This is a genomic window from Roseomonas elaeocarpi (assembly GCF_042433915.1).
Classification (GTDB): Bacteria; Pseudomonadota; Alphaproteobacteria; order Acetobacterales; family Acetobacteraceae; genus Roseomonas; species Roseomonas elaeocarpi.
The window spans coordinates 55223-112184 of sequence record NZ_JBHLUN010000003.1 but is presented as its reverse complement, the minus strand read 5'-3'; the positions used below and the strand labels follow the sequence as shown (position 1 = coordinate 112184).

Sequence of the window (56962 nt, the reverse complement as noted above, 5' to 3'; positions counted from 1 at the left end):
GCAAGATGACGAAGGCCGCTCCGGCCTTCGGACGAAGAACCCGGCAGCCGCCCGGCAGCCGGGGGATCGTGGTGGCCTGGTGGGGCCACTGGGCCGGGCACAAGGTATGACCGTCCGCGAAAGGACGGCGAAGCAGGGAAAGAAAGTTCATGAACAGACGAGGGTTCCTCGCCGTGGCCGGTGCCGCGGTATCCGGTGGCCTCCTGGCCGCGCCGGCCGTGCGGGCGCAGGGTGCCTGGCCGACGGGCAAGCCGATCCGCGTGATCATCCCCTGGCCGCCAGGGGCTGCCAACGACACGCTGGGGCGGCTGCTGGCGCAGCGCCTCGGCGAGAAGCTGGGCGCCACCGCGGTGGCCGAGAACCGCACCGGCGGCGCCGGTCTCGTGGGCACGAACGCGGTGCTGCAGGCGGCGCCGGACGGCTACACGCTCCTGGCCTCGGCCTTCAACACGGCGGTGATGCCGCTGGTGCTCAAGGGCGCCACCTTCGACCCGCAGCGCGACCTGGAGGTCATGGCGCGCACTGCCAAGGCGCCGCTGGTGATGGTGTCCTCTGGCCAGCGGCCCGAGAAGACGCTGCCCGAGATCATCGCGGCGGCGAAGCAGAAGCCGCGCGACTGGAACATCGCGATCTCCTCGCTGGGTTCGGCCGGGCACCTCGCCACCATCGAGTTCCTGCGCCGCACCGGCCTCGACCTCGACATGGTGACCTATCGCGGCACGCAGCCGGCGCTGACCGACCTGATGGGCGGCAGCGTGCAACTGCTGATCGACCCGTGCTTCGCGCTGCTGCCGGCGCGCGGCGACGGCAAGGTCAACGCGGTCGGCATCGCCACGGCGCAGCGATCGCAGCTTGCCCCCGACGTGCCCACCATGGGCGAGGGCGGGCTGCCCGGCTACGAGTTCCAGTCCTGGTACGGCGTCTGGGCGCCCAAGGGCACGCCGGCCGAGATTTGCGGCAAGGTCAACGCGCTGATGCAGGACACGATGCGCGACCCGGTGATCGTGGAGCGCCTGACCAAGCAGGTGCTGGAGCCGGTGACCGAGAGCATCGAAGACAGCCGCCGCTTCATCGCCTCCGAGATCACCCGCGCGACGGAGCTGCTGCGCAGCGTGAACTATCAGCCGGAATGAACGGAGGACGGGGTGGCGGCGCAACCGCCGCCCCGCTGTTCCGACTCGATCTTCCGCTGGCTCCTCTCTCGGGAGCGGAAACAGAAATCACTTCGGGATGGCTACGGCGGCAGCTTGCCGAAGCTGCATCGACCCCCTGGCGGCTTCTCTTGCCGTCCCGTGACTATTCGTGACCATTCAAAGGAGTGGCTGACGGCATTGTTCCCCTGGCGGTGCGGCGCAACGGTGCCAGCTTCTAGGTATGGATCGCGACATCGATGATTACGCCTTGATCGGCGACATGCGTTCGGCCGCTTTGATCGGCCGGGATGCCGCGATCGACTGGCTCTGCTGGCCGCGCTTCGACAGTCCTGCCCTGTTCCTCCGCCTGCTGGACAGCCATCGCGGCGGCAGTTGCACACTGGAAGCGGAAGGGCTGCGGCCCAGGGAACGTCGCTACCTTCCGCGCACCAACATCCTGGAAACCACCCTGTCGCTGCCAGCCGGCGAGCTGACGGTGACGGATCTGATGCCGGTGCGTGGCCGGGGCGATGCGGGACCGGAGGATATCGGCCCCGACAGCGAGGCGGCAGGTGTCCTGATGCGCCACTTCCGCTGCGACCGGGGCAGGGCGGACTTCACGCTGCGCGTGGCGCCCTCCTTCGACTGGGGCCGTGCCGAAACCAGCTTCCACCTGCACGGGACGCACGGCGCCGCGGCTCACCACGGTGACCAGGCCTTGTCGGTGCTGGCATCGGCGCCGCTCGTGGTCGAGGGGGGCGCCTGCCTCGCCCGTTTTTCGCTGCGCGCCGGCGAAGAGGCCTGGATCGTGCTCGCGCCCACGCCGACCCTGCCGTCCCTGCCCGAGGGCGGCGCGATGGCTTGGCTCGCCGAAACGCGCGCCTACTGGGAGGAATGGACCGGTGCGCTGCGCTGCGGCGGGGAGTTCCACGAGATGGTGGAGCGCAGCGCGCTCTGCCTCAAGCTGCTGTGCTACGCACCGAGCGGCGGGATCGTGGCGGCGCCGACCCTCGGTCTGCCGGAAGGCTGGCGCGGCGGGCGCAACTGGGATTACCGGTACACCTGGGTGCGCGATGCCAGCTTCACCGTCAGCGCCTTTCTCAGCCTCGGCCACTCGCACGAGGCGGCGGAACTGCTGCGCTTCCTCGACACCGTGGACGGGAACAGCGACGGCTTACGCGTGCTCTACGGCATCGAGCGGGATGTCCCGCCGGAGCAGTCGCTGGATCACCTTCGCGGCTGGCGCGGCATCCGGCCGGTCCTGATCGGCAACGAGGCCGAGGAGCAGCTGCAGCTCGACATCTACGGCAACGTGTTGATCGCGCTCGATCTCTTTGTCCAGAAGCTCGGCGCCGAAGGGCTGGGTGAGCGGATGCGGGCGCACCTGCCACGCCTGATCACCAGGCTGGCGGACAAGGTCATGCGCTGCTGGCACGTGCCGGACCGGGGCATCTGGGAGATGCGCAAGCCCGACCTCCACCACTTCCATTCCAAGGCCATGTGCTGGGTGACGCTGGACCGCGCCGTCAAGCTGGCAGAACAGGTCGGTCCGGCGGAGCGAATTCCCGACTGGTGCCGCGTTCGCGACGAGATCCGCGCCGAGTACGAGGAGCGTGGCTGGGACGCGAAGCGCGGCGCCTATACCCAGGCTTACGGTGAGCCGGCGCTGGACGGGTCCTTTCCGCGGCTGCTGCTGTTCGGCGCCGTGGACCCGCTGAGCGAGCGCTCCGCCCGCACCCTGGCCGCGATCGACCGCGAGCTCGGGGTCGGTCCCTTGATCTATCGCTACCGCACGGATGACGGGCTACCGGGACAGGAGGCGACCTTCGCGGCCTGCGCCTTCTGGATGGTGGGGGCCCTGGCGGCGCGCGGCGAACTCGACAACGCCCGGCAGCGCTTCCGTGCCCTGATGCACTACAGCAACGACCTGGGACTGTTCAGCGAGGAGATCACCGCGGACGGCATTGCGATGGGCAATTTTCCGCAGGCCTTCACCCATATGACGGTGATCACCATCGCTCTGCTGCTGGAGCGCGCGGCGCAGGAGATGGAGCGTCACAATCCGCCACCCTTCGGCCGCCGCCCGGTGGAAGAGGCCGTGCAGGGACAGCCAACGGGTGAGGGCACGACGGACACGCCCCGGCAGGCCGGTTGCGAAGCCCAGCCCGCGAATGGGGAGAGTTGAGAGAGCCAGCACGATCCTCAGGCACACCGGGCGGCATCCCGTCACGGACGGCGGGGCGCCGTTCCTGCCGCCGTGCCGGATACCAGCGCCCCAGTCGCGAAGCCGCCGAACCGGAGGAAGCCCTCGGGCTCCCTCCGGCGCGCAGTCTTAGCGGGACTTCTTGTAGAGCTTCTCGGCGATCTCGAACATTTCCTCGGGCGCGTAGTCGGGCGTGAAGGCCGAGGGAACGCCTGTCAGCTGGTGGATCTTGCCGCCCTCGGGCATGCCGTCCACGACCTCGAGCTCACCCGGCGGGTCGCCCGGCAGCGCACCTTCCTCGCTGTTCCAGATCCCGGCGATTTCCTTGTAGTCGTTCGGGCTCCAAGTATAGAGCCGGCGGTGCGAACCCTCGTCCAGGTACTTCTGGCACTCGGGGATCTTCGACAGCGGGATGTTCGGCGTGGGCAGGAACTTCTCGATCTCGACGCCGGTGATCTGCTTCAGCGCCAGCGCGTAGGAATGCGCGTGCACCGACCCGCGCACCAGCAGGTAGCCGCAGACCTCGCGGCCGGTCGGATCGCTCAGCGTCTCGTACACGCGCAGCTTGTGCAGCCGCGCGCCGCACTCGAGGTGGAAGTTGTGCAGCAGGTCCACCACGACGTTGCCGGTGGTGGTCACCATGTCGGCGTTCCACGACATGGAGTTGCTGTTCACCGGCATCGCGCCGCCGCCGTTCGAGGCGAAGGAGGCGAAGGAACGGATGTCCTGCATTGCCTCGAAGGGCGACTTCGAGATGTCCCCACCGGGCTTGGTGTCGCCGTTGTTGTCGGGGCCGTTGGCCAGCATGGCGACGCCGTTGCTCACCAGCTCGACATGGCCGAGCTCCTCGGCGGTGATCGAGGCCACGAGGCTGTAGAAGGGCTTCAGCTTGTCCTTGGAGCGGAAGTTGAAGCTCTGGAACATGTAGTTCCCGAGGGTGGACATCTCGCCATACTTGCCACCCAGGAGTTCCTGGAGGGCAGCGGCGGCGTTGGGGTCCTGCTTCTTCGGAGCGGGCAGGCTGGCCTGCAGCTTGTCGACGCGCATGAACATATGGGAGGTCCTTCCTCGGCTGACGGGAGCCGAGCGGGGAACGCTCCGGTGTGGAAAAAGATTAGGGGTACGGTGCGGGACGTCGTTTTCGTGAACGATGTGGCCCTGCAACCGTTCTGCAGGGCAGTCCGAACTTTCCCGCCCGGCCAAGGGCCGGGCTACGCGGCTTAGCTTACGTCCGGCATGAAACCCGCCTCGAAGGCATCATCCCGCCCCCCGCCGTTCCTGCCCGGCGGGGCGACCTGGGCTGCGGCGGAGCCTTACTCCGCCGCCATTGGCAGCGCGCCCGGCGGCTCGAAGGCCTGGATCGGCGGCAGGTTGCCCTCGAAGCGCTCCACCTCGACCGTGGTCAGTTGTCCCGTGCAGCCCTGCGCCAGGCTCGAAGTGCCGACATCGCGCGTCAGCACGTTGGGGTTGCCGTGGACGCAGAGGCTCCGCTCTTCCTCGGGATCGGCCGGGTCGTACCAGGCGCCGGTAGGCAGCTGCACCACGCCGGGCCTGACGCCGTCGGTCACTCGCACCGCGGCCAGGCAGCTGCCGCGCTCGTTGAACAAGCGGATGATGTCGCCATCCGCCACCCCGCGCGCCGCGGCATCCTGCGGGTGCATCCTCGCGACCTCGCGGCCCCGGTGCTTGGCGCCGGTGCTGTGGCCGCCGAAGTCGAGCTGGCTGTGCAGCCGCGTCGCCGGCTGGTTCGCCACCAGGAACAGCGGCGTGTCGCCCTGCGGCACTTCCTGCCTGGGGAGCCAGACGGGATGGCCCGGACAGTCGGCATCGCCGAAGCCGTCGATGGTCGAGGAGAAGATCTCGATCCGGCCGCTGGGCGTCGGCAGCGGGTCCGCCACCGGGTCGATCCGGAAGCGGCGCAGCTCACCGCCGTCATCCTCCATCTGGGGCAGGGTGATGCCCTCGCTGCGCCAGAACTCGGCGAAGGACGGCGCCGGCCGCCCCATTTCCGCCAGCGCCGCGCGGGTGCGTTCGTAAAGGTGCTCGATCCACTGCCGGGCCGTGCGCCCTTCGGTGAAGACCTGGCCCACCCCCATGCGCCCGGCCAGCTCGGAAAAGATCGCGTAGTCGTCGCGCGCCTCGCCGTAGGGTGCCGCTATGGGATGCATCGGCACCATCAGCGGGTCGTTCGAGGAGGCGCCGATATCCTCACGCTCCAGCGTCATGGTGGCGGGAAGCACGATGTCGGCGTGCCGCGCCGTCGCCGTCCAGGCGAGCTCGTGCACCACCAGAGTGTCCACCCGCGCAAAGGCCTGCCGCAGCCGGTTAAGGTCCTGGTGGTGGTGGAACGGGTTGCCGCCGGCCCAGTAAACCAACTTGATGTCCGGGTAGGTCCGCGTCTGCCCGTTGTAGCGGTAGGTCGTGCCGGGGTTCAGCAGCATGTCGGCGATGCGGGCGACCGGGATGAAGTCCGCCACCTTGTTGCGCCCCTGCGACAGGGTCGGCACCGGCACGGCGTTGTAGCGCCGCCCGTAATAGCCGATGGCGCCAAGCGCGTAGCCGTAGCCGCCGCCGGGCAGCCCGTACTGCCCCAGTACCGCGGCCAGCACCGCGCCCATCCACACAGGCTGCTCACCGTGCTCGGCCCGCTGCAGCGAGTGCGCCACCACCACCAGTGCGCGCTTGCCGTGGAGGCTGCGCGCCAGTGCCGCGATCTCCTCGGCCGGGATGCCGCAGATCGGCGCCGCCCAGGCGGCGTCCTTGGGCTGCCCGTCGGTCTCGCCCAACAGGTAGCGCAGAAAGATCGGCCAGCCCTCGGTGTAGCGGTCAAGGAATGCCTGGTCGTGCAGCCCCTCCGTCACCAGCGTGTGGACCATCGCCAGCATCATCGCGGTGTCGGTGCCGGGAATATTGGCCACCCATTCCGCCCCGGCTTCCACCGGCAGGTCGGAGCGCAACGGCCCCACCAGCACGAAGCGGCAGCCGCGTGCCGCGGCGCGCTCCATCGCGCCGCGCTCGACGTGCTGGCTGATGGAGCCACCGGCCACCATGCTGTTCTTCAGCGCCATGCCGCCAAAGGCGATCACCACCTCGGAATACTCGGCGATCTGTTCCCAGCTCACGTTGCGCTTGGTCAGATCCTCGTAGGTGCCCAGGATATGCGGCACCAGCACCGAGGACGCGCCCGAGCTGTAGCTATTGACCGAGCGCACGTAGCCGCCCATCGCCATGTTCAGGAAGCGGTGCACCTGGCTCTGCGCGTGGTGGAAGCGCCCGGCACTCGCCCAGCCATAGGAGCCGCCGAACACCGCGCCCGGCCCGTGCTGGTCACGCACCCGCGTCAGCTCGCCCGCCAGCAGGTCCAGCGCCCGTTCCCAGCTCACCGGCACAAACTCGTCGCGGCCGCGCCGGCTGTCGGGGCCGGGCCCGCGCTCCAGCCAGCCGCGTCGCACCATGGGCTGCGCGATGCGCGCGCGGTGCCGCAGGGCGGCGGGAAAGTTGTCGATGATGCCGTTAGGGTCCGGGTCGCCGGCGTGCGGCTTCACCTCCAGGGTGCCGTCGCGCATCCGGGCCGAGAAGACGCCCCAGTGGGAGGTGTGCGGGCGGAAGCCCTCGGCATCTCCGTGCGGCGTTTCGGTCATGGTGCGCGCGTCCCGGCTGCTGTGGTGGTGGGGCGAGAGATTGCCATCGCGGAACCGTATGGACCACCCTTTCGTCCGGCATGGCGCCGGTGCTGGCTATGCGGGTGATGACGGTCGGCACGGGCGCTCAGGCGCGGCAGACCGATCAGCTCGTGAAGCGGTCCGCCGAGGCGGGGCGCAGATCGGCCACCACAGCGGAAAGTAGCGCCGCCCCGCCAGGCAGGCGTATCCCCGGCGTGCCGCAGGGCCGCTGCGGATCCAGCGGTGTGGCGGGCGGGGTGGTGTAGGCCCGCGACGTCACCAGCAGTTCCTCGCCCGAATCCTCACCGCGCAGTAGCAGGTGAAAGACCGAGCCGCCCCGGATCGCTTCCAGCGTCACCGTTTCCCCGGAGGCGAAGGGCACGTCCCGCACGGGCTGGTTGGTGGCCCCGAAGCGTCGCCCCGCGCGATCGAGCCGGGCGCGGCACACCACCCCAGTGTCGTCGGTAAACTCCACCAGGATGTCACCCCGGCCGCGCAGCAGCAGGTGGAAGGCTTCGGTCCGGAAACCTGCCGCTGCGCCGTCCGTCCTGGCCAGCGCCCGCTCGTTCTCGCGACGCAGGAGGACATCCGGGTGAAAGCGCGTTTGCAGCCGCCCCGCCGCGTCCACTGAGATACGCATGGGCAGGCTCAGTACCCCGTCCTGCCCCGCCGCGTCGTTGCCATCGCCGTCGCGGTTCTCGGCATTCCAGCTGATCCAGGCCAGGTGACCGTCGCGGTCGTGGAAGAGCTTCCCGGCGTAGGAGCGTCCCGCATCCACGATGCGCCGCGACATTTCCCGGAAGCGCCCCGTGGCGGGGTCGAGGTCGCCCACCACGGCAATCGTGTGACCTATGGAATACAGCATCACCCAGCGGCCGCTGTGCTCGTCGCGCTGCAGGTCGGCGCATTCCCAGATCCTGTCCGTTCCCTCGTCACCCGGAAGGGTCACGCCCGCGGTATAACGATAGAGGATGCCGGCGAAGGCCAACTCCCGCCGACCGGTGAAGCGGAACAATAGCAGGCAGGGCCCCTGGCCCGGCACCTTCGCTCCCTGGACGAGGTAGCGGGTGCCCTCGTGGTCGAACACCGCCGGGTCACGCGTTTCCGTCACCGGCAGGCCCGACAGCTGCGCGGCGATCGCCGGGCTGATGATCGGCGTGAAGTCCTGCTGCCACCGCTCGCCGTCCTCGCTGTCGGCCGCGAAACCCAGGCCTCCGCCAGTGTGGTAAAGCGTGAAGCTCCCCGGCTTTTCCCAGACCGGGCTGTTCTCGGTATTGCGGATGACGCTGCCCGAGGAACAGTCCCGCGCGCCGGGCGTGCCGAAGCCCGGCCGCAGCCACACGCCCCGGAAGCGCAGCTCCACCAAGTCCGCTCCGCTGGCATGGGCCCAGAGTGGGTTGGGGAACTCCGGCGGCCGCACTCCGTCGCGCCGCTGGATGCCTGTGGGCGAGTACTGAAAGCCGACGTGGTAGCGGCGCCGCACCGGATCCCAGAACGGGCCGTTGGGATCGTTGATCTTGTCGCGCGGCGAGGTGAGGTGCAGCGGCGAGCGGTTCGGATCGTCACGCATCCGGAGCCCGGCTTCGCCGTCCGCCACACCGTTCCGACTGGCGACCTCGTCCGGCAGCGGCGTGTCGGAACGGCTCAGCCGACGCAGCGTCCCGTCGCCCGCCTCGGCATCGTAGTGCACCAGCCGCGCCACCGTGCCGCCGAAGCCGCCGAGGCTCAGCGCCGTGAAGCCATCCGGCGTGGGCCACGGGCACCATTCCAGCGGCTGCCCTCCCACCGCGAAGGCGAAGCGTTCCCGGCTCCAGCAGAGCGCCACCCGCGCCGGGCGTCCCTTGATGAGGTTATGACTGCGTCCCGTGCGCTCTTCCGCCGAGGTGCCCGCGCCGCGCCGCGCCACCAGCGCGAAAGATTCCGGCACCACGCAGAGCTCCACCGGCACCGTGCCCTCGAGACGCAGAACCGGTCGCTCCTCCGCCGCGCGCTCCGGAACCGTGAGGTCCAGCACCAACGTGCCCTCGCGTCCCGACGGCGGCAGCGCCTCCAGCCGATCTTCTGGACGCAGCGCCGCCCCGACGGATGGCGAGGTGGCGAAACGCCCTTCCTCCAGCTTCCAGGCATCGGCCAGGAAAATCGTCGCGTCCACCGGTATCCCGGCCGGGATCGTCAGCACGAAGCCGAAATCCAGCGCCGTGCTGTCGGGCCGCGCCACGGTCTTGCGCACACGCAGACGCTGCAGCGCTCCGGTCAGCGGGGCACGCGCTTCCGGAGCGGTGCCGACCGGTACGGTGCCTTCCTCGGCACTGAAGGGCGCGGGCCCACTCTCCCGCGCCCGCATGAAGCCTAGCGCCCCCGCCGGCAGCGATCCGGCGAGCAGCGCGACTTGGTTGGAGAAGCACCACGTCCCACCCCGCTGGATCAGTGCCCGGAAGGTCGCGGCGTCCTCGGGCGCGTAGAACAGGCCCCCGGCCACCGTTGAAAGGCCCTGCAACCGCAGCGTGGTTCCCGCTAGCCCGCCGAACTCCGTGCGACCCAGTTCCCGCACGATGCCGCCTGGGAGGGTGAGGCGATGGTGCCGTGCCAGCCTGCCCGGGCCGCCATCCTCCTGGCCATCATGCGCGGGGTTGCGGATGCGGTTGCCAGTGTCCGGCGGCTCCAGGATCAGCGCGCCGTCATCCGTGAAGCGTGGCTGGTCCGGCGCCACCACCACCTGTTGTCCGTCGCGCGTGCTGCCGGGCGCCGGTGCGGCGCGGCGAAGCTTGGTACCATCGCCGATTATCCAGGGCGCCACCAGCACCGTGGAACCGCCCGCTGCCGATGCCGAGCAGGGCCGCAATGCCGCTCCCAGGGTGAGGCCCCTGGCCAGCGCGGCCGCCGGCCGCAGGAGGGATGGTAGTAACGGCGCGGCCAGCAGGCGGCGGCGGGTCAGGCGCGGCATGGTCTTTTCCTCAGGGCGCCGTCGCCAGCCTGGGCTCCGTGCTCGCCACCGCCCGCCGCGCCGGTCCGGTAGGCATCGAAAACAACCGGTCCCGCCCCAGCAGGAAGGCGCGGCCGCCGCGCGGAAACAGCCCCGCCACGACCGGATCCCGCACGTCGAGCCCGCCGGTATAGGCGCCGAAGGCCGGCAGGATCACCCGCCGCGCATCGGTGGCGAAGCAGGGCCGCGTCACCCCGCCCGCCCGCGTGGCCATCGTGGCCTTGGGGTGGAAGTGCCCGCTCAGCTCGGCCCTGCCGGGCTTCGGCCATCCGGCCTCCGCCTCGTGCCGGAAGGTGAGGGGACCGTCACGGAGGATATCGCAGTTCTCGCCCGGCAGGCCTTCCGGCGGTGCGGGGTCGTGGTTGCCCAGCACCCAGATGACCTCCAGCCCGTCGAGAACGTGGCGCAGCGCCGCCAGGTCCGGCACGGGCATCCGCGCCGATCCTTCGGCGTCGTGGAAGCTGTCGCCCAGCAGGATCAGCCGCGCCGGCGAATACCGGCGGACCGCCAGCGCCAGCCGCGCCACGGTTTCGCGCGTGTCGTAGGGCGGCACGAAGCTGCCGCGCCGGGCGAAGTGGCTGCCCTTTTCGAGGTGCAGGTCCGCCACCACCAGCGTCCGCCGCGCCGGCCAGCTCACGACCCCGGCCGGGTCGAGCAGCAGGCGCTCGCCCGCGACGTGCAACGGCGCCGGCGTCATCGCGGGCGCGCTCCGACGGCGGCTTTCGGGGCCGCGCGGCTGACCCGCCGCCCACGGTCGCGGTGGCGCGGCCGGTCCACCACGCCGGCACGTACACGCACGCCCTCGGTCACGTCGCTCAGTACCTCGGCGAAGTGCTCGGCGCCGTCGGTGGCCTCTTCCACCAGCGCCGCGGCCTCGGCCAGAAGCGCGTCCTCGGCGCCGCCCGCCACCCATTCGCGCCCTTCCTCGATCAGCGCCGGCACCGCCAGCGGCGAGGGGCGGCGCAGGCGGCGGACGCGGATGCGCCCCTCGACGCGGGCCAGCAGGTCGCTGATGCGCCGCACGTCGGTCAGGCCATAGGCCGCTTCCTGCCGCGTGGCGCGGAGCAGGATGTGGTCGGGATCGTGCTTGCGCAGCACGTCGTAGATCAGGTCGGCGTTCACCGTCATCTGTCGCCCGGACTTCTCGGCGCCCGGGTGGTTCTTCTCCAGCAGGCCGGCGATGGTCGCGATGTTGCGGAAGGTGCGGCGAAGCATGGAACTTTCCGCGATCCATTCCTCCAGTTCCTCGCCCAGAATGTCCTGTTCAAAGAGCTGTTCCGGCTCCTCCGGCTCGAAGGCGCTCCAGGCCGCCAGTACGTAGTCGGTCGCGAGGTAGCCGAGCGGCCCGTAGCCCAGCCGCTCCATGCGCTTGGTCACCAGCATGCCCAGCGTCTGGTGCGCCAGCCGGCCCTCGAAGCAGTAGGCCACCAGGAACCATCGCCCGCCGCGCGGAAACGTCTCGATCAGCAGCCCGTCGCGGCTGGGCATCTCGGAATGGCGCTGCTGCAACCGCAGCCAGTCGCGCACGGGGGCGGGCAGGGCGCTCCAGCGCGCCGGGTCCTCGATAATCGCCCGCACGCGCTTCGAAAGAGAAGTCGAGAGCGGCAGACGCGCCCCGGCATAGGTCGGCACGCGCGGCTCGCCCTCGCCACCGCGGGACACCACGACGTTCAGCGCCTCCATGCCTTCATAGCGCAGCGTCTGGCCGGCAAAGATAAAGCAGTGGCCGGGTTCCAGCGTCGAGACGAACCATTCCTCAACCTCGCCCAGCACCGGCCCGCCGCGCAGCCGCACCTTCAGCATCGGCGTATCCACGATGGTGCCGAGGTTCATGCGCGCCTGCCGCGCCACACGCTCGTCGCGCACGTGGACGAAGTCCTCGGCATCGCGGAACAGCTTGCGGAAACGCTCGTAAGCCTGGAGCGCGTAGCCGCCATCCTCCACGAAGCGCACCACGTCGTCGAAGTCGCGCCGGGTCAGCGCGGCGTAGGGCGCGGCGCTGGTGACCTCCGCGAACAGCTCATCCATCTCGAACGGCGCGTGGCAGGCCATGGCAAGGACGTGCTGCGCCAGCACGTCCAGCCCCCCGGCACGCGGCGGTTCCCCGTCCAGTTCGTGCGCTTCCACGGCTTCCGTCGCGGCCAGGCACTCGATCACCTCGAAGCGGTTGGCCGGCACCAGCACGGCGCGCGAAGGCTCGTCCATCCGGTGGTTCGCCCGCCCGATGCGCTGCATCAGCCGCGACACGCCCTTGGGCGCGCCCACCTGGATCACCTGGTCCACCGCGCCCCAGTCGATGCCGAGGTCGAGCGAGGCCGTCGCCACCACGGCGCGGAGCTTGCCCGCCGCCATCGCCGCCTCGACCTTGCGCCGCTGCTCGATCTGCAGGGAACCGTGGTGCAGCGCGATCGGCAGGTTGTCCTCGTTGATGCGCCACAGCGCCTGGAACACCAGCTCCGACTGCGCGCGCGTGTTGACGAAAACGATGGTGACACCCGCGCCCTGGATGCGGCGATAGATCTCGGGCGCGCTGGCCAGCCCCATATGCCCGCCCCAGGGCAGGTGCCCCGCCGGCAGCACGATCGCGAGCTCCGGCTCCGCGCCGCCGGTGCCGTGCACGAAGGCGGCATCCTCAGCCTTCGCGGTGGGGGAAATCCAGGCCCGCAGCGCCTCGGGATGCGCCACCGTGGCCGACAGCGCCACGCGACGCAGCCCGGGCGCCAGCCGTTGCAGCCGTGTCAGGCAAAGCGCCAGCTGGTCGCCCCGCTTGGTGCCGGCCAGCGCGTGCGCCTCGTCCACCACCACCGCCCGCAGGCCGGCGAACATTTCCGCGGCACCCGGCAGCGACAGCAACAGGATCAGGCTTTCCGGCGTGGTCAGCAGGATGTCGGGCGGGTCGTCGCGCTGTCGAGCACGGCGGTTGGCGGGCGTGTCGCCGGTGCGCGTCTCGACGCGGATCGGTAGCTCCATCTCCTCGATCGGGGCGAGGAGGTTGCGGGCGATATCCACCGCCAGCGCCTTGAGCGGCGAGATGTAGAGCGTGTGCAGCCGCCCGCCGGCCGGGGCAGGGGTAACCGGTGCTGGTGCGGCATCGGCCTGGGGCGGCCCCTCCACCGTCGCGTCCCCATCGCGCGACCTGGCGCGGCTCCTGGTGCCCTTGACCGGAACAGGTGCGGCCGGGGCGGGCGCCGCCAGTGATCCCGCCGCCGCGGCTCTTGCATGCAACTCGATCAGCGTCGGCAGGAAGCCCGCCAACGTCTTGCCGCCGCCCGTGGGCGCCACCAGCAGGGCGCTGCGGCCCGCCTCGGCGGCCGCCAGCAGGGCCAGCTGGTGCGCGCGCGGCCGCCAGCCGCGCCGCGCGAACCAGTCCGCGAAGGGTTCCGGCAATGTTCCCGTCATCGCCGGCTATATGGCACCGCCCGCCCGCGCCGGCGAGGGGGCGGCGAGCTGGGCCGCCGTGCTAGCGCGCCCCGCCCATCGCCCTGAGCGGCGGCTGCGTCGCGGGCGGGATCGGGCTCTCGTAGGGCGTCGCCGCGGTCAGCTCCCGCAGCTCCCGCCTGGCCTTCTCAATCACCGCCGGGTCGCCCAGCGCCGCCACGGCGGTGGCTGCCATCACCTTGGCCGCGTGGGTCATGCCCTTCTTGGCGCCCGGGCTCTTGCCTTGCGCCGTCAGCTGCCAGGAATGGAACGGCGTGCCCACCGCGCAGGTCGCGCCGTGCAGCTGCACCAGCGGCACCACCCAGCTGACATCGCCCAGGTCGGTCGAGCCCATCATCGGGATTCGCGGCGCGTCGCGCGGCACGATGATCGAGCACATCGCCTCGTCGCCTGCGCTGGCATCCTGCTTCAGGCCGAAGCGGCGATAGGTGTGGGCGATCTCTTCCGGGCTCAGCGATCCCTGGATCTCGCGCGCGAAGGCGCGGTCCGCCTCGTCGAACTGCGGCGGACCCAGCCGTTGCATCGCACCCGACATGGCCTCGGCCATCGCCTCGTTGTGCAGGAGGTTGGACACCGCGCTCAGCACCTCGATCTCGAGGGTGGTCTCGGTCATCAGCGCCGCGCCGCGGGCGATGTTGCTCACCCGCTCCACCAGCTTGCGCATCTCCGGCAGGGTCTGCGCCCGGACCGAGTAGCGCACCTGCGCCGCGGCCTGCACCACGTTGGGCGCGATGCCGCCCGCGTCGATCACCGCGTAATGGATGCGCGCCGTGCTCGGCATGTGCTCGCGCATGTAGTTCACGCCGATGTTGGTCAGCTCCACCGCGTCGAGCGCCGAACGCCCGAGCTCCGGCGCTGCCGCCGCGTGCGAGGCGCGCCCGGTGAAGCGGAAATCGATGCGCGTATTGGCCAGCGAGTGCGCCTGCAACACCTCGGTGAAGCTTTCCGGGTGCCAGGAGATCGCCACGTCCACGTCGTCGAAGGCGCCGGCGCGCACCATGAAGGCCTTGGCGCCGCCGCCTTCCTCGGCCGGGCAGCCGTAGTAGCGCACGCGACCCTTGACGCCGTTGCGCTCCATCCACTGCTTCACCGCGGTGGCCGCCAGCATGGAGGCCGAGCCCAGCAGGTTGTGGCCGCAGCCATGGCCGTTGCCTCCCTGCTCCAGCGGCCGGTGCTCGGCCACGCCGGCCTCCTGGCTCAGGCCGGGCAGGGCGTCGTACTCGCCCAGGATCGCGATCACCGGGCCCTCCTCGCCCGCCTCGCCCACCATGGCCGTGGGGATGCCGGCGATGCCCGTTGTGACGCGGAAGCCCTGGCGCCGCAGCTCCGCCTCGTGCTCGGCCGCCGAGCGGTGCTCCGCGTAGCAGGTCTCGGGCATGTCCCAGACGCGATCGCTCAGCGCCTCGAAGCTCGCGCGGTGATCGTCCACGTCGCGCCAGATCTCCTCGGTGTTGGAACGATCACTCATCGGGCGGTCCTCACGGCCAGTTACTTCGGCGGCAAGTTCTACCTCCCCCACACGGCAGGGGAACCGGTGATCACCCTTTGATTCCACCATGACATCAACGAAGCGCACGGCGCGGCGGCAACCTGCCCGCGCGGCAGCCATCCGCCATCGAAGGTGACGCCGTGACGCTTCGCTCGTCACTGATCCATGTGCGGCGGCCGGGCTATTCCTCGGCCCGGCCGCCCGACTCCCTCAGCGCGTCGTGCCCGCGGCCGGCTGCGTGGAGCCTGCTGGGCCCTGAGCATTGGCGTTGGCCGCGCGGCCGGCGCCCTCGCCGCCGACGTTGAACAGGTCTTGTCGCAGGTCCTGCGCCTGCTGCAGGTGTTCCTGCACCGCCGGAACGATGTTCTGCGCGAAGCTGCGCACCATCGGGTCCTGCCCGCCCTGCGCTTCCTTCTGGAACAGCGCGACGGCCTTCTGGTGGTCCTCCACCATCACGCGCAGGAACTCCTGGTCGAATTCCTTGCCGCTCATGCCCCGCAGCTTCTCCACGGAGGCTTTCTGCTCGGCCGTCATCGCCATGCCGGGCTTGGTGTCGTGGTTGCGCTCGGTGATCGTGGCGAGTTCGCGTCCCGCGAAGCCGTGCGCCGAGGCCATCCAGCGGCCGAACAGCTTGATCCCGGGTGAGGAACCCTTCTCACTGGCGAGCTTCCCCAGCTCCACTTCCGTCATGTTGGCAGGTCCGGCCATTTCCAGGAACTGCCGGTCGGCGGCGCTGAGGCCGTGGCCCTGACTTCGGACCGCCGCCCGGCTGTGCGACGACGTGCCGGCGTTCTGCGCGAAACCGGGCGCAGTCGCCACGAGGGTCGCGAGCGCGGCCACGGTGAGCAGCTTCTTCATGGTGTGACGTCCTCCGGCGGCGGGGCTGCCGGTTAAGAGCAGGACCCGGGCGCGCGCCGTGAGGCGAAAGCGCAGGGGCCGGGCAGCCCGTCCGCCCGAACATAAGCGGTGCTACGCCCGGAGGGTTTCTCGGCTGCCCACCGAGGCGCACGGGGGTGGTGCGGTGCCGCGGCCTCGCGCGTGGCGGGGCCACTACCCTCCCGGCGCCACCTGTGGCCCGTCCTGTCCGCGCATCGCCCAGCCGGTGGTGCGCTTCTCGACCGCCACGGCAACGGCGTACATCAGCACGCCCATCACCCCGGTCACCACCAGCCCCGCGAAGACCAGGGGCACGTCGAAGCGCGACGAGGCCAGGATCATCAGGTGGCCGATGCCATCGTTGGAGGCCACGGTCTCGGCGATGATGGAGCCCACGAAGGCCACCGTGATCGCGATCTTCAGCGAGGCGAAGAAGTAGGGCATTGCCCTCGGCAGTCCGACCTTGCGCACGATATCGGAAGGCCTGGCGCCCAGCGCGCGCAGCACGTCGCGCAGCTCCGGCTCCACCGTGGCGATGCCTGTCGCCACGTTCACCACGATCGGGAAGAAGGAAATCAGGAAGGCGGTGATGATCGCGGGCACCGTGCCGATGCCGAACCAGATCACCAGAATGGGTACCAGCGCCACCTTGGGCACCGAGTTGAAGCCGATCAGCAGCGGGTAAAGTCCGTGGTAGAGCAGGCTGCTCGACCCGATCAGCACGCCCAGCAGAAGCCCGAACACGATCGCCAGCGCGAAGCCGACCAGGGTGGTCAGCAGCGTCTGCCAGGAATTCAGCAGGATCGGCTCCCACCACTTCACCATGCTGGCGGCGATGTCGCTCGGTGCTGGCAACAGGAAGACCGGCACCGCGAAGCCGCGGCAGATGCCTTCCCAGATCAGTAGCCCGGCGACGAGGATCAGCCAGGGCAGCGCCACCTGCAACCGGCGTCGCCGGCGGGCCGCGGCGACCAGCGCCTCGGCACGGGAGAGGCCGGCGGTTCCGTCACGCGGCATGGGGCGCCTCCAGAACTTCGCCGCGACGGGCGGCGCTGATGTGCTCGCGCAGCTCGTGCACCAAGGCCTGCACGGGCGCGGTGTAGAGGTCGTCCAGCGTGCGCGGCCGTCCGAAGGGCACCCGCCGTTCCGCCACGATGCGGCCAGGTCTGGCCGACATCACCAGGATGCGGTCCGCCAGGAACACCGCTTCGCGCAGGTCGTGCGTCACCAGGATCACCGTGGGCTTCAGCGTGGCGCAGGCGGTCTGGAGCTCGGTCCACAGCTCCTCACGCGTGAAGACGTCCAGTGCGCCGAAGGGTTCGTCGAGCATCAGCAGCTGTGGATCGTGCACCAGCGCCCGGCACAGGCTGGCGCGCTGCTGCATCCCGCCCGAGAGCTGCCAGGGGAAGCGCGCCTCGAAACCGTCCAGCCCCACGATCCGCAGCAGTTGCCGCGCCTTCTCGCGATAGGCCTCGCGCTCCCGCCGCAGCCGCCGCCGGTGCGGCTCCACCACCTCGAGCGGCAGCATCACGTTGTCCAGGATCGTGCGCCAGGGCAGCAGCGTCGGGTTCTGGAAGGCCATGCCCGCCACCGACAGCGGCCCTGCCACCTCGCGCCCCGCCACCACCACGTTCCCGGCCGAGGCCGGCCAGAGCCCGGTGACCAGCCGCATCAGCGTCGACTTGCCGCAGCCCGACGGCCCGACCACCGCGACGAACTCGCCCCGGGCGACGCTGAGCGTGCAATCGCGCAGCGCCAGCGTGCCGTCCGCGCCGCCGTAGCGCATGGCCACGCCGTCGATCTCCACGAAGGCGGGTTCATAGCTGCTCCCGGACGTACTCATGCTTTCTCCCTGGCTGGCCGGCGAGGCGGATGGTGGTTCGATGCGGAGAAACATCGGCCGCGTGCGGAGACAGCACACGCAGCCAGCTTCCGGTCGGAACGCTTTCCCCGGCTTCGTGCCAAGACCGAGGCTCCGCGAGAAGCCTCCTGCTCAGGGGATAGCTCCCTATTTTACCGCCACGATCCTGACCAGCTGCTCAAAAAATCGGCTTTCTGCGCCGCCTGAAGGCCCTGAGGCACGCAATCTGCCCGATCGAGCCGGTGGTTGGGCCGGTATGACGTCGTTATACCGCGCTGACCGGCAACCAACCCTCGTCGCGCGGCGGCCGCCATCACGCTCCGGCCCCAGCACGCCCGGCACCCGGCCGGAACCTTTCGCAGCAACAGGACGGCCATGACCGATCGCGTTCCGATCACCCCGCTTCTCTTCACGCCCATGACGATCCGCGAACTGACGATCCGCAACCGGATCGCCGTGTCGCCGATGTCGCAGTATTCATCGGTCGACGGCGCGCCCACCGACTGGCATCTCGTGCATCTCGGCAAGTTCGCGATGGGCGGCGCCGGCATCGTGTTCTGCGAGGAAACCTCGGTTTCACAGCGCTCGCGCAAGACCTACGACTGCCCAGGCATCTACACCGACGCGCAGGCGAAGGCCTGGCGCCGGGTGACCGACTTCATCCGTGCCCAGGGCGCCGCGCCGGCCATGCAGCTCGGCCATGCGGGCCGCAAGGTCGCGACCCGCGCCCCCTGGGACGGCTTCGCCTCCCTGAACGAGGAGGATGCCCGCAACGGCCGCGCGCCCTGGTCCGGCCTGGCGCCGAGCCCGATTCCCTTCCGCGAAGGCGCGCTGCCGCCCAAGGAGATGGATGCCGACGATATCCGCAACGTCATCGCGCTGCACGTCGAAGCCGCGAAGCGCACCGTCGATGCGGGCTTCGAGATCTGTGAGATCCACGGTGCGCACGGCTACATCATCCAGCAGTTCCTGTCCCCGATCACCAATCATCGCACCGACGGCTACGGCGGCGACATACAGGGCCGCATGCGCTTCGGGCTGGAGCTCATCGAGGCAGTGCGCGAAGCCTGGCCGAAGGAACTGCCGCTGTTCTTCCGCGCCTCCTGCGTTGATGGCCGCGGCGGCATCTGGAGCCTGGAGGACACCACCGTGCTGGCCGGCGAGCTCCGGCAACGCGGCGTGGACGTGCTGGACTGTTCCTCCGGCGGCATCGAGGGGCCGCTGACGCTGCATCTGGTGCCGCGCGTGCCCGGCTACCACGTTCCCTTCGCCGAGCACATCCGGCGCGAAACCGGCATCCCCACCATGGCGGTCGGCCTGATCACCGAGGCGCAGCAGGCCGAGGGCTACCTCCAGGCCGGGCAGTGCGACCTCGTGGCGCTGGGCCGGGAAATGCTGTGGAACCCGAACTGGCCGGTTCATGCCGCCGCGTCGCTCGGCGTTTCCAAGCCGCACGAGCTGCTGCCGCGTCCCTACGCGTGGTGGCTGCAGCGGCGCGAGGACGTGCGGGCGCTGGGCCAGGATTGAGAGCAGCCGGACGAGGGGCCCGGTCCGGGCCGGCGCTCCGCGGGCGCAGGTTCCAAAGGCGCGCCGCCAACCCGATGGCCCCATGGACCTGCCCGTGAAACAGCGCATCCGACGTGGTGTCCATCGCGGCCGGGCAGCTCCGGCCGCGAACGCCACGACGGCTTTCCAAGGAATATGGCCCGGCAACGTAGCCCCGGGCGCCACCAGACCGACACCAGGAGTAACAGGCTTGATCAAAAATCGCGCATGGTCGCGTCGCGGCCTCATGGTCCTGGGCGCGCTGGCCGCCCCCGCCGTGGTGCGGGCGCAAACGCCGACGAGGTTGCGCCTCGTGCTGAACTTCGCCGTGGATGGCAGCACGGCGCCCTACTACTTCGCGCTGGATCGCGGCTACTTCCGCGACGCGGGGCTGAACGTGCAGATCGATCCGTCGAACGGCTCCGGTGACGCGATCTCGCGCGTCGCGTCCGGCACCTACGACGTCGGCGTCGGGGATCTCTCGACCCTGCTGGAATTCACGGTGCGCCAGCCCGAGGCCGCACCGAAGGCGGTGTTCATCCTGCAGAACCGCTCGCCGCAGGCCGTCATCAGCCTGCGAAGTGCCGGGATCAAGACCCCGGCGGATCTGTCGGGCAAGACGATCGGCAACGGCGCCTCCGATGCGCCCTCGCGCATGTTCCCCGCCTTCCTCAAGATCAACGGCGTGGACCCGGCACAGGTGAAGCCGCAGCAGCTGACGCCGCAGCTGCGCGACCAGATGCTGCTGACGCGACAGGTGCAGGCGGTGACCGGCTTCGACTACACCACCTGGTTCAACATCAAGGCCAATGGCACGAAGCTGGAAGACGTCAGCTTCCTTTACTACGCGGATTACGGCCTGAACTGCTACGGCAACGCCCTGCTCGCCGGCAAGGCGATCCTGCGTGACAATCCCGAGGCGGTGCGGGCCTTCGTGCGCGCCGCGGTGCGCGGCTGGCGCGAGGCGATCGCCGATCCCGCCGCCGCCTGCCGGGTTCTCAGGACCTATAACAACCTGGCCGACATCCCGCTCGAAACCGAGCGCCTGCAATGGGTCGGTCAGCACCAGCTCCTTTCGCCGGCCACCCGCGCCCGCGGGCTGGGCGACGTCGAACCCGCCCGGCTGGTGGAAACCATCAGGGCCGTGTCGGACGGCTTCGCGCTGGCGCGCGTTCCCGCGGCCGAGGAACTCTACGACGGCCGGTTCCTGCCGCCGCAGGCCGAGCGGATGCCGCTGACCTGAGGCGATGCAGGCGGGTGGCACCAGGGCGGCGGCATCGCCGCCTCAGTGCCGCCGCAGCGTCAGCCCCACGATGGTGGCCAGGCCGGCGAGCGTGGCGCCGGCCACGCCCAATCCTGGCAGGCTGAGACATCCTAGCGCGGCGCCGGCCACCAGCGCGCCGCCCGCCTGCCCCAGAAACATGGCCGAGGAGTTCGCGGCCAGCACCACGCCGCGCCCGTCCGGGACTAGCGAAACAAGATGCGTTTGCAGCAGCGGCGACAGCGCGAAGGCGCAGCCGCCGGACACGAGGATCGCCAGTCCCTGCAACGGGATCGCCAGGCCCGTACCGTCCGCAGCCCCGGCCAGCAGCAGCGCATGGCCAGAGGACGACAGCGCCATCAGCCCCGTCAGCACCCAGGCGCCCCGGATGCCGGATCGGCCTGCCATCCAGGCGCCCACCGGCAGCCCCACGAGCGAGGCCAGTCCCGCCAGGGACTGCATGATCGCCACCTGGCTGCCGACGAGGCCGCTCACCCGGTTCACCGCCGGGCCGATGAAGGCGCTGAGGCAGAAGCTGGCGCCGAAGCCCAGAAAGGTTACCGCCACGGTCCGCCCGACGCCCGGAGACCGCAACAGCCGCAGACCCCGCAGGCCCGAGCGTTCGCCCGGCACCTCCGGCAGCACCAGCCGGATCGCGACCGCGCCCAGGAGCGACAGCACCGCCGCCAGCCCGAAGGCGCCGCGCCAGCCGAACACGGCGCCGGCCACCGAGCCCATGGGCACGCCGAACAGCAGCGCCGCCGTGCTGCCTGCCACCACCGTGGCGATGGCCCGCCCGCGCTCCTCGGGCGGCACCAGCGCCGCGGCCGTGGCGGCCGCCGTCGGCACCACCGCTGCCGCGGCGATGCCGCACAGCACCCGCAGGCCGAGCAGGGTGGGAAAGCTCCCGCTGAACACGATCGCCAGGTTGAGCAGCGCCAGGAGCAGCAGAGCCGAAGTCAGCAGCCGCCGGCGCGGCCAGGGAGCCGTCAGCGCCGCCACGAAGGGCGCCGTCAGCCCGAAGGCCATCGCCAGCGCAGTTGCCACCTGGCCGGCCTGCGACACCGGCACGTCGAGGTCCGTCGCCATTTCCCGGAGCAGCCCGGCCACCACGAAGATCTGGGTCGAGGTCGCGAAGGAAGCCGCCGCCAGCACCGGCAGCCGCCGCCGGTTCGCCGCGCCCGGATCCCGCGCCGCCGCGCCGCCGGAGGCGGGTGGGTGAGTGGGCGGGCTGGCCGTGTCGTGCTGCATCACCTCCGCGGTAAACCGCACGGTCGCGGCGGCATAGCCCTTCCCCATGCCGCGTGATCACCGCCGGCGGGATGGACGCCGCCGCTGCCGCGCCCCAAGTAACAGGGAAACCCGCTTGGGAGATGAGAGAGATGCCGGTCGAGGACGTGGCGCCGAGCGCCGCCTGGGAAGCGCTGAAGTCGGACCCCAAGGCCCTTCTCGTGGATGTGCGTACCGACGCCGAATGGAATTTCGTCGGCCTGCCCGACCTTGGCGAGGCCGGCAAGCAGCCCGCGCTGATCCCCTGGCAGTTGTACCCCTCCATGCAGGTGAACGGGTCCTTCACCGACCACCTGCACCGGGCCGGCGCCACGGCGGAAACCCCGCTCTACTTCCTGTGCCGCTCCGGTGCCCGTTCGCTTGCGGCGGCGCAGGCGGCCCAGGCGGCGGGCTATCCGAAGGCCTTCAACGTGGCCGATGGCTTCGAGGGACCGCCGGACGCCGAGGGCCACCGCGGCAAGGTTGCGGGCTGGAAGGCCGAGGGCCTTCCCTGGCGCCAGCGCTGAGCCACCGCCGCCCAGGGCGGGCGAAACGCCGCCCCGCCTGAACCCTCCCCCGGTATGTTTGGGGGAGGGGATGTCGGCCGGCTACTCCGCCCGGACGTTGGCCTTTCGCGCGACGTCGCCCCAGCGCTGCGTTTCGCTGGCCACGAAGCCGCGGAACTCCACCGGCGTGTAGGTCCCAGCGGTGATGCCCAGTTCCCGGAAGCGCGCCTGAACCTCCGGCGTCGCCAGCGCGGCGCGTGCCTCGGCGTTCAGCCGGTCCACGATCGCGGGCGGCGTGGCGGCGGGGGCGAAGAGCCCGTGCCAGCTGAGGGATTCGAAGCCCGGTAGCGTTTCGGCAATGGTCGGCACGTCGGGCGCCACCGCCATGCGCTCACGCGAGCCGACGCCGATCGCCCGCAGCCGCCCGTCGCGCACGTGCGGCCAGCCGGAGGAGAAGTTATCGAAAGCCATGGGTAGCTGCCCGGCCAGCATATCGGTCATGATCTGGCCCGAGGAACGGTAGGGCACGTGTACCGCCTCGGTACCGGTCATCTGCGTGAACAGCTCGCCCGCCAGGTGGATCGAGGTGCCGACGCCCGAGGAGCCGTAGTTATAGAAGCCGGGCTTGGCCTTCATCAGGGCCACCAGCTCGGTCACGTTCGCGGCCGGCACGTTCATCGCCACCACCAGCATGTTGGGCTGCGAGCCCAGCAGCGCGACCGGCGCGAAGTCGCGCAGGTTGTCGAAGGGCATCTTGGGATAGATGCTGGCATTGATGGCGTGGGAGCTGATGGTGCCCATGCAGATCGTGTAGCCATCGCCTGGCGCCTTGGCGCAGGCGTCGGAGCCGATGTTGCCGCCGGCGCCGGCGCGGTTGTCCATCACCAGCGGCTGGCCCAGCTTCTCGCTCATCTTCTGCCCCACCAGCCGCGCCACTAGGTCGGTGGTGCCGCCCGCGGCGAAGGGTACGATCACGCGGATCGGCTTGTTGGGGTAAGCCTCCTGGGCCAGCACCGGGCTGACCGAGCAGGCGAGCGCCAGCAGGGCGCCAAACATGCGAAGCATGGAACGATGATCCTCCGAGCCGCCTTGTCGGCGGCTTCCTGTCGTGGATGTCATGATCGGTCCATGGTGCGATCCTGACAAGCGACCTGGGCCTGCAATCTTGCGAAGCCGCAACCATGCGACCCGCAGCCACGGTCGCGATCGACGCGAACCTCTCCGCCACCTGCGGCGTTGTGTTCCGGTCCGGAGGAGACGACGGCTTTGGCAACAGCGCGACGGCCACGTGGCAGGGACGACCTGACGCCCAGCGCGGAGGTACGTGCGCTGCTGATCGAGGTGCACGAGCGGCTGTGCCGCGCCTACAACTGCCCCATCGCTTATTTTCACGCGCTCGACCCGCTGGATGAGCTGGTGTCCTCGCTGCTGTCCCATCGCACCAAGAACGCGGACAGCGCACGGGCTTATCGAAACCTCCGTGCCGCCTTTCCGGATTGGGAAGCCGTGCGCGACGCGCCGGTAGCCGAGGTGGAGCGGGCGCTCTCGCCCTGCACCTGGCCGGAAGCCAAGGCGCCGGCCCTGCAACGCACCTTGCGCGAGATCACCGCGCGCCAGGGACGCCTGACGCTGGACCATCTGGCGGGAATGAGCGTCGTCGAGGCGCGTGCCTGGCTCGAGGAACTCACCGGCGTCGGTCCCAAGACCAGCGCCGCGGTGCTGTCGTTCTCCTCGCTGCGGCGGCGCGCCCTGCCGGTGGACAGCCATCACCACCGCGTCGCGATTCGGCTGGGCCTGATCCCGGCCAACCTCGCGGTCGGCCCGTCACACCGCGTGCTGGAAGCGATGCTGCCTGAGGAATGGGACGCGCAGCAGGTCTACGACGACCACGAGATCCTGATGCTGCACGGCCAGCGCGTGTGCCACTTCCAGAACCCGCAATGCGGCCGCTGCGTGCTGCTGGACCTTTGCCCCACCGGCAAGACGCGGGAGATGGGGCGCACGAAGCCGGTTCCCGCCATCTAGGTCAGCCCTTAGGGCCTCCTGGGATTCCCGGGCGGCGATGCTCCGCCGCCCGGGGTATCCGTCAGTGCGCCGGGGCCTCGCCCGCCAGCACGCGGCGCATCCGCGCCTCGTCGAGCGAGCCCTCCCACTTCGCCACCACGATGGTGGCGACGGCGTTGCCGACGAGGTTGGTGGGCGTCAGCCCTTCCGACATCAGCCGGTGGATGCCCAGCACCAGCCCCACCGCGGCGACCGGGATCGTCCCCACCGAGGACAGCGTCGCCGCCAGCACCACGAAGGCGGCGCCCGCCACGCCCGCCGCACCCTTGGAGGCCAGCAGCAGCACCGCCAGCAGTCCGACCTGCTGCTCGATGCCCAGCGGCGTGTTGGTGGCCTGCGCCAGGAACACCGCGGCGAAGGCCAGGTACAGGCAGGTGCCGTCGAGGTTGAAGGAATAGCCGGTGGGCACCACGAGGCCGACCACGCCCTCCTCGCAGCCCAGCGCCTCCATCTTGGCAATTAGCCGCGGCAGCACCGTTTCCGAGGAGGTGGTGGCGAAGACGATCAGCAGCTCTTCGCGGATGTAGCGGATCAGCCGGAAAAGGCTGAAGCCGCAGAAGACGCTGATCGCCCCGAACACCACCACCACGAACAGGATGCAGGTGACGTAGAACCAGCCCAGCAGCGCCAGCAGCGACCACAGCGAGGTGGCCCCGAAGCGCCCCACCGTGAAGGCGATGGCCCCGAAGGCGCCGATGGGCGCTGCCCACATCACGATCGCCACGCCGCGGAACAGCATCTGCGACACCGTGCCCACCAGCTGCACCAGCGGCTGCCCCGCAGGCCCCATCCAGCTGAGCGCGAAGCCCGCGATCAGCGAGATCAGCAGAACCTGCAGCACGTTGCCCTCGGCAAAGGCGCCGATCAGCGTGTTGGGGATGATGTTCATCAGGAAGGGGATCACCCCCGCCTCATGCGTCTGGCGCGTGATGTTGCCCAGCGCCGCGGTGTTGAGCGTGGAAGCGTCCACGTTCATCCCCGTGCCCGGATGCGTCAGGTTCACCATCACCAGCCCGAACACCAGCGCGACGGTGGTGACGACCTCGAAGTAGATCAGCGCCTTGAGCGCGACGCGGCCGACCTTGGCCATGTCGCCCATGCTGGCCACGCCGTGCACCACGGTGCAGAAGATGATCGGCGCGATCAGCATGCGGATCAGCCGGATAAAGGCGTCGCCGAGCGGCTGCATCGCCGTGCCCGCCTCGGGCGCGGCGTAGCCCAGCGCCACGCCGGCCACCATCGCCAGCATCACCCAGGGCCAGAGCTGCCGCCACCAGGGCTGCGCCCGTGCGGGGCCCACATCGCCGGCCTGTCCGTGAACCGGACCGGCCGCGGGCAGGGACATGCTCATGGCGCAAAGCCGTAGAGACGCGACGGGTTCTCCACCAGCAGCTTGTGCCTCACCGCCTCATCCGGCGCGTAGCGCGGCACCACGTCCACCAGGTCGGCATCGTTGGGCATGCGCTTGAGGTTCGGGTGCGGCCAGTCGGTGCCCCACAGCACGCGGTCCGGCGCCGTCTCGACCAGCTTCGCCGCCAGTGGCACCGCATCGTCGAAGGGCGCGCCGATGGATGTGGAACGCTCCAGCCCCGTGACCTTGACCCAGCACTTCTCGTCGGTGCGCAGCAGCTCCAGCAGGTCCTGGAACCCCTTGGCCTCCACGCCCTGAGCGGCGGGCGAGGTGCCCATGTGGTCGATCACGTAGGGGATCGGCAGCTTCCGCAGGATCGGCCCGAACTCCTCCACCGAGTTCGGCTCCAGGTACACGTCCACGTGCCAGCCCAGCGGCGCGATGCGCTCCACGATGCCGTGAAAGGCGCTCAGGTCCGGCGTGCGGCCCAGGCGGCGCAGGAAGGTGAAGCGGCAGCCGTCGATGCCGGCCTCCTTCAGGTCGCGAAGCTCGCGGTCGGTGACCTCGGCGGTGATCGTGGCGATGCCGCGATAGCGGCCGCCGCTCTGCGCGATCGCGTCGGTCACGGGGCGGTTGTCGGTACCGTGGCAGCTGGCGTTGACGATCACGGCACGGTCGATGCCGAGCTTCGCCTGCAGCGCCTGGAACATCTCCAGCGGCGCGTCAGGCGGAATGTAGGAGCTGTCGGCGGCGTAGGGGTAGCGGCTCCCCGGTCCGAAGATGTGGCAATGGGCGTCGCAGCTGCCCGGCGGCAGGGTGAAGAGCGGCGTGCGGGTATCGGGATCGGGGCCGGCGATGGTGGGGGCGTTGGACATGGTGTGTCCTCCTTTGTCGCTTCTCGGCTGTGACGGTCGCCCGCTCTAGCAGTGGGCGGCCCCACCGCCCGCATCGCTTTTTCCTCGCCTCCTATGACCGTTCGTCATACATCTTACAGAACACTGGAGGGTGGCGGCCCGGCTTAACCCGGGCCGCCACCTTGCCTAGAAGGCAGGATCCAGGGCCCGCCGGTCTTCCCGCAAGGCAACGGTGTCGAGGCTCCAGACCATTCCTTTCAGCCGTGCCGCCCAGCCGCCGCAGCGGCAGGCGCGCTCCAGCACTGCTGCCCCGGAGGGTGCCTCGCCCGGCGCTTCGGCGCGGCCGGCCCAGACCGCCGAGGCCAGCAGGTGCGTTCCGGGGCCCAGTCGCGCGCCCAGCACCGGCACCGCGGCCTGGGGAAACATCAGGCTCGTATTCGGCATGACGTCGAGCACCCCGGATACGCGCTTCCCCGACGGATCAAGGATGGCGGAACCGTAGGCCTCGCCCGCCCGCAGCAGCGTGCCCCCGCTGCCTCCTTCCTGCGCGAAGAGCGCCGCCAGCCGGCCGCGTGCCCCGACCCGGCAGGGGACCGCGTGGCCGCTTTCCACCGCCTGCAGCGCCACCGGCGTGTCCAGCGCGTGCAGCCGGATCTCCCAGCCACCCTCGAAGAACTGCAGGGTTTCCACCGACACCTCGGGCAGCGGCCGCCAGGAGGCTTCAATCCAGTCCTCGCCGACACGACGTCCCAGGATCGCGCGCCGCATATGCCAGTCCTGCCCGTCGGGGCTGACGGCCAGAATGTTGTCGCCGCAGCAGCCGTACTCGATCCAGCGCTCCGCCTCGACGGTGGGGCCGAGATGCGTCGAGTAGCTGAACTTCGCGTACTTATCGACGGCGCCGCGCATATGCGTGCGCGTCGGCCCGCCCGGCAGCGCGAACACGTCGCCGCCCTGACGCTGCACCACCAGCGAGGCGCCCGGAATCGTGGTCACGCCATCCGCCACGGGGTGCGGCGCTTCCTCTGCCTGCCAGAAGGGGTGATCCTCAGGCAGGGCCAGCGGCAGGAAGGCCTTGAAGGCCCAGTAGGGCGAGCCCTGCGAGTTGTAGTTCTCGCTCATCAGGATGTTGGGCCAGCGATAGCCGATCCGCAGCCGCCCGGCCTCGTCGGTGATCGGCTGTTCCATCCACCAGCGGATCTGCCGCGCCCAGAGCCCGCGGATCACGCCCCAGGGCAGCGCTTCGACGTTGGCATAGGCCAGGGCGCCCCAGAAGGCCGCGGTGGCGAAGCGGTAGGTGAGCGAGCGCCCCATCGCCAGCGTCGCCCCGTCCGCGCCGAACCAGTGCTGGAACCCCTGGGCGAACTGCGCCGCCCGGTCGCGGTAGCGCGCCGCGCGCTCCGGGTCCCGATCCCCCGCCAGCGCGGCGTAGATCAGCCCGTAGAACTGGATCGCGAAGCCGTTGTAGTGGTCGATGTAGCCGTCGATCCCGTCGCCGTACCAACCATCGCGCAGGTAGAACTCGTCGAGCCGCGCCAGGTGCCGGTCGCGCGAGGCCTCGTCGATCGGCTCACCCACGCGCTGAAGGCCGAGCCCCGCCATCACCGGAAAGAAGTGCCAGTTGTTGTCGGCCATCGCGACCCGTTGGATCGAGCCCAGCCAACGCGCGACGTTGCCACGCGCCTCGGGCGAGAGCGGCGTCCACAGTTCCTCGGGCGTCAGTGCCAGCGCGAAGCCCGCCGCCGCCATTTCCACCGAGCGCTGGTCGTGGTCACCGGGCTCTTCCCAGTATTCCGCGTGCTTCGGGTCGGTGCCGTTGCGGAAGCCTTCGCGGAAATCCTCCCAGCCCTCGAAGTGCCCGCCGCCCGCCACCAGCGGCGCCAGGCCCCAGAGCGGACGCGCGAAACCCTCGAACCATTCTGCTTTGCGGTCGAAATGCGCGCTGTCGAGGCCGAGCCGCACCTGCGCCCGACCGGGGCTGAAACCCGCGCGCAGCGGGGCGTTGAGGTCGAGCAGCAGCTGCCGCGCGTCGTCTCGCGTGCGCAGCGGGTTGCTTCGCAGGCGGTCCAGGATCGTGCCCACCCTCACAGCACCGCGTTGGTATCGTTGATCAGCTTACGGCCGCCTTCGCTCGGCGAGATGCGTCCGAAGGCCACCTCGTCGGCCACGGCGCGCAGGATAATGTTGGTGAACTGGTTGGAATTCACCGGCTGCGGCGGCGGGTAGGGCCCGACCTTGTCGGCAATGAAGTTGATGTAGTCGACGGTCTTGCGCTCGAGCTCGTTGAGGTCGGGCATCACCAGATCACGCATCTTCTGCCCCATCGGCACGCCGCGTTCGACCCCCAGGATCTTCACCGCCTCCGGGTCGTTGAGGAAGAAGTTCACGAACTTCGCCGCCATCTCCTGGTTCCGGCCGCGCACGTACATGTTCCAGATCAACGCCGGACGATAGAACAACCCCGGCTTCGCGCCCGGCCCGCCGTTCGGATACACCGTCAACCCCAGCTTGAACGGCACGACGTCCTGCGTGCCGACCAGCTGGTTGGAATACATCAGCGCCAGGCCCGCCTTGTTCAGCACCAGTGGCATGGTCTGGATCGAGCTCTGATCCTGCGAGGCCACGTCGGCCGGCACACAACCGCCGGCCTTGCGGATCTTGTCCCAGTAACTGAACCATTCCCCCGCTTCGTCGGCGGTGAAGTCCAGCTTGCCGTCGTTGTTGAACAGGTCCTTGCCGCGCTGCCGCAGCCACACGTTCAGCGCGTGCGAGTAGCGGCTGCCGTCGCAGCTGCCGAACCAGCCATCGCGCTTGTTGGCCTTGGTCAGCTCCACGCTCAGCTTCGCGTAGTCGTCCCAGCTGGTCTTCTCGTCCGGCGGCGCCATGCCGACCTTGGTGAACACCTCTGAGTCGTAGAGCATCCCGAAGGAGTTCAGCCCCAGTCCCAGCCCGTAAACCTTGCCGTCGATACGGCACAGGTCGAGCATCTCCGGGCTGAAGCCTGAGGTGTCAATCGCCTTGCCCAGCAGCGGGTCCAACGCCAGCAGCGCGCCCCGGCGTGCGTAGTCCGCGATGCTGTTGGGCTCGGTCTGGAACACGTCCGGCCCGTTGCGGCCCGCGATCTGCGTATTGATCTTCTGCCAGTAGTCGGTGGAGTTGCCGTACTCACCGTTGATCTTCACGCCCGGGTTGCGCTTCTCGAACAGGTCGATCACCGCGAAGGTGCGCTTGGCGCGATCATTCGCACCGAACCACTGCACAGCCATGCGCGTTTCGGCGGCTTCGGCCCGGTGCGAGGTGCCAGTGGCGGCCAGCGCACCCAGGCCCAGGCCGGCCCCCAGGAGGCTGCGGCGACGGAACTCGTTCATGCGGCGTGTCCTTCCCTGCTGGGAACGGCCCCGGCTCCCGGAACGGTCACGCTGAGATCCGGCCGCTTCCCATGATCCCGCCTGTTGCCGGCGGGTGCTTCCTTTAAGTAACCGGATAGTTCACCCGCTGTCCCCGCGCGTCAAGCACGGGATGTCCTCACCCGATGGGTGAGCTTGACGGTGCAGGCCCGGGCCCTCAGCCTCCGCACCGGTTGAAGGCGTGGCATCCCCGCGCGCACGGCCCGACAAACACGAGAGACTGGCAGCAGGGCTCATCCCCTTGCGCGATCAGGTCCGAGGAAGCGAGAACCGCATGATCAGGCCACCCGCCCTGCTGGCGTATAATCCGCAGCGCAACCCGGAAACCATCAGCGAGGCGCAGCACGCCCGCCTCGCGGAACTGCTCGACATCCTCCACCCCGAGCCCGTGCGTGACTTCCACGATCCGGCCCTGGCGCCGCTGCTGCGCCGTGCCGAGGTGCTGGTCACCGGCTGGGGCTCGCCCGCCGTGGACGATGCCGTGCTCGACGCCATGCCGCGCCTACGCCTGGTGGCCCACGTCGCGGGCACGGTGAAGGGACACTTGGCGCCGGCGGTGTGGGAGCGCGGCGTGGCGGTGGTCAACGCCGCGGATGCCAATGCGGTGCCGGTGGCGGAATACGCGCTGGCCGCGATCCTGTTCGCCAACAAGCAGGTGTTCCGCCTCAACCGCCTGTACCGGGAACGCCGCGCGGCCGAGAAGCCCTGGAGCAATCACGCGCGTGGCCTGGGCAACTACCGCAAGTCGGTGGGCATCGTCGGGGCCTCGCGCATCGGCCGCCGGGTGATCGAGCTCCTGCGCCCCTTTGACCTGCGCGTGCTGCTGCATGACCCAATGCTGACGGAGGAGGACGCCGCCGCGCTGGGCGCAACGCTGCTGCCGCTGGACGATTTGATGGCGCAGTCCGACTGTGTCAGCCTGCACGCGCCGCTGCTGCCCGCCACGCGCAACATGATCGACCGGCGCAGGCTCGCGCTGATGCGCGACGGCGCGGTGCTGGTGAACACCGCGCGCGGCGGCCTGGTCGAGCAGGAGGCGCTGGTCGACGAAACGCGCAGCGGCCGCCTCGACGCGGTGATCGACGTCACCGAGCCGGACGAGCTGCCGCCGGATCACCCGCTCTACGACATCGCCAACGTGTTCCTGACCCCCCACATCGCCGGTGCGGAAGGGCCCGAAACGCAGCGCATGACGGCGTTGGTGATCGAAGAGATCACCCGCTTCCTGCGGGGTGAGCCGCTGCAGCACCAGATCCGGCTGCGCGACCTGGCGACCATGGCGTGACCGCTAGGGCGTGAAGGTGAGGCCCTGCCCGCGCGGGCGCGGCGGTAGTCCGGCGACGGGCGGTTTTTAGCCCCGCCCGCGCACCGCGCGGTTCTCCAGTCGTGACAACAGCCGCACCACGGGCCAGAGCAGCACGAAGTAGATCGCGGCCGCTGCCACGATCGGTGACGCGTTGTAGGTAACGCTCTGCGCCTGACGCGCCTGGAACAGCAGCTCTGGCAGCGCCACCACCGAGGCGAGAGAGGTCAGCTTCACCACCTCCAGCGTGTTGCTCACGAGGTCGGGCAGCACGTTGCGCACCGCCTGCGGCAGCACCACCAGCAGCATCGCTTGCCAGGGCCGCAGCCCCAACGCACGTGCGGCCTCATCCTGGCCCTTTGCCACGCTGTCGAGGCCCGCGCGCAGGATCTCGCCATAATAGGCGCCGGTGTTGAGAAAGAAGCCCACCGCCACCGCGCCCCAGGCCCCGATGTCGAGGCCGGTGAAGGGCAGCCCGGCATACAGGAACACCAATAGCACCAGCGGCGGCACGGCGCGGAACACGTCGCACACGGCCACCGCGGGCCAGCGCAGCCAGCGCGACCGTGCCCGCGCGCCAAAGGCCATCAGGAACCCGCCCAGCACGCCCAGCGGCACCGCCATGAGCGACAGCAGCACTGTCTGCTTCAGCCCCGCCCAGAGGATCGGCAGCGCCTGGCGGATGATGTCGAAGTCGAAGAAGGCGTCGAGGAAGTCGTTCATGCCTCAGCTCCGCCGCCCGCGCAGGGTGAAGCGGTGCTCGATCCAGCGTCCGGCGCCCACCACCGGCAGGAACAGGATCGCGTAGGCGATCGCCCCCAGTGTCAGCGGCGTCGGGTTGGCCGAGAAGGACATGGCCGACTGCGATGCACCCAGGATCTCCGACACGCCCACCACCGAGGCCAGCGCCGTGCCCTTGGTGATGGCGATGGTGCGGTTGGTCAGTGGCGGGATCACCATCCGCACCGCCTGCGGCAGCACCACCAGCAGGAGGACCGGCATGAAGCGCATCCCCAGCGCCCGCGCCGCGTCCCACTGTCCTTCCGGCACCGCGGTGATGCCGGCCCAGAAGATTTCCTCGGCGAAGGCGGCCAGCACCAGGCTCAGCGCCAGCCAGGTTGCCCAGAAGCCGGACAGCGACAGCCCGGCCGAGGGCAGGCCGAAGTACAGCAGCACCAGGATCACCAGCGGCGGCAGCGCTCGCAGCAGGTCCACCGCGAAGATGATGGCCCAGTTCAGCACGCGGATGCGCAGCGCCCGCACTACAGCCAGGATCAGCCCGGCGGCGAGGCCTGTCACCACGATCAGCGCCGCCAGCGCCACGGTCAGCGCGAATCCGCCCGCCACGGCTGGCCAGTACTGGGCCGCGACGCGCGGGTTCAGGAACGAGAAAACGAAGCCGGAATCCAAGGTCAGCTCACTCGCGGGACGGAACGTCCCATCCGATCAGGGTCAGCGCGGAACGGGGCAGGGCACCCCGCGCAACAGGTGCTGCGAGCGACCGCAGCCGCGCGCGGGCGGCGCCACGTCATTCGGCCGGACGCGGGGCAACGGTCGCTCGGCAATGGCCACGTCGCCCCCCCGGAGAAGTAGCACGGCCTCGCGGTGACGCAGCAGGGTGGGTGGGGTGGACAGGCGCCGCCGCCTCGCCCGTCACCCAGTCGCCTCAGCCGCAGTGCGGCTCGTGCGGTGTCGGGTCGTAGCCCGGCAGGCCCGGCACGCCGTAACCCGGGAAGGGCGTGTTCTCGGCGTCATCCTTGGCGGGGGTGGAGCCGAACCACTTCTCGCTCAGCTTGGCCACGGTGCCGTCGCGCTTCATGCATTCCAGCGCGTCCTCGACTTGGTTGCGCAGCGCCACCTCGTCACGACGGAAGGGCGCGGCCCAGTGGGCGCGGGTTTCCTTGATGACGTAGTCGGGCACCAGCTGCCGCTGGCGCGATGCCGCGTACTTCACCACCGTGTTGCCTGCCAACACGGCATAGGCCCGTCCCGAGATCACCGCCTGCACCGCGTCCGGGTTGGTGTCGTAGGTCTGGAAGGTGAAGCCCAGCTTCTCGCTGTTGGCCTGCGCCCAGGCGTCATAGGCCGAGCCCTTGTTCACCGCGATGACCTTGCCCTTGATGTCGGCCAGCGAGGTGATCGGCGCCGAGCCCTGGCGGATGCCGAACTGGAACTCGGTGTAGAGGTAGCCCTCGGTGAAGAGCAGGCTTTCGGCGCGCTCCGGCGTCACCGTCACCGGTGCGGCGATGAAGTCGTAGCGCCCGGCATTCAGCGCCGGCACCAGCCCCGAGAAGGACGCGCTGTCGACGGTGATCGGACGGCCGAGCCGGCGCGCCACCTCGGTGAACAGGTCCACGTTGAAGCCCTGCACCCCGCCGTCGAGCTTCGGAAAGGCGTGCGGCGCGAAGGTCCCGTCCACCGCGGTGCGCAGCGGCTGCCCCGAGGCGGCGGGCGCCTGGGCCAACGCGGTGCCCGCCGGCGCCACGACCGTCAGGGTAATGCCGGCGGCCAGCAAGGGCAGGGCCAGGGCAAGCAGGATTGGGCGGCGGCGGGCGGCAGGCGGGGAGGAACGCATGGGAAGGGACTCAGGCTCCGGTCGGCATCGAGGTGCCACCTTGCCAGCAAGAAGCGTGCAATGGCGATGGGTGATGGATGGCTGCCACTGCCACGACCGCCAAGTGGGACACCGCCGGGCAAAATGCCTCATTTGCGCCACGATAACGACCCCGTGATGCCGTGAGCGGGGTGTTTCCTACCCATGAAGCAGGAAGCAACCCAGCTTCCGCGCCCAAGCTTCTCCGCCCCCCTGGAGGCACAGTATGAACCGCTTCGCCCTCGCCCTGGTCTTCACCGGCTTCGCCGTGATCCTGGCCAACGTGGTGACCCTGCTCGGCAACCTGGCCAACAGCCAGGACGTCGCGCTGCCCGTTGCCATCGGCAGCCTGTCGGCCTGCCTGATGCTCGTGGGCGGCCTCGTGATGCTGGAGCGCCGCACCCAGTCCGACCGCCTGCCCACGCTGGGCGTGGTGGCCTGAGGAAGCGGGCGCTGCGGCCGGAAGGGCCGGCAGCTCCAAAGGATCACCCCGCGGCCTGGCGCCAGCGGATCAAGACGCCGGCCGGGACCCCGTCCCGGCCGTTGGCGTTTTCGGCCGACGTGCCGCGGAACGCCCCTACCGGTCCCCGGCCGCCTCGCCGGCACGCTCGTCGAAGGCCCGCCGCGCCGCCTCTACCCGGAGCAGGTTCTCCTCGGCCCAGATCCACACGCCGCAGAAAGCCGCCCCCAACCCGGCGCCGAGTTCCGTGAGCCGGTAGTCCACGCGCGGCGGCACCACGGCGTGCACCCGCCGCGACACCATCCCGTCGCGCTCCATCTGCCGCAAGGTCTGGGTCAGCATCTTCTGGCTGATGCCGTCGACCCGTCGCGCCAGCTGGGTGAAGCGCTGCTCGCCGTGCTCCTCCAGCACCTCCAGGGTCAGCATGGTCCACTTGTCGGCGACGCGCCCGATCAACTGCGTGACCAGGGCCACGACCTTCGGATCAACCTCGGCCGGCGATGGCCGCTGCGCCGTCCGGCGCGCTCGGGTGATGGCCTGGTCGTCAAAGGGCGGGGCGGACACGCGACACTCTCCACTGGGTAAGTCTCATTCTCTCGGGTGCCTTCTTTCCCGCCGATCGCGACCGCACAGATAGTGCCGCACAGTCACCCGAGGAAAGCACCACCGCATGAAGCAGACCGGCAACACCATCCTGATCACCGGCGGCGGCTCCGGCATCGGCGCGGCCCTGGCCCAGCGCTTCCACGACCTCGGCAACAGCGTGATTGTGGCCGGTCGTCGGCGCGAGGCGCTGGAGCAGGCCATTGCCGGCCGTCCCCGCATGAGCGCCATGGTGCTCGACGTCGAGAGCGCGGAAGGCGTCGCGGACTTCGCCCGCCGGGTCCTTGCCGAGAACCCGGCGCTCAACGTCCTGATCAACAACGCGGGCATCATGCGCTTCGAGGCGCTGGACCAAGGGCGCGACCTCGGCGACGCCGAGGCGACGATCACCACCAACCTCCTCGGCCCCATCCGCATGACCGACGCGCTGATCGGCCACCTCACGGCGCAGGCGGACGCGGCGATCGTGAACGTGACCTCCGGCCTGGCCTTCGTGCCGCTGGTGGCAACGCCGACCTACTGTGCCACCAAGGCCGCGATCCATTCCTACACCGTCAGCCTGCGCGAGGCGCTCAAGAACAAGGTCGAGGTGATCGAGCTGGCGCCGCCCGCCGTGCAGACCGACCTGACGCCCGGACAGTCCACGCGCTCCGGCTATCAGCCGCTGGAGGAGTTCATCGACGAGGTGATGGCCCTCTTCGCACAGCAGTCGACGCCGCCCGAGATCCTGGTGGAGCGCGTGAAACCCCTGCGCACCGCGGAAGCGGAGCATCGCTTCGGCGAAACCCTGACGGAGCTGAACGAGAGGGTCCGCCGCGCCCGCGAGGCGCAGGGTTAAGCCACGGAAGTTGAACCGCGGCGGCCGCACCGCCGGGCGCGCCTGCACCCGGCGAAGCATCGCGCCGGTACGCCGCACCGCCAGGGCGGCGCCAAAGCCCGTGACCGCCCCGCGCTCGCACGGGCGGTCCAGGTCTTTCGCCGGTCTCAGCCCGGCAGAAAGGTGACGTTGGTGGGCTTCGGCACCACTAAGCGGTTTCCGCTGCTCTCCAGCCTGCCGGTCACGGGGTCGACGCGCAGCACCTCCACCGAGCCGGACTCCACGTTGGCCACCAGCATCCAGTGCCCTCCCGGTGCCAGCGTGAAGCTCCAGGGCGATGTTCCACCGCTGCCGAGACGCTGCACCTCGCTCAGCGCGCCGCTCGCGGCGTCCACGCGAAACACCACGATCTCGTCCGCGGCACGACGGTTGGACACGTAAAGGAACCGGCCATCCGCCGAGCTGGCGATCTCGGCAGCGCTCCGATCGCCTTCCGTGCCGGCGGCGTAGGTGGAGCGGGTTTCCACCCGGTGCAGCCGGCCCAGCCCGCCATCCCAGCGGAACACCGTGACTTCGCCGGTCAGCTCGCTGTCCAAGAAGGCGAAGTGGCCGTCGGGGAAGAACACGAGGTGCCGAGGCCCGCTGCCGGCCTCGACCGTTTCCCAGGGTGGGTCATGCGGCGTGAGCGCCCGCGTCGCCGGGTCGAAGCGGTACACGAAGACCCGATCGGCGCCGAGATCGGGCACCAGCAGGAAGCGTCCGCCGGGCGCGACCGTGACGCCATGGGCGTGGGCGCTGTGCTGCCGCGGCTTCGGCCCCGTGCCCCGGTCCTGCTGCCGCGAGGCCGCCGCGCCCAGGTGGCCGTCCTCCTCGACCGGCAGCGCGCTGACGTGGCCGGTCCCGAAATTGGCCACGAACAGTGTTCGCGAAGCCGGATCGAGCGCGAGGTGCGTCGCCCCACCGCCACCCGAGCCCACCGCGTTGCGCTCGCTCAAGTGCCCGGTGGCCGGGTCCACGGCGAAGCTGTGAACCGTGGCCTCGCTCCGGCCGTCGTTGCCGGTTTCGCTGACGGCGTAGAGCGTCCCGGCATCCATACCGCCCACGAGCCAGGTCGGACGCTCCAGCTGGGCTACGATACCCAGATCGCTCAGCCGGCCCGTGGCCGGATTGAAGCGAGCTGCGCGGATCTCGTTGCCAAGCGTCCCGAAGAACACCAGCCGCCCGGCGCAGCTTGCCCCGGCGCCGCAGGATGCGGGCGAGGGAACTTCCTGGGCGGCGAGGCTGCTCAAGGGGCTACCCAGCAGCAGGAGGGAAAGGAGAGCCTCGCGGCGCAACATGGGACGATCCTCGCTTCTTGCACGAAGGCGGCCAGCAGCCCCGAAATCGCTGTCGGCCAGGCTCGGATGCTGGTCGGGCGACCCGGACGATTCCGGCTCGCAGTGTTGGACCGTTCGCGCCACGCCGCCAGTGGCGACACCCACCCGGGAACGGCGAAACGCGGGACCCTCCCACTGCGCGATGACGCGCCCCGAACCGGGCGCCGAGGCGCGATGCGGCCTGGGGCCGTTCAAAGGCTCATCAGGCTCGCGTTACCGCCCGCGGCGGCCGTGTTGGTGCTGACCGACCGTTCCAGCAGCAGCATGTCGAGGAGATAGGGGATATCCGCCTCCAACGAGGCCGCGACCACAGGGCGGATCGCACCGTCCAGCGCGGCCACCTCGCGGCAGCATCGCCGCAGCGCCGCCGCTTCGCCCTCGAACAGCACAGCATCCGCCCCGGCTGCATCACCTCCGCGCGTCACCAGGGCCACCGGCCCGTCAGCCGGCCACAGCGTTTCGCTGTCCGGATGCAGGCAGACCGCGTTGCCGGTGGCGAAAGCCGCTGCCAATTGCAGCATCAACCCGTCGCACGTTTCGGCGCGGCACAGCACCGTGCCGCGCGGCTGCAGCGCATAGCGGTTGCTCTCGCCCACGGGGCCCGGCAGCGCCAAGTCAAGCCCGACGCGCGAGACCGCGGCCTGTGCTTCGCAGCGCGCCGCCAGCGCCGCCTCGCCGCGCTCGCGCAGCCAGTCGGTCAGGTCCCGCACCGCGGCGGGGAGCGCCGTGGGAGGCAGGTCCGGCGCGGCGGGACACCGCGCGAGGAGGCGGCGCAGGTAGAGCGGCCCGCCCGCCTTGGGCCCCGTGCCCGACAGACCGTGACCGCCGAAGGGCTGCACGCCCACCACGGCGCCGATCAGGTTACGGTTGACGTAAAGGTTGCCTGCCGCCGCCCGCGACGTGGCGGCCAGCACCGTCTCGTCGAGGCGCGAATGCACGCCGAAGGTCAGGCCGTAGCCCGTGGCGTTGATTGATCGCAGTAGGGCCTCCAGCCCGTCGCGCCGGAAGCGCAGGATGTGCAGCACCGGGCCGAAGACCTCGTGCCGGAGCTCGGCGATGCCGTGGATTTCGACGATCGTGGGCGCCACGAAGAAACCGTCGCGGCATTCCTGCGGCAGAGGCAGCGCGTGGGTGGGGTGGCCTGAACCCGCCATCGCGTTGATGTGCCGCTGAATGTTCTCGCGCGCTTCGGCGGAGATCACTGGCCCAACATCGGTGGCGAGATGATCGGGGTTGCCCACCCGGAGCTCCGCCAGCGCGCCCCGGAGCATGGACAGGATCCGGTCGGCCACCTCTTCCTGCAGGCACAGGACGCGCAGCGCCGAGCAGCGCTGCCCGGCACTGTCGAAGGCCGAGGCCAGCACATCGGCCACCACCTGTTCCGCCAGCGCCGAACTGTCCACCACCAACGCGTTCTGCCCACCCGTCTCGGCCACGAGCGGCACCGGCTGTCCCGAGGCACCGAGCCGGCCGGCGAGCTGCTCCGCGATCAGCCGCGCCACCGCGGTAGACCCGGTGAACATCACGCCCTCCACCCGCGCATCCGCCACCAGCTGGGCGCCCACCGTTCCGTCGCCCGGCAGCAGTTGCAGCGCTGCCGGCGGCACCCCGGCCTCGCGTAGAATACCCACCGCGAGCGACGCGATGAGCGGCGCTTCCTCGGCGGGTTTGGCCAGCACCGGGTTGCCGGCCGCCAGTGCCGCCGCGACCTGGCCCGTGAAGATCGCCAGCGGGAAGTTCCAGGGCGAGATGCAGACCACCGGCCCGAGCGGCGCGTGCGTGCCGGCATCGAAGCCGCGCGCCTGCGCCGCGTAGTAGCGCAGGAAGTCCACCGCCTCGCGCACCTCGCCCACGGCGTTGGCGAGGGTCTTGCCGGCCTCGCGCACGATGGACCCCAGCAGCGCCGGCAAGCCGGTCTCCATCAGCGCGGCGGCCCGCTCCAGGATCGCGGCGCGCTCCGCTGGCGGCGTCTCGGTCCAGCTGGGGGCGCCGGCTACCGCTGCGGCCAGCGCGGCCTCCACCGTGGCCGCGTCGGCCTCGGTGACGGTGCCGACGAGGTCCCCCTGGTCGGCGGGGTTGCGGACCTCGCGCGACGTGCCCGTGCCTTTGCCCCCCACGACCAGCGGCACGGCGTGCAGCGGCGCGCGCCCGGCGGCCAGCACCCCGGCCAGTTCGGCGAGCCGGTTCTCATCCGACAGGTCCAACCCTGCGGAGTTGCGTCGTGCTTCGCCGAACAGCGCGCGCGGTGCGGCGATGCCGTCATGCGGCCGCCCCACCGGGCGGAGCGACGCGGCCTCTGCCACTGGGTCGCGCACCAGCGCCTCCACCGGCACGGCCGGGTCGTTGATGCGGTTCACGAAGGAGGAGTTGGCGCCGTTCTCCAACAGCCGGCGCACGAGGTAGGCCAGCAGCGTCTCGTGCGTACCCACCGGCGCGTAGATGCGGCAGGGGCGGTTCAGGGCATTGTGCCCGACCACCTCCTCGTAGAGCGGCTCGCCCATGCCGTGGAGGCACTGGAACTCGTACTGCCCGGGCTGCCAGCGTTCCGGACCGGCCATCTCATGAATCGCGGCCACGGTGCGGGCGTTGTGGGTGGCGAATTGCGGGAACACCGCGTCGGGCGCCGCCAGCAGCCGGCGCGCGCAGGCCAGGTAGCTCACGTCGGTGTGGACCTTGCGCGTGAAGACCGGGAAGTCCTCGAGCCCGTCCACCTGCGCGCGCTTGATCTCGCTGTCCCAGTAGGCGCCCTTGACCAGCCGCACCATCATCCGCCGCCCGGTGCGCCGGGCGAGGTCCACCACGAAGTCGACCACGAAGGGCGCGCGGCGCCCGTAGGCCTGGATCACGAAGCCCACGCCATTCCAGCCCGCCAGCCGCTCGTCGTGGCAGAGCGCTTCGAGCAGGTCGAGCGAGAGCTCCAGCCGGTCCGCTTCCTCGGCGTCGATGTTCAGCCCGATGTCGTAGCGCCGCGCCAGCGCCGCGAGGTCGGCCAGGCGCGGCAGCAGCTCCCGCATCACGCGGTCGCGCTGGGCACGGCAATAGCGCGGGTGCAGCGCCGACAGCTTGACCGAGATGCCCGGCCCGTCCTCGATGCCGCGCCCGGCGGAGGCCGCGCCGATGGCGTGGATCGCGCGCTCGTACTCGGCGCGGTAGCGCTCGGCATCCGCGGCCGTCATCGCCGCCTCGCCCAGCATGTCGTAGGAATAGCGGAAGCCCCGGCGCTCGGCATCGCGGCTGCGGCGCAGCGCCTCGTCGATGGTTTCGCCCATGACGAACTGCTCGCCCATCAGCCGCATCGCGAGATCGACGCCGCGACGCACCACCGGCTCGCCCGCGCGGGCGACGAGGCGGGTCAGCGCGGCGCCCAGGCCCGCCTCGCTGTGCGTCGCGCTGAGCTTGCCGGTAACCACCAGGCCCCAGCTCGCCGCGTTGACGAAGATCGACCGGGAGCCGCCGGCATGGGCGCGCCAGTCCATCCCCGGCGCGCCGATCTTGTCGCGGATCAGCGCGTCGCGCGTGGCGTCGTCGGGGATGCGCAGCAGCGCTTCCGCCAGGCACATCAGCGCAATGCCTTCGGCCGAGGAGAGCGAGAATTCCTGCACCAGCGCTTCCACCCCGCCCCCGCGCTTCTTGCGGCGAAGCGCCGAGACCAAGCGGCTGGCCAAGGCGGCCGCCCGCACCTCCGCCGCTGCCGGAAGCGCCGCGGCCCGGAGCAGGGGCGGCAGGCATTCCACCTCCGGCCGGCGACAGGCTGCGGTGATCGCCGCGCGCAGCGGCGAATGGGGCACCAGCGCCCCGGCGAAGTCGCGGAACGGGGCGGGCTCGGCCCGCGCGGGGGAGGGCTGGGAACTCATGGATCGCGTGGCTCCGGGGCGGAAGAGGGTTCGCAGCGAGCCCCTTCCGAAGGTATGACCAGGCGTGCCGAAGAAGAAGCGGCGTGTTTGAGCCATCGCCGAAGCTTTCACGGCCAGAAGCGGAGTTCGTAAGCAGAATGGCGGAGATCGACCGGACCGACCGTATGATCCTGGCGGTGCTTCAGCGCGAAGGGCGGATCAGCAACCTCGAACTCGCCGACCGGATCGGCCTGTCGCCGGCGGCCACCAGCGAACGGCTGCGCCGTCTCCTGAAGGACCGCCTCATCACCGGCTTCGCGGCGCGGCTCGACCCGCACCGGCTGGGCTTCGGGCTGCTGGTCTTCGTGGAGGTGTTGCTGGACAAGACGACGCCCGAGAATTTCGGCCGCTTCGCCGAGGCCGTGGGTCGGGCGCCGGAAGTGCTGGAATGCCACATGGTGGCGGGCGGCTTCGACTATCTGGTGAAGGCGCGGGTGCGCGACATGGCCGCCTATCGAGACTTCCTGGGCAAGGTCCTGCTGGCGCTGCCGGGCGTGCGGGAAACCCGGACCTACGCCGTGATGGAGGAGGTCAAGACGGAAGCGCCACTTCCGCTCTGAGGCGGTCGTTTCCCAGCCGCGGCCGACCGCCGCGTCGTTCCGGCCACCACGTCGGGCAGGCGCCGGGGCGGAAAGCGAGGCCCATCCGCCCGCACCCCCGTGCCCGACCCGTTAAGCCCGCGCGTCGTGCAGGATGGCCGGCCCGCTCAAGAGGCGCGCGCTCGCGGCCAGGCAGACCAGGCTCAGCAGCATCACGGCGCCCAGGTAGAGGCCCGGGCTGGTGGGGTCGCCGGTGGTCGCCACGATCCATCCCACCACCAGCGGCGTCACGCCGCCGAACAGCGTCTGGGCCAGAACATAGGCGATCGACACGCCCGAGGTGCGCCGCCGCACCGGAAACAGGTCCGCCAGCGCCGCCGGCACGGTGGCGTAGTAGCCGCAGTAGAACACCAGTGCGATCAGCGCCTGGATCGTCACCAGCGTCACGGTCGAAGGCGAAGCGATCAGCCAGCGAAACAGAGGGTAGATCATCAGCAGTCCCAGCACGCCCGTCACCGCCATCACCTTGGCGCGCCCGGCGCGGTCGGACAGCGCGCCGAAGACCGGCGGCAGCAGCGTGTTGACCAGCCCCGCGGCGATGGTGCCCAGCAGCGCCTGCGACTGCGGCAGGCCGAGCTTGGTGAAGGCGAAGGTCGGCATGTAGGTGTTGAGGAAGGAGCCGCAGGCCCCCGCCGCGACGATCCCGGCACCCAGCAGCACGCGCGTCTTGTCCATGTGCAGGAGTTCGGCCATCGGCCGCTCGGCCTTCTCAGCACGGAGGAACTCCTCGGGCTCGTCCAGCTGGCTGCGGATATACAGCGCCACCGGGCCGATCAGCAGGCCGAACATGAAGGGCACGCGCCAGCCCCAGCTCGCGACCTGATCGGGCGTCAAGGTCGTGTTGACGGCGTAAGCAGCCAGCGAGGCCAGCAGCACCGACAGGCCCGAGGCCGCCCATTGCAGGCTGGCATAGAAGCCGCGCCGGTTCGGATCCTGCTCGGCGAGCAGGGCGGTGGCGCTGCCGAACTCGCCGCCGGCGGAGAAGCCCTGGACCATGCGCGCCACCATCACCAGCACCGGCGCCGCCAGCCCGATCGTGTCGTAGCCAGGCATGAAGGCGATCATCGCCGTGCCCAGCATCATCAGCCCGGCCGAAAGCGTCAGCCCCGGCTTACGCCCCACGCGGTCCGAATAAGCGCCGATCACCACCGCGCCGAGCGGCCGCACCAGCCAGGAAATGGCGAAGGCCCCCAGCGAGAGCAGCAGCGACACGTTCGGGTCGGTGGTGGGAAAGAAGGTGCGGCCCAGCACCACGGCGAACAGCGCGTAGAGGACAAGGTCGAACCATTCCAGGACGGCGCCAAGATTGGCGGCAACCGCCGTGCGCGTGCGGCTGGCGGGCTTCCGTGTAAGGCTCATGAGGCGTTCCCCGATTCAATCGGCGAACGATGTGCGGGGCGGTGCCAGGCAACAAGCCGTGGGTGGGTGCGAAGCAGCCCGCCGGTCCGGGCGCACTGCTCCGGTCGCCTACAACATGCCTGCCTCGCAAGCCCTGCTCGCCCGATCTCGCGGCAGCCTCGGCGCACCCTGACCCGGCCGCCCGGCGTCACCGCGCGGCGCCGGGGAGGAACGCCCCCGCCGCGCGGGCGAGTCGCTCAGTCGCGGTCCGGGTACAGCCCCGCCAGCCCGACCTCGGAGGCCTCGCAGCGCCCGCGCTCGGTGATCAGCCCGGTCACCAGCCGCGCCGGCGTCACGTCGAAGGCCGGGTTCGCGGCCGCCGATCCTTCGGCCACCACGCGCACCGAAACGATGGACCCGTCGGCGGCCTTGCCCGTCAGGTCCGTCACCTCGGCGGCGGAGCGTTCCTCGATCGGGATCTCGCGCACGCCGTCATCCACCCGCGGGTCGTAGGTCGAGTGCGGCAGCGCCACCCAGAAGGGCACGCCGTTGTCCTTGGCCGCCAGCGCCTTAAGGTAGGTGCCGATCTTGTTGGCCACGTCGCCGCGCCGCGTCACCCGGTCGGTGCCCACGATCACGATGTCCACCTTCTCGTGCTGCATCAGGTGGCCGCCGGCATTGTCGCTCACCACCGTGTGCGGCACGCCGTGGGCGCCGAGCTCCCAGGCAGTCAGCGCCGCGCCTTGGTTGCGCGGGCGCGTTTCGTCCACCCAGACATGGACTTTCATGCCCTCGTCATGGGCCTGGTAGATCGGGCTCAGCGCGGTGCCGTAGTCGACGGTCGCGATCCAACCGGCGTTGCAGTGGGTCAAGACGTTCACCGGCTCGTCACCGCGGCCCTCGGCCTTTTTGCGGGCAGCGATGTCGCGCAGCAGCTCCAGCCCGTGTTCGCCGATCTTCCGGTTGGTCTCGACATCGTCGTCGCAGATCGCCAGCGCCTCGGCGTAGGCAGCCTCGGCCCGCAGCTCGGCCGGCTGGTTGTGCAGCACCCGCACCATCCGCTCGATCGCCCAGCGCAGGTTGATCGCGGTGGGACGCGTTTCCGCCAGCATCGCCGCCACGCGCTCGAGGTTCTCGGTGGAGGAATCGCGCCGCAGCGCCAGCGCCAGGCCGTAGGCCGCGACCGCCCCGATCAGCGGCGCGCCGCGCACCTGCATGGAGCGGATGGCGTGCGCCACCTGATCCTCGTCCGTGAGGCTCAGCGTTTCCAATGACCAGGGCAGCTTCGTCTGGTCGAAAACATGGACGGTCCAGCCATCCGCCTCGTCCACCCAGATGCTGCGGGTGGGCACGCCGTTGATCTTCATGGGGGCGCCATATGGCCTGTCACGCCGGCGGGAGGCATGAAATATCGGTTATACCCGGCTGTGCAGGGCGCAGATCAGGGTGAAGAGCCGCCGCGCGGTCTGCTCGTCGGTGGCGACCTTGCCGTCCAGCCGCTCCCGCAGCAGCGCCGCCCCTTCGTCGTGCAGGCCCCGCCGGCCCATGTCGAGGGTCTGCACCCGGCTGTCGTGGCTGTCGGCCGTGACCGCTGCCTCGTGCGCTTCCACCACCATGCGGTAATCCTTCACCAACCGCCGGAAAGGGCTCAGCGACAGCGCCAGCCCGTGCAGCGGCCGGTCGGCCGCGTCGCGGATGTCCAGCCAGAGCCGGCCTTCCCGGAGGTCGAGGTGCAGCCGGTAAGGGCCCGCCGGCAGTCCCGCTGGGTCGAAGCGGTTGCCCGACAGCAGGTCCGCCACCGCCTGTTCCCGGTCCGCCTGGGCATAGGGGCTGTGCGGCACGACCCCTTCGGGCAGCGTAATCGCCAGCAGGTGCTGCGTGGTAGCCGCTTCCTCAGACATGCGGCACCGCTTCTCGCACCGGCTCGTCACGAGGTGGAGCGACGGTCTTCTCCTCGGCCCGCTGCTGCACCGCCGCCGCAGCTTCGGGCTTCGCCGTCACCACGTGCCCCTGGTTGCGCAGCGGGATGGCCTCGGCGCCGCCGAAGCCCAGCTTGAGCATCAGCCCCACCGTGGCGCCCTTGATGGGCCGCAGCATCAGCGTGCACACGGCCGCGAAGAGCGGCAGCCACACCACCATGTGGACCCACATCGGCGGCTGGTACGCCTTTTCCACCCAGAATACCGGTGGCAGCAGCAGGTGCCCCACGATGAAAATTGTGAAGTAGGGCGGCGCGTCGTCGGCCCGCAGCTCGCCCAGCGGCGTGCCGCAGGACTGGCATTGCGGCACCACCTTGAGGAAGCCCGCGAAGACAGGCCCACCCTCGCAGACCGGGCAGCGGTTGCGCGCCCCGCGCCACAGCGCCACAGGGAGGGTCGGCAGCGGCGGCCGCGTGGCGGCGAGCACCCCGGCCTCCGCGCGCCCCGCGCCCGTCACGGCGGCATCGCGTGGCGCCGCATCCGCAGCGAAGGGCCGTGGGGGCGGTCCAGCGGGCGAGGGGGCTTGTTGGTCCATGGCGCGTTCAACTCCGGAGCTCCGGCTGCCTGGAGGATCGGGGCAATCCCCCAGCAGCTCTTGTCCTTTTGCAACGCAGCATGACGGGTCGGCCGGCGCGAAAGCAACAACGCCGTGCCGGCCCGCGGCGGCAGGACGGGCACGATCGCGAGATGCGATCGCCGTCACGCTGGATCAACCACGGCTCACGCAATGGTTTCGCTGCCGCTCCGTTCGCGGGTGCTTCGCGCGATTTCGGGCCGGCGGGCCCTGGCTGGATCGGCAGGGGAGCGCAACACTCGCCACATCCCACGCGAGAGCGGAGTCCCCAGCAGCCCATGTCGAGCAGCCTGCCTGCCCCTTCCCACGACACCGCCGCCGGGAGCTGCTCGGCGCACAACATGCCGGCGCCCGACGTTGCGGCGGCGCCCGCGGGGCAGCGATCCGACGTGCCCCGACCTGTCACGGGACCTTCGGGCGGCCTGTTCCACCACGCCCTGTTCGAGATCCCCGAGAGCGTGAGCTACCTCGACGGCGCCGCCTATTCGCCGCTGCCGCACAGCGTCCGGGCAGCGGGCGAGCACGGCATCCTGAGCAAGAGCCAGCCCTGGGCCTATCCGGCGGCACGGAGCGACGCGGTGGCGGAACGGGCCCGCACCCTGGCCGCCCGCCTCATCAACGCCAGCCCGGACGACGTCGCCATCCTGGGCTCGGTCAGCCAGTGCATCGCCACCGCTGCCCGCAATCTCACCCTGACGCCCGGCCACCGTCTCCTGCGGATGGCGGCGGAGTTCCCGTCGCAGTCGCTGATCTGGGACCGCCTCGCGGCGGAATGCGGCGTGTTGCCCGAGATCGTGGAACGTCCCGCCGAGGGCGACTGGACCGCGGCCCTGCGTGCGGCCATCACCCGCCCCGGTGCCCCGCCCGTCACCCTGGCGGCGCTCACGCCCTTGCACTGGAGCGACGGTGCCCTGGTAAGGCTCGACGCCCTGGTGCCGCTCCTTCGCGCCCAGGGGGCCGCCGTCGTGGTGGATGCCACCCAGGCGGTCGGCGTGATCCCCACCGACGTCGCGGCGCTGCAGCCGGACTTCCTGGCCTTTCCCGCCTATAAGTGGCTCCTCGGCCCCTTCGGGCTGGGTTTCCTGTACGCCGCCCCGCACCGGCAGAACGGGCTGCCGATCGACGAGAACAACAACAACCGCCCCAGTGGCGTCCCGGCCCCCGGTGCCCGCCGCTACGACAAGGGCGAGCGTAACGACCCGATCCTCTTGCCCATGGCCTCGGCCGGAATGGAGTTGGTGCTGGGCTGGGGCGTGGAGGCCGTGGCCGCGCATCTCCGCCGCTTCACCGACCAGCTGGCGCGGGACGCAGTGGCGCTAGGCCTGGAGGTCCTGCCGCCCCACCTGCGGGCGCCGCACATCCTGGGCGTGCGCATCCCCGGCGGGATGCCGCCGGACCTCCTCGCCCTCCTCGCGGCCGGTGGCGTACATTGCAGCGACCGCCTCGGCGTGCTGCGGGTCAGCCCGCACGTCTGGTGCCGCGAAGGCGACCCCGACCGCTTCCGTGACGTGCTGCGCCAAGCCCTGAACGGCGGGTGAGGCGGAGTCAACACGCGAGGGGCCACCCCGAAGCGACCGCTACGATCCGGGCGACGCGCCCTTCAAGGCGTCAGGCGCGACTGCCGGTGCCGCACCGCGCCCGCTCGCGCGGCTCGCGGCGATCACGCCTTGCCGGTGCTCAGCAGCGCCCGGATCGCCTCCGCGCGCGGGATCGGCGCCACGGCGCCGTAGCCGGTGGTGGACAGCGCCGCCGCCGCGTTGGCCCAGCGCGCCGCCTTAAAGGGATCGTCGCCCGCCACGAAGCGCGCGAGGAAGGAGCCCGCGAAGGTGTCGCCCGCGCCTGTCGCGTCCACCGCCTTGACCGTGTGGCCCGCCAGACGCTCCCGCCGTTCGCGCGTGCAGACCATCACACCCTGCTTGCCGAGCTTGAGCAGCACGACCGGACACAGTTCCAGGTAGAAACTCGCGATCTCCTCGGGCTCGCTCAGCCCGGTCAGGACCTCCGCATCGTCGAGCGAGGGGAACACGATGTCCGCCATCGCGATGGCCGCGTGCATTACCGCGGCCGCCCGCGCGGCGGGCCACAGCGGCAGGCGCAGGTTGGTGTCGTAGGACACCTTGCCGCCCGCTTCGCGTACCGTGGCGATCGCCGCGAACACGGCGTCCGCGGCGCTGGGGGAGATCGCCTGGCTGATGCCCGACACGTGCAACAGCTTCGTTGCGCGCAGCGCCTCGACCGGCAGGTCGGCGGGCGCGTAGCGGGCGGCGGCGCTGCCGGTCCGGTAAAAGGTGAAGTGGTGCCCGCGATCGTCATGGGTGACGAAGTAGATGCCGGTCGGTGCCTCGGGGTTCACGCGCACGGTGGCGGTGTCCACCCCTTCGTCCTGCCACAGCTTCAGGAAGGCCTCGCCAGGGGCATCCTTGCCCACCGCCGTGATGTAGCCGGCGCTGGCACCGCTGCGGGCAGCCGCGATGGCGGCGTTGCTGGTGTCGCCGCCATGGCCCTGGAGGTAGAGGGTGCGGCCCTCGGCATCGGGGGCCCGCTGGTTGAACTCCAGCATCGGCTCGCCCATGCAGAGGATGTCAGGCGCGGCCATTCTCAGAACTTTCCAGGGACGTTGCGTCCGCCGGCAGCGGCGCCGCGGACGAGGTGAAGGGTAAAAAGGGCGCGCGGGGCGACGCGGCGGGTGCCGACCGTTCCCGGCGCCTCGGCCGTAGGAGCAGCGGTGTCGCGGCCCCCCACGATCGCGGGATGCGGCATAACGCCGTTCCCGCTCAGGCGCGCATCAGGCCGAGCGCGTCCTCGGCGGCGCGCTGCACCGAGGCCCGGTCACCGGCCAGGATCGCCGCCTCGTCCACCAGCTTGCCGCCGATGCCCACGAAGGCGGCACCGGCCGCCAGGTAGTCGGGGGCGTTGCGCGCGTCGACGCCGCCGGTGGGGCAGAAGGCCACCCCCGGGAACACGGCGCCCAGCGAGCGCAGGTGGGCCGGGCCGCCGGCGGAACTGGCCGGGAAGATCTTCACCACGTCGGCACCGGCCGCAATGGCCGCGCGCACCTCGGTCGGCGTCATGGCGCCCGGCATCATCGCGGCCCCGGCCGCCTTGGCCACCCGCGCCACCTCGGGATCGACCCAGGGCGTGACCAGGAACCCCGCGCCGGCGGCGAGGCAGGCCTCGGCGGAGGCCACGTCGCGCACCGTGCCGGCGCCCACCACCAACTCCGGGTCGGAAGCGAGGTCGCGGATCAGGGCCGGGGCGTCGGGCACCGTCATGGTGATCTCGAAGATCCGCAGGCCCGCCTCACGCAGCCAGCGCACGGCGGTCTCGGCGGTGCTGGTCGCCTGGGTGCGGATCACCGGGACGACCCGCGCCTGGCGGAGCGTGGGAATCAGGCTGTGCATCGAACCTCATCTCCTGCGAGGGCCGGCCGCGCCATCGGCCGGCCGGTGTTGGCGGCAACGTTGGGGCAGCGTTCCGGACCCGGGGCGCAACGTCGCACGTCTTGACCCTTCCGTTCCATTCCGTCCATCCCCGGCACCGCCTGGATCGTGGGGGGGGGGGCAGCAGCCGGGCGGAGGCCGCCGCGTCCCGTCAGGTGCCGCCCCGCAGCATGGCCCGCGTCGGCTCCAGATCCTCGGCGACGAAGGCGCGCAGGATGGCTTCCATCCCGCCCTCGGGCGCGAAGCCCAACCGCAGTGCCGGTTCCGGGTCGAAGGCGGCCGGCCATCCCGACACGATCCGCTCCACGGTCGGGTCCGGCTGCGGCCGCACCAGGGCCCTGGCCTCGGGACCGCCCACCAACTCCAGCGCCCGCAGCATCTCCGCCACCGTGGCGCGCAGGCCGGGCGGGTTCACGGCGCGGTCGAGCCCGAGCGGCGCGGTGTCGAGCGAGGCGGCGTGGAGCAGCCAGTCCACCGCCCGGCGGGGCGAGCAGATCCACAACGCGAATTCCTCCGCCACCGGCAGGCTGCTGGGCAGGCCGAGCATTGGTTCGCGCAGGATGCCCGACACGAAGGAGGAGGCCGCCTTGTTGGGCCGTCCCGGGCGTACCACCACCGTTGGCATCCGCAAGGACACGGCGTCGAGGAAGCCGCGACGGCTGGCATCGGCCAGGAGCAGCTCGCCCATTGCCTTCTGCGCGCCGTAGGAATTGGCCGGCACCTGCCGCCCCTCCGCCGGCACCACGGCGTCCTGCCCGCCCGAGAACGAGGCCACCGAGGAGGTGAACACCACGCGCGGCGGCGCGGACAGCGCCCGGCAGGCCTCCACCACGGCCCGGGTGCCGTCGAGGTTCACGCGCATCCCCAGATCGTAATCCGCCTCCGCTGCCGCCGAGACCACGGCCGCGAGGTGGAACACCACGCCCGTGTCCGCCGGCAACGCCGCGCGCATCACCGCGGGCTCGGAAATATCGCCGGCCATGGCGCGGACCGGGAAGGATGCATCCGGCACCGGCGGCTGATGCAGGTCGAGCAGCGTGAGGCCGGTGATGGCACGGCCGCCGACCGTCCCGCTTTCCGCCAGTCGGCGCGCCAGCTTGCCGCCCAGGAAGCCGCCGCCCCCGGTGATCGTGACCTGCATCCGCGTTTCCTCCTGCTTTGGGCGGCAGCCTGCCCGCGCGGCCACGAAAGGGGAAGCGCCCGGTGCGCGCGGGTGTCTGCCGAGCCTTCCCGCACATCCCCGGCCGCGGCGAAAGCGCCTAGGCTACGGCTGATGACGGCCCCCGCTTTCCAGCTGCTGCACAACCCCAACCACGGCGTCCCCGGCCTCGTCACCCTGCCGGAAGGCGGGTTCCGACGGGCCCGCGCCGCGATCGCCGCCTGGCCCAACTACTGCCTGGCCGAGGCCCGTGCCCTGCCGGAGCTCGCCCGCGCCGCCGGCGTCGCCGCGCTGCACCACCTGCCGGCTGCACCGTTGCGGGAGGTCGGCACCGCCTTCGCCGCGACGCGCGCCCTTCTGTCGGCGCTGGCACGCGGCGGTGTGGCCGCCCAGGCCGATGCCGCGGCCCTCGAATCCGGCGCGCTGCGCCACCTCACGGGGCAGGTCACGCTCGCCTGCCGCGTCGGCCCGGCGGAACCGTGGGATGGATTCTCCGAGGCACTGGCGGTCGCCCGGGCGGCGCGCCGCTTCGGGGCGGGCTGCGCGGCGCTGGTGTCGCCGGCGACGCCGGAACCGCTGCGGGAGGACCTCCTGGCCGAAGGCGCCGCGCTGCACGAGACGGGCGGCACCGCCGCCTCGGCCCACGCGCTTGCCGAGGCGCAGGGCTGGCAGCTGATCTCGGACCTCGCCGTGCCAGGCTTCACGGAACCGCCGCGCGACGTGATGCAGGGCTATCGCGTGGCGGTGGCCGGGGCGCTCGCGCCCCTGTCCGAGGAGCCAACCCACCTCCTGGTGGCGGCCGGGTCGGGCGCCCTGGCCACGGCCGCGGCGGCGGCACTGCGCGCCAATCCCGGCACCCCCGTTCCGCCGCTGATCCTGCTGGAGCCGGCGGGGGCGGCCCCATTCCTGGCGCTCGCCGCGGGGCAGGGCGGTGACACGGAAGGCGCGACCTCGCTGCTCGCCTGGGGAGAGCTGGGGCGCTCGGTCAACGCGTTTCTCGTGCTCCGTGCCGGGGCGTGCGGGGGATTGGATGCAGCCTCGCTTCCCGACGATCTGGCTGCCCTCCTGGCCGCTCGCCCGGCCGCTGACGCGCTGCGGCAGGCGCTGGGCATCGACGGCGCGAGCCGCCTCCTCGTGATCGGTGGCTGAGGGCGGGATTCCCCCAGCGTGGAAAAGAGGGAGGGGCGTTGACCATCTTTCATGAATGTACGGTAACATCTCCGCAACCGGCGGCCCGATGGCCAGCCGGATGGAGGAGTTCCGTTGTTCAAACGTCGTACCCTGCTCGGGGCGCTGCCGGCCGGCCTTGCCACGGCCGGCTTCACGCTGTCCGGCTTTCCGCGTCCCGCCCTGGCACAGACCTGGCCGGATCAGCCGGTCCGCCTCGTCGTGCCCTTCGCCGCCGGTGGCCCAACCGACATCCCCGCCCGCCTCGTCGCCGACGAGCTGAGCAAGATGCTCCCCCAGCGCGTGATCGTGGAGAACCGCACCGGTGCTGGCGTGGTGGTGGGCAGCGACGTGGTGGCCAAGGCCCCCAAGGACGGCGACACGCTCCTCTACACCACCATCGCCCATGCCACGCTGCGCGCCATCTTCGCGCGCCTGCCCTTCGATCCGGTGGCGGACTTCACCCCGATTACCATGACCGGCACGATCCCGATGCTGCTGATGGTCAACAAGGAAGTGCCCGCCAACAACCTGGGCGAGCTGATCGCCCTGTTTCGTGCCAACCCGAACAAGTACGACTACGCCAGCACCGGTGCCGGCGCCGCCCTGCACCTGGCGAGCGAGCTGTTCCTGCGTCAGGCCGGCGGGCTCAAGGTCAACCACGTCCCGTATCGCGGCTCGGCCCAGGCGATGCCGGACCTGCTCGCGGGCAACGTCGCGATGATGCTCGACGTGGCCAACAACGCGCTGCCCTTCGTCACGCGCGGCGAGGTGAAGGGGCTGGCGATCTCCTCCGCCGCGCGCATCCCACAGGCCGCCGACCTGCCCACCTTCGCCGAGGCCGGGGTGCCCGGCTACGAGGCCTATACCTGGCACATGGTGCTGGCCCCGGCCGGAACGCCGGAGGCCACGGTGCAGGCCATCAACGCCGCGACCAACAAGGTCATGGCCATGGAGTCCGTGCAGCGCCGCTTGTCGGACCTGACGATGCAGACCCGGTCGGACTTCACCCCCGCCGCGACCCGCGCCTTCCTGGACAGCGAGATCGCGAAATGGGAGCCGATCATCAAGGCCGCCGGCATCACCGCGAACTGACGCGGTTTCCGCCGCTCCGCACCGGCTCACTGCGGCGCCAGGATCGGGACGCCGCGAGATTTCCGGCCGTGACCATGCCGGTGCCCCATGTCAGGGTGCCCATGTCAGGGTGCCGGTGCCCGGTTGCCAGTGCCGGGCTGCCGGTGCCTTGGTGCCGGTGTTCGAGAACTGCGAGGCGCGTGCCGCGCTTCAGGGTTGCGCAGCGCGGCCGCCGAAGCGCGGCCGCAGCGGTGCCAGAGCCGCGGCGGCCGGCGCCACCGTCACCAGCCGCCCGTCCTGCCACTGCGACAGCACGGGGCGGCAGCGGGTGTTCTGCCCGAGATCGTTGAAGCGGGCGCCCCAGCCATTGGCCGTGCCTCCTTCCGCGACGTCCAGCGCCAGCATCGCCGCCCGCACGCGGTCGCGGTCGGTGCCGCCCGCCTGCTCCAGCGCGGCGAAGCAAAGCCGGGCGCCGACGCAGCAAGCCAGGCTGTGCGCCGAGCGTGCCTCGGCCCCGTAGCGACGCTTGTAGCTCTCGGCGAAGGCGCCCACGCCGGGCGCCGCGGCCTCGTTTACCGCGAAGGGCGGAAAATCGACGTTCAGCACGCCGTCCAGTGCTTCGCCCAGGCTGCGGGCCGTGTCGCTCAGGCTGTAGGCGCCGCCGGCCCCCATCACCATGCGCGGCCGCCAGTTGGCCTCCCGCATCGAACGGAAGAACAGCTGCACGTCGCTGGGATGGGCGGTGTGCAGCACCACGTCCGGCGCCGCCGCGCGCAGCCGCCCCATGGCAGTGCCGATCTCGGTGGCACGGGGCGGGTAGCTCAGCATTTCCACCGGCGTGATGCCGGCCTCGCGCAGCCGCGCGGCTTGGGCCGCCGCTACGCTCTGCCCATAGGCCGCGTCCTCGTAGAGCGTGGCCACCCGCAGGCTGCGAGGCTCGACGCCCCAGGCGGGGGCGAGCTGGGTCGTCAACGCTTCCGCCGAGACGCGGCCGAAATCGGCGGCGCGCGGGCAGGTGCGGAACACCCCGCGCGCGCCCCGCTCCGTCAACTCGTCCGCCACGGCGGCGAGCTCGAAATAGGGCAGGCTCAGCGCCTCGGCGACCTGACCCGCAGCCAGTGCCTGGGTCGAGGCGAAGGTGCCGAACACCGCCGAAACCCGACCCTCGCCGGCCGTGATCCGGCGGATCTCGGCCACCGCCTGGTTGGCGTCGGCGGCGTCGCCCTTGATCAGCCGGAGCGGCCGCCCGCCCAGGCCGCCGGCAGCGTTGCGCTCCTCGGTCGCGATTTCCAGCCCGCGGAAGCTCTCGTCGCCAAGCAGTGCCAGAGGACCCGTGAAGGGAAACAGCGCGCCCAGCCGCAGCTCGCCCACCACCGGCGCGGGGGTAGCCGTTGCGGGAACGGGGGACGCGGCGGCCGGTGCGCCGGGGGTGCCCTGTGCCCTGGCGACCGCCGGGCCGCCGAGCGCGGTGGCCAGGCCCGCGAGCAGCGGCCGGCGCGCGACGACGTGCATGGGGAGAAACCCTCGGGGATCAGGACGGCGGAGACGCGCCATGCAAGCCGAAGGCGCATCGCGGTGCAAGGCCGGGACTCGCCGGAACCACGCTCTCGCCCGCGGATCGCAGCGGGACTGGGGGGCAAGGGGAGACCACCGGGCAGCACCCGGCCCGCCCTTGACGCCTTCCGCCCCGCTCCCGACCTTGCGGCAGATCTCGCGCCCGGGGGTTCCGGAGCGTTCCACCACCGCCGGGAGCCGCCATGACATTGCCGCAGAGCATGAGTTTCGTGGAGCATGGCCAAGGCGGCGGGCCCGAGGTCATGCGCCTCGCCCAGGGGCCGCTGCCGGTGCCCGGCCCGGGCGAGGTGCTGATCCGCGTCCTGGTGGCCGGGGTGAACCGCCCCGACGTGGCGCAGCGCGCCGGCTCCTACCCGCCGCCGCCCGGCGCCAGCCCGGTGCTGGGGCTGGAAGTATCGGGCGAGGTCGCGGCGGTGGGCGAGGGGGCCGGCCGCTTCAGCGTCGGCGATCACGTCTGCGCCCTCACCAACGGCGGCGGCTACGCCGAGTACGCCGTGGCGCCGGAAGCGCAGTGCCTGCCCTGGCCGGAGGGCTACGACGCCACCCGCGCCGCGGCGCTGCCGGAAAACATGTTCACCGTCTGGGCCAACCTGTTCGGCCACGGCCGATTGGCGGCGGGCGAGACGGCGCTGGTGCATGGCGGCACCTCCGGCATCGGCCTGACCGCGATCCAGCTCGGCACGGCCTTCGGCGCGCGCATGCTCGCCACGGCCGGCTCCCCCGACAAACTGGAAGCATGCCGACGCTTCGGCGCCTCGGATGCCTTTAACTACCGCGAGGAAGACTTTGCCGAGGCGGTGAAGCGCGCCACCGATGGTCAGGGCGTGGACGTGGTGCTGGACATGGTTGGCGCACCCTACTTCGCGCGCAACATCCAGGTTCTGCGCCGCGACGGGCGGTTGGTGCTGATCGCCTTCCTGGGCGGCGCCAAGGCGGAAACGGTGGACCTCACGCCGATCATGGTGAAGCGCCTCAGCGTCACCGGTTCCACCATGCGGCCGCGCACGGCGGCGGAGAAGGGCGCGATCGCGCGCGCGCTCGAGGAGAAGGTCTGGCCACTGCTGGCCGCAGGGCGCTGCGGTCCGCAGATCCATGCGAGCTTCCCGCTGTCGGAAGCCGAGGCGGCGCACCGGCTGATGGAAAGCAGCACGCATATCGGCAAGATCATGCTCAACGTGGCGTCGTGAACGCCGTGCGGCTGAACATCGTCCAGAGCGGGCCTGCTCCGACGGGCACCGGCGCCGAAGGGGAAGCGACGCGGAGCGGCACGCCCGTCGTGCTGCTGCACGGGCTTTTCGGCCAGGCTCGGAACTTCGGCCTGATCCAGCGCGAGATCGCGGCCAGGGCAAAGGTGATCTCGCTCGACCTGCGCAACCACGGTGAAAGCCCGCACGCCGCCGGGATGGACTACCGCGCCCTGGCCGAGGACGTGGCGGACACGCTCCGCGCGGCCGGGGCCGTGCCGGCGGCGGTGCTGGGGCATTCCATGGGCGGCAAGGTCGCGATGACCCTGGCGCTGCGTGCGCCCGAGGTGGTCCGGCGGCTGGTGGTGGCCGATATCGCCCCCGTCACCTACCCGCCCTTCTTCCGGAGCTACGCCGAGGCGATGCTGTCGCTGCCGCTGCGGGCCGGGATGACCCGGCGTGAGGCGGAGGCGCACCTCGCCTCCGTGGTGGGGGAAGCCGGCGTCCGCGCCTTCCTGCTGCAGAACCTCGACCTCGCCGCCCCGCAGCCGCGCTGGCGCATCGGGCTGCGCGAGATCAGCGAGGCGCTGCCCGAGATCGAGGGCTGGCCGGAGCTTGCCGAGGGAACACGCTACGACGGGCCGGTGCTGTTCCTGCGCGGCGGGCGCAGCGATTATGTCCAGCCGGAGTACGAGGAGCGCATCCGCGCCCTGTTCCCGCGCGTGGAGTTCGCCACGGTGGAAAAGGCCGGACACTGGGTCCATGCGGAGGACCCGGTGGGCTTCCTGGCCGCCGTGACGCCCTTCCTCACCGCCTGAGGGAGGGCCGGCCGAGCAGGCCGGCATCGCACGGCGCCGCCCGACGCGCGATGCTGCGTCCAGGGCCGGACGCGTGGCCCCGAGCGCCCGAAGCCCGAACGCCGAAAGCTCGAACGCGCGAGACCTGGGCGGCGATCGCGCCGCCCGGCCTTGCCGCTTACTGCGGCCCCAGCTTCTCGATCAGCGCGCGTAGCTCCTCGCGCTCGGTCGCCGTCAGGTCGCTGATCGGCGAGCGCACCGGGCCCGCGTCGTGGCCCACGATCGCGGCGCCCGCCTTGACGATGGACACCGCGTAGCCCGGCTGGCGGTTGCGGATGCGCAGGTAGGGGAAGAAGAAGTCGCGCAGGATGCGGTTCACCGTGGCGTGGTCGTCGGTGGTGACGGCCTTGTAGAATTCCAGCGCCGTGCGCGGGATGAAGTTGAACACCGCCGAGGAATAGGTCGGCACGCCCATCGCAAGGTAGGCCGCAGCATAGACCTCGGCGGTGGGAAGCCCCCCCAGGTAGGTAAGGCGGTCGCCCAGCGCGTTGTACACGCCGACCATCGCCTCGATGTCGCCGACACCGTCCTTGAAGCCGATCAGGTTCGGGCACTCTTCCGCCACGGCAGCCAGGGTTTCCGGCGCCACGCGGCTATTGGCGCGATTGTAGACGATGACGCCCAGCTTGGTCGCCTTGCACACCGCGGCGATATGCGCGCGCAGGCCGGCCTGCGAGGTTTCCGTCAGGTAGGGCGGCATCAGCAGGATGCCGGCGGCACCCAGGCGCTCGGCCTCCTGCGCGTACTCGATGGCGGTGCGGGTGCCATAGCCGGCGCCGGCGACGATCGGCACCTGGCCTGCGGCACCTTCCACCGCGTTGCGCACGACCTCGGTGTATTCCTTGGGTGTCAGCGAGAAGAACTCGCCCGTGCCGCCAGCGGCGAACAGCGTCGCGGTGCCGTAGGGCGCGAGCCATTCCAGCCGCTCGCGATAGCCGCGGGCGTTGAAGTCGCCATTCGCGTCGAAGTCAGTGACGGGGAAGCTCAGGAGACCCGTGGGCATCGCGCTCTTCAGCGCGTCGGGGGTGAAGATCTCAGCCATGCGAAAGGCTCCGGGTTTGAAATCATT

General features: G+C 70.9%; 45 protein-coding genes. 15 read left to right on the top strand and 30 right to left on the bottom strand.

The genetic code is table 11. From position 1 onward, the window contains the following. Window positions 1-149 precede the first annotated feature (149 nt). A complete protein-coding gene (locus ACFFGY_RS04950) occupies window positions 150-1133 on the top strand; it encodes a Bug family tripartite tricarboxylate transporter substrate binding protein (RefSeq protein ID WP_377043300.1) in 984 nt (327 codons plus the stop codon). A 241-nt stretch (window positions 1134-1374) separates the two neighbouring features. After that, the gene (locus tag ACFFGY_RS04945; RefSeq protein ID WP_377043299.1) at window positions 1375-3318 is read left to right on the top strand and encodes a glycoside hydrolase family 15 protein; all 1944 of its coding nucleotides are present in this window, start codon (window positions 1375-1377) and stop codon (window positions 3316-3318) included. 147 nt (window positions 3319-3465) lie between these two features. Here the strand turns inward: ACFFGY_RS04945 and ACFFGY_RS04940 are convergent, their stop codons facing one another. From ACFFGY_RS04940 to ACFFGY_RS04900, 9 genes are all read right to left on the bottom strand, one after another. Beyond that, on the bottom strand, window positions 3466-4389 hold the full coding sequence (locus ACFFGY_RS04940; RefSeq protein WP_377043298.1) for a manganese catalase family protein: 924 nt from the start codon (window positions 4387-4389) through the stop codon (window positions 3466-3468). Between the two features lie 260 nt (window positions 4390-4649). Then, window positions 4650-6977 carry a molybdopterin guanine dinucleotide-containing S/N-oxide reductase gene (locus ACFFGY_RS04935; RefSeq protein WP_377043297.1) on the bottom strand — a complete coding sequence of 776 codons (2328 nt, stop codon included), beginning with the start codon at window positions 6975-6977 and terminating at the stop codon, window positions 4650-4652. 145 nt (window positions 6978-7122) lie between these two features. Next, window positions 7123-9942 carry a glycoside hydrolase family 32 protein gene (locus ACFFGY_RS04930; RefSeq protein ID WP_377043296.1) on the bottom strand — a complete coding sequence of 940 codons (2820 nt, stop codon included), beginning with the start codon at window positions 9940-9942 and terminating at the stop codon, window positions 7123-7125. Window positions 9943-9952: 10 nt separating this feature from the next. Beyond that, on the bottom strand, window positions 9953-10678 hold the full coding sequence (gene pdeM, locus ACFFGY_RS04925) for a ligase-associated DNA damage response endonuclease PdeM (RefSeq protein ID WP_377043295.1): 726 nt from the start codon (window positions 10676-10678) through the stop codon (window positions 9953-9955). After that, a complete protein-coding gene (locus ACFFGY_RS04920; protein ID WP_377043294.1) occupies window positions 10675-13380 on the bottom strand; it encodes a ligase-associated DNA damage response DEXH box helicase in 2706 nt (901 codons plus the stop codon). The genes pdeM and ACFFGY_RS04920 overlap by 4 nt, the downstream gene beginning before the upstream one ends. 61 nt (window positions 13381-13441) lie before the next feature. Continuing rightward, complete coding sequence (locus ACFFGY_RS04915) at window positions 13442-14887, bottom strand: M20 family metallopeptidase (RefSeq protein WP_377043293.1); 1446 nt, start codon at window positions 14885-14887, stop codon at window positions 13442-13444. Window positions 14888-15118: 231 nt separating this feature from the next. After that, window positions 15119-15766: a DUF4142 domain-containing protein gene (locus ACFFGY_RS04910; RefSeq protein ID WP_377043292.1), complete on the bottom strand. Its 648-nt coding sequence runs from the start codon at window positions 15764-15766 to the stop codon at window positions 15119-15121. Window positions 15767-15958: 192 nt separating this feature from the next. Then, entirely contained in the window at window positions 15959-16801 is an 843-nt protein-coding gene (locus ACFFGY_RS04905) for an ABC transporter permease (RefSeq protein ID WP_377043291.1), read from the bottom strand. After that, the gene (locus tag ACFFGY_RS04900; RefSeq protein WP_377043290.1) at window positions 16791-17627 is read right to left on the bottom strand and encodes an ABC transporter ATP-binding protein; all 837 of its coding nucleotides are present in this window, start codon (window positions 17625-17627) and stop codon (window positions 16791-16793) included. Before ACFFGY_RS04900 ends, ACFFGY_RS04905 begins: the two co-directional genes overlap by 11 nt. Before the next feature lie 393 nt (window positions 17628-18020). Here ACFFGY_RS04900 and ACFFGY_RS04895 point away from each other — a divergent pair, with 393 nt between their 5' ends. Together ACFFGY_RS04895 and ACFFGY_RS04890 are read left to right on the top strand one after the other, a co-directional pair. Continuing rightward, entirely contained in the window at window positions 18021-19172 is a 1152-nt protein-coding gene (locus ACFFGY_RS04895) for an NADH:flavin oxidoreductase/NADH oxidase (RefSeq protein ID WP_377043289.1), read from the top strand. A 229-nt stretch (window positions 19173-19401) separates the two neighbouring features. Continuing rightward, the gene (locus ACFFGY_RS04890) at window positions 19402-20433 is read left to right on the top strand and encodes an ABC transporter substrate-binding protein (RefSeq protein WP_377043288.1); all 1032 of its coding nucleotides are present in this window, start codon (window positions 19402-19404) and stop codon (window positions 20431-20433) included. A gap of 42 nt (window positions 20434-20475) precedes the next feature. Here ACFFGY_RS04890 and ACFFGY_RS04885 read toward each other — a convergent pair whose 3' ends face one another. Continuing rightward, on the bottom strand, window positions 20476-21750 hold the full coding sequence (locus ACFFGY_RS04885; protein ID WP_377043287.1) for an MFS transporter: 1275 nt from the start codon (window positions 21748-21750) through the stop codon (window positions 20476-20478). Window positions 21751-21833: 83 nt separating this feature from the next. Between ACFFGY_RS04885 and ACFFGY_RS04880 the strand changes: the two genes are divergently transcribed. Beyond that, window positions 21834-22247 carry a rhodanese-like domain-containing protein gene (locus ACFFGY_RS04880; RefSeq protein WP_377043328.1) on the top strand — a complete coding sequence of 138 codons (414 nt, stop codon included), beginning with the start codon at window positions 21834-21836 and terminating at the stop codon, window positions 22245-22247. Between the two features lie 81 nt (window positions 22248-22328). Here the strand turns inward: ACFFGY_RS04880 and ACFFGY_RS04875 are convergent, their stop codons facing one another. Beyond that, window positions 22329-23291 carry a Bug family tripartite tricarboxylate transporter substrate binding protein gene (locus ACFFGY_RS04875; protein WP_377043286.1) on the bottom strand — a complete coding sequence of 321 codons (963 nt, stop codon included), beginning with the start codon at window positions 23289-23291 and terminating at the stop codon, window positions 22329-22331. 201 nt (window positions 23292-23492) lie between these two features. Here ACFFGY_RS04875 and ACFFGY_RS04870 point away from each other — a divergent pair, with 201 nt between their 5' ends. Then, window positions 23493-24251 carry an endonuclease III domain-containing protein gene (locus ACFFGY_RS04870; protein WP_377043285.1) on the top strand — a complete coding sequence of 253 codons (759 nt, stop codon included), beginning with the start codon at window positions 23493-23495 and terminating at the stop codon, window positions 24249-24251. 61 nt (window positions 24252-24312) lie between these two features. Here the strand turns inward: ACFFGY_RS04870 and dctA are convergent, their stop codons facing one another. The 4 genes from dctA to ACFFGY_RS04850 all read right to left on the bottom strand — a co-directional run bounded on the left by dctA (window position 24313) and on the right by ACFFGY_RS04850 (window position 29863). Continuing rightward, window positions 24313-25641, bottom strand: a complete 1329-nt coding sequence (gene dctA, locus ACFFGY_RS04865; RefSeq protein WP_377043284.1) for a C4-dicarboxylate transporter DctA — start codon at window positions 25639-25641, stop codon at window positions 24313-24315. Then, window positions 25638-26516, bottom strand: a complete 879-nt coding sequence (locus tag ACFFGY_RS04860; RefSeq protein WP_377043282.1) for an amidohydrolase family protein — start codon at window positions 26514-26516, stop codon at window positions 25638-25640. The genes dctA and ACFFGY_RS04860 overlap by 4 nt, the downstream gene beginning before the upstream one ends. 165 nt (window positions 26517-26681) lie before the next feature. Next, the gene (locus tag ACFFGY_RS04855; protein ID WP_377043281.1) at window positions 26682-28577 is read right to left on the bottom strand and encodes a DUF2264 domain-containing protein; all 1896 of its coding nucleotides are present in this window, start codon (window positions 28575-28577) and stop codon (window positions 26682-26684) included. A gap of 2 nt (window positions 28578-28579) precedes the next feature. Beyond that, window positions 28580-29863, bottom strand: coding sequence for an ABC transporter substrate-binding protein (locus tag ACFFGY_RS04850; protein WP_377043280.1), 1284 nt, complete (start codon window positions 29861-29863; stop codon window positions 28580-28582). A 313-nt stretch (window positions 29864-30176) separates the two neighbouring features. On the opposite strand from ACFFGY_RS04850, the gene ACFFGY_RS04845 reads away from it, so the two are divergent. Beyond that, the gene (locus tag ACFFGY_RS04845) at window positions 30177-31187 is read left to right on the top strand and encodes a hydroxyacid dehydrogenase (protein ID WP_377043279.1); all 1011 of its coding nucleotides are present in this window, start codon (window positions 30177-30179) and stop codon (window positions 31185-31187) included. 66 nt (window positions 31188-31253) lie between these two features. Here ACFFGY_RS04845 and ACFFGY_RS04840 read toward each other — a convergent pair whose 3' ends face one another. The 3 genes from ACFFGY_RS04840 to ACFFGY_RS04830 all read right to left on the bottom strand — a co-directional run bounded on the left by ACFFGY_RS04840 (window position 31254) and on the right by ACFFGY_RS04830 (window position 33780). After that, window positions 31254-31928, bottom strand: a complete 675-nt coding sequence (locus ACFFGY_RS04840) for an amino acid ABC transporter permease (RefSeq protein ID WP_377043278.1) — start codon at window positions 31926-31928, stop codon at window positions 31254-31256. Between the two features lie 3 nt (window positions 31929-31931). After that, window positions 31932-32615: an amino acid ABC transporter permease gene (locus ACFFGY_RS04835; RefSeq protein WP_377043277.1), complete on the bottom strand. Its 684-nt coding sequence runs from the start codon at window positions 32613-32615 to the stop codon at window positions 31932-31934. A gap of 256 nt (window positions 32616-32871) precedes the next feature. Then, window positions 32872-33780: a transporter substrate-binding domain-containing protein gene (locus ACFFGY_RS04830; RefSeq protein WP_377043276.1), complete on the bottom strand. Its 909-nt coding sequence runs from the start codon at window positions 33778-33780 to the stop codon at window positions 32872-32874. Between the two features lie 244 nt (window positions 33781-34024). Between ACFFGY_RS04830 and ACFFGY_RS04825 the strand changes: the two genes are divergently transcribed. After that, window positions 34025-34240, top strand: a complete 216-nt coding sequence (locus tag ACFFGY_RS04825) for a hypothetical protein (RefSeq protein ID WP_377043275.1) — start codon at window positions 34025-34027, stop codon at window positions 34238-34240. Window positions 34241-34375: 135 nt separating this feature from the next. Here ACFFGY_RS04825 and ACFFGY_RS04820 read toward each other — a convergent pair whose 3' ends face one another. Continuing rightward, entirely contained in the window at window positions 34376-34822 is a 447-nt protein-coding gene (locus ACFFGY_RS04820; protein WP_377043274.1) for a winged helix-turn-helix transcriptional regulator, read from the bottom strand. A 106-nt stretch (window positions 34823-34928) separates the two neighbouring features. On the opposite strand from ACFFGY_RS04820, the gene ACFFGY_RS04815 reads away from it, so the two are divergent. Continuing rightward, a complete protein-coding gene (locus ACFFGY_RS04815; RefSeq protein ID WP_377043273.1) occupies window positions 34929-35699 on the top strand; it encodes an SDR family oxidoreductase in 771 nt (256 codons plus the stop codon). 146 nt (window positions 35700-35845) lie between these two features. Here ACFFGY_RS04815 and ACFFGY_RS04810 read toward each other — a convergent pair whose 3' ends face one another. Together ACFFGY_RS04810 and putA are read right to left on the bottom strand one after the other, a co-directional pair. Continuing rightward, complete coding sequence (locus ACFFGY_RS04810) at window positions 35846-37015, bottom strand: lactonase family protein (protein ID WP_377043272.1); 1170 nt, start codon at window positions 37013-37015, stop codon at window positions 35846-35848. A 230-nt stretch (window positions 37016-37245) separates the two neighbouring features. Beyond that, the gene (gene putA, locus ACFFGY_RS04805) at window positions 37246-40908 is read right to left on the bottom strand and encodes a trifunctional transcriptional regulator/proline dehydrogenase/L-glutamate gamma-semialdehyde dehydrogenase (protein ID WP_377043271.1); all 3663 of its coding nucleotides are present in this window, start codon (window positions 40906-40908) and stop codon (window positions 37246-37248) included. A gap of 137 nt (window positions 40909-41045) precedes the next feature. Here putA and ACFFGY_RS04800 point away from each other — a divergent pair, with 137 nt between their 5' ends. Further along, on the top strand, window positions 41046-41507 hold the full coding sequence (locus ACFFGY_RS04800) for an Lrp/AsnC ligand binding domain-containing protein (protein WP_456316146.1): 462 nt from the start codon (window positions 41046-41048) through the stop codon (window positions 41505-41507). A gap of 111 nt (window positions 41508-41618) precedes the next feature. Here the strand turns inward: ACFFGY_RS04800 and ACFFGY_RS04795 are convergent, their stop codons facing one another. From ACFFGY_RS04795 to ACFFGY_RS04780, 4 genes are all read right to left on the bottom strand, one after another. Continuing rightward, window positions 41619-42905, bottom strand: coding sequence for an MFS transporter (locus ACFFGY_RS04795; RefSeq protein ID WP_377043270.1), 1287 nt, complete (start codon window positions 42903-42905; stop codon window positions 41619-41621). 236 nt (window positions 42906-43141) lie between these two features. Further along, entirely contained in the window at window positions 43142-44251 is a 1110-nt protein-coding gene (gene mtnA, locus ACFFGY_RS04790; protein ID WP_377043269.1) for an S-methyl-5-thioribose-1-phosphate isomerase, read from the bottom strand. Between the two features lie 48 nt (window positions 44252-44299). Continuing rightward, on the bottom strand, window positions 44300-44785 hold the full coding sequence (locus ACFFGY_RS04785) for a UPF0262 family protein (RefSeq protein WP_377043268.1): 486 nt from the start codon (window positions 44783-44785) through the stop codon (window positions 44300-44302). Next, on the bottom strand, window positions 44778-45398 hold the full coding sequence (locus ACFFGY_RS04780; RefSeq protein ID WP_377043267.1) for a DUF983 domain-containing protein: 621 nt from the start codon (window positions 45396-45398) through the stop codon (window positions 44778-44780). Before ACFFGY_RS04780 ends, ACFFGY_RS04785 begins: the two co-directional genes overlap by 8 nt. A gap of 317 nt (window positions 45399-45715) precedes the next feature. On the opposite strand from ACFFGY_RS04780, the gene ACFFGY_RS04775 reads away from it, so the two are divergent. After that, window positions 45716-46975, top strand: a complete 1260-nt coding sequence (locus tag ACFFGY_RS04775; protein ID WP_377043266.1) for an aminotransferase class V-fold PLP-dependent enzyme — start codon at window positions 45716-45718, stop codon at window positions 46973-46975. Window positions 46976-47097: 122 nt separating this feature from the next. Here the strand turns inward: ACFFGY_RS04775 and ACFFGY_RS04770 are convergent, their stop codons facing one another. The 3 genes from ACFFGY_RS04770 to denD form a co-directional block, all read right to left on the bottom strand. Beyond that, the gene (locus ACFFGY_RS04770; protein WP_377043265.1) at window positions 47098-48033 is read right to left on the bottom strand and encodes a sugar kinase; all 936 of its coding nucleotides are present in this window, start codon (window positions 48031-48033) and stop codon (window positions 47098-47100) included. A 178-nt stretch (window positions 48034-48211) separates the two neighbouring features. Next, a complete protein-coding gene (locus ACFFGY_RS04765) occupies window positions 48212-48838 on the bottom strand; it encodes a bifunctional 4-hydroxy-2-oxoglutarate aldolase/2-dehydro-3-deoxy-phosphogluconate aldolase (protein WP_377043264.1) in 627 nt (208 codons plus the stop codon). Between the two features lie 190 nt (window positions 48839-49028). Next, window positions 49029-50018 (bottom strand): D-erythronate dehydrogenase, encoded by a 990-nt coding sequence (gene denD / locus ACFFGY_RS04760; protein ID WP_377043263.1) that lies wholly within the window; start codon window positions 50016-50018, stop codon window positions 49029-49031. 132 nt (window positions 50019-50150) lie between these two features. Between denD and ACFFGY_RS04755 the strand changes: the two genes are divergently transcribed. Then, entirely contained in the window at window positions 50151-51185 is a 1035-nt protein-coding gene (locus ACFFGY_RS04755) for a pyridoxal-phosphate dependent enzyme (RefSeq protein WP_377043262.1), read from the top strand. A gap of 114 nt (window positions 51186-51299) precedes the next feature. After that, window positions 51300-52298 carry a Bug family tripartite tricarboxylate transporter substrate binding protein gene (locus ACFFGY_RS04750; RefSeq protein WP_377043261.1) on the top strand — a complete coding sequence of 333 codons (999 nt, stop codon included), beginning with the start codon at window positions 51300-51302 and terminating at the stop codon, window positions 52296-52298. A gap of 189 nt (window positions 52299-52487) precedes the next feature. On the opposite strand, the gene ACFFGY_RS04745 is transcribed toward ACFFGY_RS04750, so the two are convergent. After that, on the bottom strand, window positions 52488-53789 hold the full coding sequence (locus ACFFGY_RS04745; RefSeq protein WP_377043260.1) for an ABC transporter substrate-binding protein: 1302 nt from the start codon (window positions 53787-53789) through the stop codon (window positions 52488-52490). Between the two features lie 245 nt (window positions 53790-54034). On the opposite strand from ACFFGY_RS04745, the gene ACFFGY_RS04740 reads away from it, so the two are divergent. After that, window positions 54035-55039 carry an NAD(P)H-quinone oxidoreductase gene (locus tag ACFFGY_RS04740; protein ID WP_377043259.1) on the top strand — a complete coding sequence of 335 codons (1005 nt, stop codon included), beginning with the start codon at window positions 54035-54037 and terminating at the stop codon, window positions 55037-55039. A 5-nt stretch (window positions 55040-55044) separates the two neighbouring features. Next, window positions 55045-55854: an alpha/beta fold hydrolase gene (locus ACFFGY_RS04735; protein ID WP_377043326.1), complete on the top strand. Its 810-nt coding sequence runs from the start codon at window positions 55045-55047 to the stop codon at window positions 55852-55854. Window positions 55855-56011: 157 nt separating this feature from the next. Here the strand turns inward: ACFFGY_RS04735 and kdgD are convergent, their stop codons facing one another. Next, the gene (kdgD, locus tag ACFFGY_RS04730; protein ID WP_377043258.1) at window positions 56012-56935 is read right to left on the bottom strand and encodes a 5-dehydro-4-deoxyglucarate dehydratase; all 924 of its coding nucleotides are present in this window, start codon (window positions 56933-56935) and stop codon (window positions 56012-56014) included. Between the last annotated feature and the right edge of the window lie 27 nt (window positions 56936-56962).

Coding starts and splice junctions, on each gene's coding strand:
- ACFFGY_RS04770 (WP_377043265.1), bottom strand. CDS start 48,033: ATGGCCGCGCCTGACATCCTCTGCATGGGCGAGCCGATGCTGGAGTTC.
- ACFFGY_RS04795 (WP_377043270.1), bottom strand. CDS start 42,905: ATGAGCCTTACACGGAAGCCCGCCAGCCGCACGCGCACGGCGGTTGCC.
- ACFFGY_RS04930 (WP_377043296.1), bottom strand. CDS start 9,942: ATGCCGCGCCTGACCCGCCGCCGCCTGCTGGCCGCGCCGTTACTACCA.
- ACFFGY_RS04755 (WP_377043262.1), top strand. CDS start 50,151: ATGACGGCCCCCGCTTTCCAGCTGCTGCACAACCCCAACCACGGCGTC.
- ACFFGY_RS04800 (WP_456316146.1), top strand. CDS start 41,046: ATGGCGGAGATCGACCGGACCGACCGTATGATCCTGGCGGTGCTTCAG.
- ACFFGY_RS04740 (WP_377043259.1), top strand. CDS start 54,035: ATGACATTGCCGCAGAGCATGAGTTTCGTGGAGCATGGCCAAGGCGGC.
- ACFFGY_RS04895 (WP_377043289.1), top strand. CDS start 18,021: ATGACCGATCGCGTTCCGATCACCCCGCTTCTCTTCACGCCCATGACG.
- ACFFGY_RS04875 (WP_377043286.1), bottom strand. CDS start 23,291: ATGCTTCGCATGTTTGGCGCCCTGCTGGCGCTCGCCTGCTCGGTCAGC.
- ACFFGY_RS04780 (WP_377043267.1), bottom strand. CDS start 45,398: ATGGACCAACAAGCCCCCTCGCCCGCTGGACCGCCCCCACGGCCCTTC.
- ACFFGY_RS04950 (WP_377043300.1), top strand. CDS start 150: ATGAACAGACGAGGGTTCCTCGCCGTGGCCGGTGCCGCGGTATCCGGT.
- ACFFGY_RS04775 (WP_377043266.1), top strand. CDS start 45,716: ATGTCGAGCAGCCTGCCTGCCCCTTCCCACGACACCGCCGCCGGGAGC.
- ACFFGY_RS04850 (WP_377043280.1), bottom strand. CDS start 29,863: ATGAACGAGTTCCGTCGCCGCAGCCTCCTGGGGGCCGGCCTGGGCCTG.
- putA (WP_377043271.1), bottom strand. CDS start 40,908: ATGAGTTCCCAGCCCTCCCCCGCGCGGGCCGAGCCCGCCCCGTTCCGC.
- ACFFGY_RS04860 (WP_377043282.1), bottom strand. CDS start 26,516: ATGTCCAACGCCCCCACCATCGCCGGCCCCGATCCCGATACCCGCACG.
- ACFFGY_RS04905 (WP_377043291.1), bottom strand. CDS start 16,801: ATGCCGCGTGACGGAACCGCCGGCCTCTCCCGTGCCGAGGCGCTGGTC.
- ACFFGY_RS04935 (WP_377043297.1), bottom strand. CDS start 6,977: ATGACCGAAACGCCGCACGGAGATGCCGAGGGCTTCCGCCCGCACACC.
- ACFFGY_RS04810 (WP_377043272.1), bottom strand. CDS start 37,015: ATGTTGCGCCGCGAGGCTCTCCTTTCCCTCCTGCTGCTGGGTAGCCCC.
- ACFFGY_RS04815 (WP_377043273.1), top strand. CDS start 34,929: ATGAAGCAGACCGGCAACACCATCCTGATCACCGGCGGCGGCTCCGGC.
- ACFFGY_RS04945 (WP_377043299.1), top strand. CDS start 1,375: ATGGATCGCGACATCGATGATTACGCCTTGATCGGCGACATGCGTTCG.
- ACFFGY_RS04830 (WP_377043276.1), bottom strand. CDS start 33,780: ATGCGTTCCTCCCCGCCTGCCGCCCGCCGCCGCCCAATCCTGCTTGCC.
- ACFFGY_RS04885 (WP_377043287.1), bottom strand. CDS start 21,750: ATGGGGAAGGGCTATGCCGCCGCGACCGTGCGGTTTACCGCGGAGGTG.
- ACFFGY_RS04940 (WP_377043298.1), bottom strand. CDS start 4,389: ATGTTCATGCGCGTCGACAAGCTGCAGGCCAGCCTGCCCGCTCCGAAG.
- denD (WP_377043263.1), bottom strand. CDS start 50,018: ATGCAGGTCACGATCACCGGGGGCGGCGGCTTCCTGGGCGGCAAGCTG.
- ACFFGY_RS04920 (WP_377043294.1), bottom strand. CDS start 13,380: ATGACGGGAACATTGCCGGAACCCTTCGCGGACTGGTTCGCGCGGCGC.
- ACFFGY_RS04845 (WP_377043279.1), top strand. CDS start 30,177: ATGATCAGGCCACCCGCCCTGCTGGCGTATAATCCGCAGCGCAACCCG.
- pdeM (WP_377043295.1), bottom strand. CDS start 10,678: ATGACGCCGGCGCCGTTGCACGTCGCGGGCGAGCGCCTGCTGCTCGAC.
- ACFFGY_RS04825 (WP_377043275.1), top strand. CDS start 34,025: ATGAACCGCTTCGCCCTCGCCCTGGTCTTCACCGGCTTCGCCGTGATC.
- ACFFGY_RS04900 (WP_377043290.1), bottom strand. CDS start 17,627: ATGAGTACGTCCGGGAGCAGCTATGAACCCGCCTTCGTGGAGATCGAC.
- ACFFGY_RS04765 (WP_377043264.1), bottom strand. CDS start 48,838: ATGCACAGCCTGATTCCCACGCTCCGCCAGGCGCGGGTCGTCCCGGTG.
- dctA (WP_377043284.1), bottom strand. CDS start 25,641: ATGAGCATGTCCCTGCCCGCGGCCGGTCCGGTTCACGGACAGGCCGGC.
- ACFFGY_RS04745 (WP_377043260.1), bottom strand. CDS start 53,789: ATGCACGTCGTCGCGCGCCGGCCGCTGCTCGCGGGCCTGGCCACCGCG.
- ACFFGY_RS04840 (WP_377043278.1), bottom strand. CDS start 31,928: ATGAACGACTTCCTCGACGCCTTCTTCGACTTCGACATCATCCGCCAG.
- ACFFGY_RS04785 (WP_377043268.1), bottom strand. CDS start 44,785: ATGTCTGAGGAAGCGGCTACCACGCAGCACCTGCTGGCGATTACGCTG.
- kdgD (WP_377043258.1), bottom strand. CDS start 56,935: ATGGCTGAGATCTTCACCCCCGACGCGCTGAAGAGCGCGATGCCCACG.
- ACFFGY_RS04880 (WP_377043328.1), top strand. CDS start 21,834: ATGCCGGTCGAGGACGTGGCGCCGAGCGCCGCCTGGGAAGCGCTGAAG.
- ACFFGY_RS04915 (WP_377043293.1), bottom strand. CDS start 14,887: ATGAGTGATCGTTCCAACACCGAGGAGATCTGGCGCGACGTGGACGAT.
- mtnA (WP_377043269.1), bottom strand. CDS start 44,251: ATGAAGATCAACGGCGTGCCCACCCGCAGCATCTGGGTGGACGAGGCG.
- ACFFGY_RS04910 (WP_377043292.1), bottom strand. CDS start 15,766: ATGAAGAAGCTGCTCACCGTGGCCGCGCTCGCGACCCTCGTGGCGACT.